Here is a 56,180-nt window from a genome sequence, read left to right as displayed (position 1 = left end):
CGATACCCGCCGAGGTTCGGGAACGGCTGGTCCCGCGGTCGCACCCATCCTGGGTCGAGCCGAGCCTGGCCACGCTCACCCACGCCGCATTCTCCGATCCCGACTGGATTTTCGAGCCGAGTTCGACGGCGAGCGGATCCTGGGATACCGCCGCGGCCACCAGGTACGCCTGATGACCCGCAACCGCAAGCAGGTCAACGACACCTACCCCGAGATCACCGACGCGCTGGCCGCACAGTCCTGCGACGACTTCGTCGTGGACGGCGAAGTCGTCGCCTTTCAGGCCGGCGTCACCAGCTTCTCACGGCTGCAGAAGCGCCTTCAGCTCACCGATCGCGACCAGATCCGCGCAAGCGGGGTGAAGGTCTTTTACTACCTCTTCGACATCGTGCACATCGACGGGTTCAATGTCACCGGACTGCAGTTGCGGGACCGCAAACGGCTGCTGCGTGACGGGCTGACCTTCGACGATCCGCTGCGGTTGACCCGGCACCGCAACGCCGACGGCGAGGCCTACTTGCGGCAAGCCTGCCGCAAGGGCTGGGAGGGTGTGATCGCTAAACGGGCGGACGCGCCGTACCCGACCGGCCGCTCAGGCGACTGGCAGAAGATCAAGTGCGAGAACACTCAGGAATTCGTCATCGGCGGCTACACCGACCCCCACGGAACCCGGACCGGCTTCGGAGCCCTGCTGCTCGGCTACCACGACGCGAGCGGACACCTTCTCTACGCCGGGAAGGTCGGCACCGGCTTTGACACCGAGACCCTCCACCGGCTCGCCCGGGAACTGGCCGGCCTCCAGCAGCCAAGGCCGCCCTTCCAGGATGGCGAGCTTCCCCACTTGGGAGTGCATTGGGTACGGCCCAAGCTCGTCAGTCAGATCAGCTTCACCGAATGGACCCGGGATGGGCAGCTACGCCATCCCCGCTTCCAAGGGCTGCGCCGCGACAAGCGGGCCGCCGATGTCGTACGGGAGCCGCCACGATCATGATCTCCGCGACCAAGCCACGCATCGGCCGCTTCACCGTCGAGCTGTCCAACACCGACAAGACACTCTTTCCAGCCGACCACATCACCAAAGGCGACCTCATCGACTACTACCGCGACATCGCCCAGGTGATGCTGCCCCATCTGAAGGACCGGCCGTTGGCGCTGGCCCGCTACCCCGACGGCATCGAGCACGACCGCCTCTTCCAAAAGAACGTCCCGGACTACTTCCCCGACTGGGTTACCCGGGCGCAGGTGCCCAAACGCGAAGGCGGCCACATCACCCAGGCCGTCTGCGACAATGCCGCAACGCTGGTCTACTTGGCGAATCAGGCCTGCATCGAGCCGCACACCTTCCTCAGCCGCACCGATCGCCTCGACAACCCCGACCAGCTGGTGTTCGACCTCGACCCCCCGACCGCCGAGGAGTTCGCGTCCGCTCGCGAGACGGCGCTCGCGCTACGCCACCTCCTGGAGGAGGAGCTCGCCCTCACGACCTTCGTCAAGACCACCGGCGGGAAAGGGCTACACGTCCACGTCCCGCTGAACCGCAACGCCGGCTTCGACGAGGTCCGCGAGGTCGCCGGGCAGATCGCCCACTCCCTGGCCTCCGCCCATCCCGGCCAGATGACCATCGAGCAGCGCAAAGACAAACGAGGAGGTCGAGTATTCCTCGACATCATGCGCAACGCCTACGCCCAGACCGCCGTGGCCCCCTACAGCGTGCGCGCCCGCCCCGGCGCCCCGGTCGCCACCCCCCTGCACTGGGACGAGGTCACCGACCCGGCCCTCACCCCTGACCGGTTCACCATGCGCACGATCCGCGACCGCCTTGACCGCGTCCCGGATCCGTGGAGCGGAATGCGCCGCCACCGCTACGGACTCACTGCCCTGCGGCACCGTGCTTGATCGCGTTCTCGATTCACTCCTGCCGGTGGGCGGCTACTGCGGCGCGCACGAACGCGTCCTTGGCCTCGAGCAAACGGCGCAGACCGGTGAGGAGTTCGGGACTGTCAGGCAAGGCATCGATCATTGTGGCGGCGAAATCGTGGCACGGCTTGCTGATCGCCGGCAAGTGTTCGGGCAAATGCTCGTATGCGAACAGTTGCGCAAGAGCGACGGTGCTCGGGTACCGGGGTATAGGGAGATCATCACGTCTGATGGGTGGCTGACGTCCTCGTCGCCAGTACAGCCTGAGCGAGATCGCGCACGGCTTCATCGAGGCCGGCGCCGAACGCGACCGGCTCAGCAAGTCGGCCTACGTCGAGCAGGCAGGCCGGTGGCGGGTAACCTCGCGTCGCTCCTGTTGAGAACGAGGCGGCCCACGCCCGTGCGCAGGAATATCTGGACGAGGGCCGAGCGTGGCGCCCCGCGACGAGAGGGGAGTGCGTTTTCCGGTTGCGTCCGGAGGTAGAGGGTGCTGGAGGAGGCGCCGACGATGGCCTTGAACACGTCTGATGGTGCGTCGAGCTTCGCCGACCTGGGGCTGCGGCCCGAGCTTCTGCGTGCGCTGTCCGATCTGGGATATGAAGAGCCCACCCCGATCCAGTGCGAGGCGATCCCGCCGTTGCTGGAGGGCCGCGACCTGCTCGGGCAGGCTGCGACCGGTACGGGGAAGACGGCGGCGTTCGCGCTGCCGGTGCTCCAGCGCATGCCCCAAGCTCACGACGGTGAGCCGGTGGCGCTCGTGCTCGTGCCCACACGGGAGCTGGCCATCCAGGTTTCGGAGGCCTTCCATCGCTACGGCCGCAACATGGGCACTCGCGTCCTCCCGATCTACGGTGGAGCACCGATCGGCCGACAGTTGCAGGCGCTCAGGCGCGGGGTCGATGTCGTGGTCGCGACACCTGGACGCGCACTCGACCACATCAGCCGGGAGACGCTTCGCCTGCATGGTGTGCAGACCGTCGTGCTGGACGAGGCGGACGAGATGCTCGACATGGGGTTCGCCGATGACATCGAGGCGATCTTCCAGGCGACTCCAGAGGATCGCCAGACAGTGCTCTTCTCGGCGACGGTCCCGCCGCGCATCACCGGGATCGCTCGCCGTCATCTGCGCGACCCGGTCCGGATCGAGATAGCGCGAGAGGCGGCGGCCCCCGGGGAGGCACCATTGGTGCGGCAGAGCGCCTATGTGGTCGCCCGGGCGCACAAGCCCGCGGCGCTCGGGCGCCTGCTGGATGTGGAAGCGCCCGCAGCCGCGATCGTCTTCTGCCGCACCCGCGAGGAGGTGGACCGGCTCACCGAGACCTTGAACGGCCGCGGCTACCGTGCCGAGGGGCTGCACGGGGGGATGGACCAGGAGCAGCGCGATCGCGTGATGGGGCGGCTGCGGAGCGGGACGGCGGAGCTGCTCGTCGCGACCGATGTGGCCGCACGTGGCCTCGACATCGAGCAACTCTCGCACGTCGTCAACTACGACGTACCCTCCGCACCCGAGTCATACGTCCACCGCATCGGCAGGGTGGGCCGGGCCGGCCGGGAGGGGGTGGCCCTCACCCTGGCCGAGCCGCGTGAGCATCGCATGCTCAAGTCTATCGAGCGGGTGACGGGGCAGCGGATCGGCGTGGAAAGGCTGCCGACCGTCGCCGACCTGCGCGCACGCCGCCTTGAGCTGACTCGCGGCGCACTGGAGGAGAGCCTCCTCCAAGACGACCTGGAGCCCTTCCGCGTCGTGGTGGAGTCGCTCACGGATGAGTTCGAGGTCATGGAGGTGGCCCTCGCCGCGGTCAAGCTCGCGCATGAGTCCGGCGGGGCCGTGGCTGAGGAGGAGGAGATTCCCGAGGTCGTTCTGCGGACCGGGGCAGACAGGGAGGGACGTCGTGAGGTGGCCGGAGGCCGGGAGCGGCGTGGCCGCATGCCCGCAAGGGGGATGACCCGTCTCTTCTTCGGTCTTGGGCGCACGGCCGGAGTGCGGCCGCAGGATCTGGTCGGTGCGATCGCGGGCGAATCCCGCATGAGTGGGCGTGACATCGGGACGATCCAGATCGCTGACCGTTTCTCTCTGGTCGAGGTGCCCGAAGACGCCGCCGATGAGGTGATCAGGGCTCTGCGGCGGAGCACCATCAAGGGAAGGAAGCCGACGGTCCGCCGAGAACGCGAACAGCCCAGCAGATGACCCCGGTGAGTGGGGCTGGAGCACCGCGCGGCCGTGACCTCCGCCGCCCTGGGCAGGTGCCAGCCGACCGCCGCGCTTGCGTGTGGCCTGGACCACGGGATCCGATCCGGCCAGGGAGCAGAATATTCTGCTGTTACGGTTTTATGGCAATCTGACCCAACGTCGAGAGCCGCTCCGGCAAAGGCGGAGACCACGATCCGACCTGTTGCTGGGGCTTGCAGCTGGCCAAGATCACCTGAGTCCGCACTCGACCGCTGCGCCTGCGCGTGGCCGCGACCACGGATCCGAGGCGGTTCCACACGATGCACCATGCCCGTCCACTTTGATCGCCGAGACGCTGTTCGTGGTCCGTCATTCTGCTCTCATGACCGAACAGAGATGAGGCAGGCAGGTATTTAACAATTCCCATGTGAGGAGTTGACTGATCTGGTAAAGGGAGGCGGATAAGGTATGGAGACGTTTTTGTCCGCTTCTGTGGTGGTCTGCACAGGATAAGTTCATCTATTTCGGTTCGTGGTTGGAGGCAGGATGTCGGACGCGCCGTTGGCGCTGCAGGTCGATGACTATCACGGCGTGACCGTCCTACGCCTGAACGGCGAGCTCGACCTGAGGACAGGGGAGGTTTTCACACGCGCCTGCGCCCAATTGCTCGTCCGCGACCAGGTCAAGATCGTGGTGGACGTGAGCGGGCTCGGCTTCTGCGACTGCAGCGGCCTGAGCGCGTTCATCGCCGAGCAGCGGGAGGCCGAGCGGCGTGGCGGCTACCTACGCCTGCTCGGGGTGCACGGATCACTGGCTCGGCTGCTCACGCTCACCGACCTCCTCGACGCCTTCCCTCCGTACACGGATCTGCGGCAGGCCTGCGGCTGACTCACCTGGGCAGAGGCCAATCTGCTGATCAGCGCGCGTCCGGCGGATGAAATTGCGCGTGCCGCAGGCGGGCAGCCCTCGTTGGAGGCTCGTTGTGGGGTGCCGTCGGCTCCGCTGCTGTTCGTGACCACCAGGCCACCCTGCGGGTCGTGCGCATCGAGCAGGGCCGGCTCGGCCTCACAGCGGGCGAGCACGTCTGCTGGATCGTGCAGGGCTATGTGGATCGCCTCAGCGGCTGGAGCAGAGCGTCATCCTGACCTGTCGTCCTTGCCGACGTCCGTGTCGGCGCCCTTGCCGGTGGTCTCGCCAAGGCCCGAGGAACCCGGCGACATGGCCGAGCCGATGCCCGAAGCCTGCTCAGCAGGGTTGTGCCCCGCATCGGGGTAGGCGGTCTCCAACGGTGAGCCTCCACTGCCCACGGTATCTTGCATCCGCTGGTCGGCGGGAGCGTCCGGCTCCTCCGCTCAGCTTTCGTCGTGTTCCGTGTCACGCATGGCCGGCCGGGATGACGATGAGCAGGACGATCTGCTGCATGAGTTGGATGCCTCCCGCGCCGCCCTCCTGCACGCCCTTGAGAGGGGCGATGGCACGCGGGCGGCGACGATCGAGGCGGAATGGCGCACGCTCCACCGGACGGGCGCGCTGGCGCAACCGAGGTGTGATCGAGAGGCCACAGACAGGCCGTCTCCGGTCGAACCCGCCGCGGCACCGAGCACGGCACGTCCAGATCATCCCGACCATATCCCCGGATCATGGTCCTACGGCTGCATACGGAAGCCCTCGGCTGCCTATCAAGGTCCACCGAGCAAAAGACCTGCGGCAGGAAAACCGCAGGTCAGACTGAAACGCCTGGTCAGAAGCGTGCCTCGGCAGGATTAGAACCTTCGGCTACCGCTTAGGAGAGCGGGTTCGCCCGGAAGGCTTTGAGCAGGTGGGCTTGCGTCCTGGCCACGGCGGGCCTGGACTGGGCGCCTGAGCGGACGGCGAGGTAGCCGGTGTTGATCGGCGGCTCCTCCGGGTCGGCGAGCGTGACCAGGGTGCCCGCGTCCAGGTCGCTGCGGCACAGGTAGGCGGGCAGGACCGAGACGCCCATGCCTGCCTTGACCGCGCTGAGCACACCGCGCAGGTCGGGGATGACGATCTGGGCGGCCATCGTGGGCCGCCTGCCGAACACGGTCCGCCAGTAACGCCGCACGATGGGCAGATCCTCCGCATACGCCACCAGCGGCACCCCGGCCAGCGCCCTGGGGCCGACCTCACTCCCGGCCGCCCGCAACGCCTCCCCCAGGGATGGGGCGGCGACCAGGACGAACTCCTCGTCGTAGAGGGGATCCGCGTGGACGCCGCGCATCCGGGGGCGGATCGTGGACACCACCAGGTCCAGGCGCCCGGCGGCCAGGTCGGCGAGGAGGTCGTCGGACAGGCCGAGGGTCGTGCGGAGGCGGAGGCCGTCCCGTACCAGAGGGGCGAGCATCGGCATGACCACCTCGCAAAGGAGCTCGGCCGGGCCGCCCAGATGGACGGCCTCGCCCGAGGGCAGCTCGGACCCCACCACCTCGTCCAGCGCGTCGAGTGCGGCCGCCACCCTGCGGGCCAGCTCGTCGGCCGCCGGCGTGGGCGCGACGCCGCGCGGCAGCCGGTCGAACAGGGGCCGGTCCAGCGCCGACTCCAGGGCCTTGACCTGCGCGGTCACCGCCGGCTGCGACAGGCTGAGCGTCTGCGCCGCGGCCGTGATGGAGCCGGTCCTGTGCACCGCGAGGAAGGTGCGGAGCAGGTCGAGCGAGAGATGCGACATATCACTATTCTGATGGCTCGACGCATGGCCGGTTATTTGTGGCTGATGGCCGCGGGAGCGATGCTGTCAGGCATGAGCAAGCGCATCCTGATCGTATTGACCAGCCACGACGACCTCGGCGGCGTGGAGAAGACCGGATACTACGTGCCCGAGGCGGCGCACCCCTGGGAGATCTTCCGCAAGGCCGGACACGCGGTGGACGTCGCCAGCGTGCGCGGCGGCGAGCCGCCGCAGGACGGGTTCGACCCCGAAGACGCCGCCCAGGTGGCCTTCCTCGCCTCGCCGGAAGCACGCGACACCGCACGCCTGGCGGACGTGGACCCCTCACGTTACGACGCCGTTCTCTACGCCGGCGGCCACGGCACCATGTGGGACTTCCCCGGCGATCCCGGCGTCATCCGCCTCGGGAGGGCGGTGTACGAGCAGGGCGGCGTGGTGGCCGCCGTCTGCCACGGTCCCGCCGCGCTGGTGAACCTCACGCTGTCCGACGGCTCCTACCTGGTGGCGGGCAAGCGGGTGGCGGCCTTCACCAACGAGGAGGAAGAGCTGCGTGGCGTGGCGCACGTGGTGCCGTTCCTGCTGGCGGACGAGCTGGTGGACCGGGGCGCCCGGCACGAGCCGGGACCGAACTGGCAGGCCCAGGTCGTCGTGGACGACCGCCTCGTCACCGGCCAGAACCCTGCCAGCGCCGCCCCGCTCGCCGAGCGGGTCCTCGAGCTCCTCGCCGAACGGCGGGCGTGAGGAGAACAAACACCGCCGGATGGCGGTTGTGAACCACGGGTACGGGCTCCGACTATCAAGGAGTAGCGCTCCGTGACCCCGTGGAAAGGTGCAGCGCATGGCATACCACCCCAACCTGGATCCGGAAATCCGTGCCGCGATCGAGCGGACGCCGCTGCCGGCGCTCGACATGCCGAGCATGACGTACGAGGAGCTCGACGGGTTCCGGGCGCAGATCAACGCGTTCCTGGCCGCCGCGCCGCCGGTCGAGGCCCACGTGGTGATCGAGGACCGGCACGTGCCGGGACCCGACGGCGCGCCCGATGTCCGGGTCCGGATCTACCGCCCGGCGGGCGACAGCCGAGATACGGCCGACCGGCCGGGGCTCTACTGGATCCACGGCGGTGGAATGATCATCGGGGTGCCGGAGATCGATGACGCGATGATGATCGGCTATGTTGAGCAGCTCGGCATCGTCGTGGTCTCGGTGGACTACCGTCTGGCGCCGGAGAACCCCCATCCCGCCCCGGTCGAGGACTGCTACGCGGGCCTGGTGTGGACCGCCAAGGCGGCGGGCGAGCTGGGCATCGACCCGGCGAGGATCGCCGTCGGCGGCGCCAGCGCGGGCGGCGGGCTCGCCGCGGCGACCGTGTTGCTGGCCCGCGACCGGGGCGGGCCCGGCGTGGCGTTCCAGCTGCTGGTGTGCCCGATGCTGGACGACCGCAACATCACCCCGTCCAGCCACGAGTTCGCCGAGGCCATCGTCTGGGACAGGTCGGCGAACCTCTTCGGCTGGACCGCGCTGCTCGGCGACCGGGTCGGCACCGACGACGTGCCCCCGTACGCGGCTCCGGCCCGCGCCACCGACCTGTCGAGGCTGCCGCCGGCGTTCATCGACGTCGGTGAGCTGGAGGTGTTCAGGGACGAGGACCTCGACTACGCGCTGCGATTGTCGCAGGCCGGGGTGTCCACCGAGTTCCACCTCTACCCGGGTGCCTTCCACGGGTTCGACGGCATGGTGCCGGACGCCGAGCTCAGCAAGCGGGCCAAGGCGGCCAGGCTGGCCGCGCTCAAGCGGGCGTACGGCCTGTAGCGGAGTTCGCGCGGAGCCGGACCAGGGCGAGGGCCAGGTGGGCGCGCAGGCGTCCGGGCGCGTCGGCGAGCGAGAAGCCCAGCGCCGCCTCGGCGCGGGCGATGCGGGCGGCCATCGAGCTGTGGTGCAGGTGCATGGCGGTGGCCGCGCCGCGGATCGAGCCGGCCAGGCACAGCGCCCGCACCGCGGCCGTCGCCTCGTCGCCGAGCCGTTCCATCGCCCGGACGTCGGCCAGCCCGGCCGGCGCCGCCTCCGGCAGGTCGGCGAACAATGCCAGCGCGCCCAGCTCCGACCAGCGCATCACCCGGTCGTGCGGGCCGGTGAAACGCAGCGCCGTACGCGCGGCGGCCCACGACTCGGCCGCCCGCGCGCCGGGCAGCGCGGGTCCGATGCCCACCCGTGCCCCGTCGGGCAGCGCGGAATCCGCCAGGTTGGTCGCCACCAGAACGGCCTCGGTGTCGCCGATCCTGGCCTCGCGCACCTGGTGCCCCATCGTGCGCAGCCCGGCCGCCAGTCCGTTGTCGGAGGGCAGCGCGATCGCCAAGGCCTGCAGCGGAGCGGACGGGCTGAAACCGAGCAGGCGCAGCTCCCGGGCCCGCTCCGCCTCGCCGGTCTCGGCCGACAACACCAGCTCGACCAGCGCCGGGTCCTGACCCGCCTGCGCCAGAGCGGCGGCTCGTTCCAGCGTGACCTCGGCGGCGGCCGCGTACCGTTCGAGCACGATCTCGTCGAGCCCGTGCGCCGCGCCCTCGCGTTCCATCCAGACCGACCCGAGCCCGGAGCTCAGCTCTCTGACCTCGGCGGGGGACGTCGCGGGCGTGTCCACGGCGCCTCCGGGCGAGGTGCGGATGCGCCGGCCGGTGGCCGCGTCGAACAGCCCGACCGGGCACTGCGCCAGCCGCGCCGTGGCGGCCAGCAGCACGGGCGCGCTCACATGGTCGCGGAGCAGCGAGTCGAAGTACGCGATGACCCGCACGGCGCTCTCCGCGTCGGCGTCCAGCGTGGACAGCCGCAGCAGTAGTCCCTGCACAGCCACCAGAGTAGTTCGGTGAACGGCGGCCTGGCGAGCGAACCAAGCGTGCGCTAGGTTGGTAGTCGTGGATCTCGACTTCTCCCCGGCCGAACGGGACTTCCGCGCCGAGGTTCGCGCCTGGCTGAGCACGCACGCGCCGGGACCGCTCCCGTCCATGGACACCCCCGAGGGCTTCGCGGCGCACCGCGCGTGGGAGGCGCGGCTGGCCGCCGCGCGGCTGTCCGTCGTCTCCTGGCCCGAAGAGTACGGCGGGCGCGGCGCCTCCCTGATCGAATGGCTTATCTTCGAGGAGGAGTACTGGGCCGCCGGCGCCCCCGCCCGCGTCACCCAGAACGGGATCTTCCTGCTGGCGCCGTGCCTGATGCGGTTCGGCACGCCGGAGCAGCGTGCGCGCTGGCTGCCGCGGATGGCCAGGGGTGACGACGTGTGGGCACAGGCCTGGTCGGAGCCGGAGGCGGGCAGCGACCTCGCCGCGCTGACGTCCCGGGCCGAGCCCGTGCCCGGCGGCTGGCGGCTGTACGGGCACAAGACGTGGAGCTCGCGGGCCGCGTACGCCAGCCACGGGTTCGGCCTCTTCCGCACGTCGGGGACGCGGCACAAGGGGCTGACGTACTTCATGTTCCCGCTGGACGACGTCGCGGTCCGGCCGATCGCGCAGCTCGACGGCCTGCCCGGCTTCGCCGAGCTGCACTTCGACGGCGTGTTCGCCGACGAGTCGATGGTGCTGGGCGAGGTCGGAGAGGGGTGGCGGATCGCGATGGCCACGACCTCCTCCGAACGCGGACTCACGCTGCGCAGCCCCGGCCGCTTCCTGGCCACCGCCGACCGGCTCGTCACGCTGGCCCGGGACGCCGGCGACCCGGCGCTCGCCGATCGGGCCGCCCGGTGCTGGGTGGAGGCGGAAGCGTACCGGCTGCACACCTTCGGGACCGCACGCACGATCATGGCGGGGGCGGAGGTCGGCGCGGCGGCCAGCATGGGCAAGGTCTTCTGGTCCGAGCTGGACCTGCGGATGCACGCGCTGGCCATGGAGCTGCTGGGGGAGCGGGCGGGGGAGACGCCGTGGCTGGACGGGTTCCTGTTCTCGCTCGCCGGGCCCATTTACGCGGGCACGAACGAGATCCAGCGCAACATCATCGCCGAGCGGGTTCTGGGGTTGCCGCGATGACCATGAACTTCGGCTTCACCGACGAGCAGCTCGCGCTCGCCGCGACCGTGCGTGACGTGCTCCGGGCACACTGCCCGCCGGCCGTGTTGCGGTCGGAGCGGCGGCCGGGGTGGGAGCAGCTGGCCGCGCTGGGGTTCTTCGGGCTGCTCCTGCCGCCGGAGAGCGACGGGCTGGGGCTCGGCCTGGCCGACCTGGTGCCCGCGCTGGAGGAGACGGGGCGCGCGTGCCTTCCCGGGCCTGTCGTGGAGACCGCCGTCGCGGCGCCGTCCCTGGTGGCGGGCGCCCCGAAGCTGGCCTCAGGGGCCGTGTGCGTGAGCGTGCTGCTGCCTGGGCAGGTGTACGCGCCGGACGCCGATCTCGCCGACCTGATCGTCGTGGCCGGGAGCGACGGCCTGCGGCTGGTCACCAGGGAGTCGGCCCGCCTCACGCCCCGGCCGGGCGTCGATCCGTGCCGGCCGCTGTTCGAGGTGGCCTTCGAGGACTCCGAACGGCTGGGCGGATCGGCCGGGCCGGCGCTACGGCGGGCCACGGTGGCGACCGCCGCGCAGCTCATCGGCGTCGCCAGGGAGCTGCTGGCGGTCTCGGTGGCCTACGCCCGGATGCGGAGGCAGTTCGGGGCCGCGATCGGGTCGTTCCAGGCGGTCAAGCACCAGCTCGCCGATGTGGCCGTGGCCGTCGAGTTCGCGGCGCCGCTGGTGTACCGGGCCGCGCTGGCAGTGGATGGGGACGTCGCCACAGTCGAGCGGGACGTGAGCGCCGCCAAGGCCGCCGCTGGGGAGGCCGCCACGTTCGCCGCCCGGGTGGCGCTGCAGGTGCACGGGGCCATCGGGTACACCGAGGAGCTGGATCTCCGGTTCTGGATCGCCCGGGCCTGGTCGCTGTCGGCCGCGTACGGCACCACGGCCGCTCATCGCGAGCGCATACGCGCCGCCGTACTGGACGGCAACGTGCGGAGGTACCCGTGAGGCGGGGCCGGCGGTGTGCTGAGGTGCCTGTGAGGCGCGGCGGCGGTGCGGGGAGGCTTCGGTGAAGTTCGGCGTGCCGCTCGGGCTGCTCCATCCGGCCGCGTGGAAGGACGTCGCGGTGGCCGCCGACGAGCTGGGGTTCGAGTCGGTGTGGCTGCCCGAGCACCTCGTCTTCGCCACGGATCTGTCGCTCGCCGCCTACCCGGGCACGTCCGCGCCGGCGATCAAGCCCGCGACGCCGCTGTTCGACGCCCCCGCGTACCTGTGCTGGCTGGCGGCGCTCACCTCGCGCGTCAGACTCGGCACGGCGGTGCAACTGCTCGCCCTGCGCCACCCGTTCGTGTCCGCGCGCGCCTTCGCGACCCTGGACGTGGTCTCGGGCGGGCGGGCCGTCTGCGGGGTCGGGGCCGGCTGGTACCGGGGGGAGTGGGAGGCGTCCGGGATTCCCTTCGGCACGCGGGGGGCGCGGCTGGACGAGGCGATCGAGGTGGTCAGGCGCCTCTGGAGCGAGCCCGTGGTCGCCCACTCCGGGAGGTTCTACTCCTTCCCCGAGGTCGCCTTCGAGCCGAAGCCGGTGCAGCGGCGGCTGCCCGTGCTCGCGGGCGGCGAGTCGCCGGCCGCGCTGCGCCGGGCGGCGCGGCTCTGCGACGGGTGGATCAGCATGCCGCACACCCTCGAGTCGATCAAGCCTCAGCTCGACCGGCTCGGCGCCGGGGTCCCCGTGACCGCGCACGCCTATGCGCTGGCCTCGCCCGAGGAGGTGCCCGCCTGGGCGGCGCTGGGCGTCGAACGCCTCATCGTCCGCCCCTGGACCCGCAGCCGCGACGCCGTGGCCGGCCTGATCACCTTTGCCGAGCGGTACGGGGTCGGCGGCGAAGGCTGATACGGCATGCCCCGGGGCTCAGGCGCGGTGTCGGCCCCTGCTGGGGCGTCCGGTGGAGGTGGCGCTGATCGCGCCCACCAGCTCGCGGTCGTGGTGCCGGGGAGAGGACGGCGGGAACCCGGTCGTGCGGTGACGGCGGCCGCGCGGGGGGAGGTCGGTGGGGAGGGCGGTGAACCGCTCCTCGGCGGAGGGATCCTGACGCCGGCGACGCCCTCGGTAGGACGCCGAGCCGATGTCCGAGGAGTTGAGGATGTCCCCGCCAGGGACGGCGCTCCCGACCGGCGTGAAGGCGTCGAACGCGCTGGTCGCCCCCGGGATGACGACCCGCCGGAAAGGTCCGGCGTCGACGATGACGGGACCGGCGTCGCGATCGGGCCGCCCAGCGCGTCCGATCGCGCCGGCGCCAAGAGCCGGCTCGATCGGGCCCGTGCCAAGAGCCGGCGCGAACGGGTCGACGTCGCGGATGCGCTGCAACGGCCCGGTCTCGTCGGTGAACTCGAACCGGCTCCTGTCGAAGTCGGGCTCGACCGGATCGGCGTCGCGGATGCGCCGCATGGGGCCGGTTTCCCAGCAGGGCTCGAAGGGGCCGGTGTCGAGGGGCGCGTCGAAGGCAGGCGTGAGTGGACGCGTGTCGGCGGCGGGGCGATCGGCGGTCCGGCGCGGCGGGGCGTCCGCGAACGGGTCGAAGGGCCGGGTGCCGAGCAGTTGCCGCACCTGCTCGGACGCCTGGCCGGCGCCGGACGGCACGGAGACGCGGCCGGCCACGGGTGCTTCGGCGCCTGAGACGGTGAGCTCGGCGATCAACTCGGCGTCGGCGGGGACGGCAGGTCGTTCGGGGGCGGCGGTGGGCTCGAGGGGGTCACGGAGTTGCGTGGTCCACAGAGGGGCGTCGGCGGGCGCGCCGGAGCTCGCACGGCGCCTGCGGCGGCGGCGTCGATGGTTCGCGGCCGGGCGGGCGGCCGCGTCGGCGGCCGAGACCGTGGCCGGGCGTACCCGGGAATGGCGGGTCTTGGCGACGGCGAGCAGGGCCAGTGCGGCGATCAGGGCCGAGCCGATCAGCGTCGGCGAGTCCACCGTGGGCAGCGCACTGGTGACGGAGGTGTCGACGTGCGTGGGGAGCGGCTCGGCGGTGGCCGACGTGGTGTCGGCGGTGGACGGCTTGGCGTGCTTGCCCTTCGCGACGCCCTTGCCCGCGGCGGACGAGGAAGAGGTCGCGGCAGGTGCCGGAGCCGCCTCCTGGGTCTTCTCGGCGGAGGTCCGGGTGGGCTCGGGGCGGGCCGCGAGCGGAGGCTTGGCGGCTTCTTCGCGCTCGCCTTGGGGGATGTGGGACGTGAGCGAGCCCCCCGGCAGCTGCAGCACGCCCACGTCGGTGCCGGGCCCGGGCGGGAGCGACGCCTGCTCCTCAGCCTTCTTCTTGGCCTCCGCGGCCTCCCGGGCCGCGTCCTCGTCCAGGCGGGCCTTGATCTGCTCCGGGTACCCGTAGCCGACGACCTTGCTGGTGTCACGTTCCTTACGTTTGGCGACGCCTCCGTCGATGTTCCCCTCGATGGTGAAGATCGTGCCGCCTTCGACCCTGGTGACGACACCGACGTGGTCGATGTTGTCGACGTCGTTCGACCCGCTCCAGTCGTAGTAGACGAACGCGCCGGGCTTGGGCTTCTTGCCCCAGGCTCCCTGCTCCTTGAACCACTTGGCGTGCGCCACCGTCCACGCGAACTGCCCGACCCACTCCTCGTAGCCGAGCTTGTGCGCGGCCCAAGAAAGGTACATCTCACACCAAGGGGCGCCGCTGTAATCGGCGTCGAACTCGACGTTCTTGCCGTACCACTCGCCGAACTTGGTGTATCCGCTGGCCCTCTCGGCATAGCCGAGCTGGCCCTCGAGCAACTCGATGAACTTCTGCATCTCTGGCGTCATGGAAGCGTGGGGAAACCTTCCGGGCATGCCGGTTTTATCCACGCAGCCTTGGGTAAAGGGGGCAACCAGGGACACGTGTGACAAAACCAGAGGCTTGTCGCTGTCGGGATGAGCTGAGGCTACCGTGCCGTAAGTGCAGGTCAAGCACACACCAAGAGATGGTCACGTCTTGGTCAGCTACGTAAGCCCAGGTCAGGATGCTGCCAGAAATGTCCAAACAGGGGTGGTTTAACCCAAAAAGATCTACCTTGAGGTGCTAACTCAGTATCCCGCGCCGGTCAGCAGGCCGCCGTCCACGGTGAACTCGCTCCCCGTGCAGTAACTGGCCCGGTCAGAGGCCAGGAACGCCACCACATGCGACACCTCCACCGGCTTGGCGAAGCGCTTGATGACCATGGACTTGACGAACGCCTCCGCGTCCACTTCCTGTGCCATGTCCGGGTCCATGGCCATCGCGGTATTGATCGCACCCGGGTGCACCGAGTTCACTCGGATCTTGAACCGGGCCAGCTCGCGGGCCGCCGACTTGGTGATGCCCCGGATCCCGAACTTCGAGGCCGCGTACGCCGACAACCCCTCGGCGCCGACGAAGCCCTCGATCGACGAGATGTTCACGATCGCGCCCCGCCCGGCCGCCTTCATGGGCTCGATCACCGACTTGATCCCCAGCCAGGTGCCCTTGAGGTTGACGTCGACGATCTGGTCGAAGTCCTCGAGTGACATGTCGGCGATCCGGCGAAATTTCAGGATCCCGGCGTTGTTGACCAGCACGTCCAGCTTGTCGTGCATCTCGACCGCCGTCGCGACCGCACGCTCCCACTCGGCCGGGCTCCGCACGTCGTGGTGGACGTACGTGGCGCCGGTCTCCTCCGCCAGCGCCTTGCCCTCCTCGTCCAGCACGTCCCCGAAGACCACCCGCGCGCCTTCCGCGAGGAACAGTCGCACGTGCGCCGCGCCCATACCCCGCGCCCCGCCCGTGATGAGCGCGACCTTGCCGTCAAGCATCCCCATAACGACCTCCAGCCGCGATGGCCCCAGCGATGGCTGCTGAGGCCGCCTCCATGGTCCGGTAGACGGGGATCCCGGCCGCCGCCGCGATCCGCCGCACCTCGTCCTCGACACCCGCGGGCGCGCACTCGCCGTTCCTGGTGACCAGGGTGACCCGAGTGCGCGGCAGCGCGTCCTGCGCCCCGGCCAGCGCCCGCGTGTAGGCGTACAAGGGCTGGGCCGCGTTCCCGTACGTGAAGAACGCCTGGACGTTCACATGGGCCACGACGTCGCGGCACGGCCGTCGCCGGACGATCGCGTCGATCACCTCCGGCACCAGCCCGGCCCGCCCGAGCGGCCCCACGGGCACCTCCAGAGGGTTGCCGGACGCCGCCACGCCGAGCCCGCGCAGCTCCTCCAGCACGTCGCCGGGCAGCGGGTCGAGCCGTACCCCGGCCGCGTCGAACGCGTCCGCCGCCAGCACGCTCGCGCCCCCGCTCGGTCCCACCACCAGCACCCCGTCACCCTCGGTGAGGCGGGAGCCGTGCGCCTGGAAGAACGCCAGCACCCCGATCAGGTCATCCTGGCTGGACACCAGCGCGGCCCCGGCCTGCGCGGCCACCGTCTCCCAGATTCGCCGGTCGCTGACCAGGCCGCCGGTGTGCGAGGCGGCCGCCTGCTGCCCCTGCCCGCTGCGCCCGCCCACCAGCAGCACCACGGGCAGGTCGGTCGCGCGCAGAGCGTCGTACAACTCCCTGCCGTCGCGCGGGTCCTCCAGGTACAGTCCGACGGCTCCCGTCTCCGGATCGGTGGCGAGCCAGCGCAGCAGCTCGGCCGGGGTGACGTCGGCCGCGTTCCCCACGGTGACGACCCGGCTGAACGCCAGCCCGCGCTGTTCCCCGACCTTGATCACCTCACCGGCGAGCCCGCCGCTCTGCGAGATCAGCGCGACCGATCCGGCGGGGCCGAGCCCGCCGCCGACGAAGGTCTGCCGGCCGCGCGGGCAGTAGACCCCCATGCAGTTGGGGCCGAGCAGGCGCGTCCCCGCCGCGCGGGCGGCCTCGACCAGCTCGTCCTCCAGCCCGGCGCGGCCCGCCTCCGCGAAGCCGCCGCTCATCACCTGCACGAACGGCACGCCTGCGGCCTGCCGCACCACGCCGGGGCACCGTTCGGCCGGTACGGCGACCAGCGCGTAATCGACATCCGCGTGCGCCAGCGACGGCACCGCCCGCACCCCGGCCACCTCATCCGCTTCGGGGTGCACGGCGACCAGCGGGATTCCGGCGGCCTTGTAGAAGTCGAGGAACATGTTCCCGAAGTTCGGCCTGGTGGTGGAGGCCCCGACCACGGCCACCGCCTTCGGCTCGAAGAGCGGCAGGAAGTCCGCGGTGTCCCGGCCGGCCGCAGGCTCCCCGGGCTCGGCGGGGACGTAGCGCGCGTCGACCGCCACCACGCCCGACGGGCCCGCGATGACCGGGTTCAGCTCGAACTCGCCCAGCTCGAGCCGCTCCCACAACCCACCGGGACCGCCGACCGTCATGAGCAGCTTGACCAGGGCGTCCACGTCCACGGGCGGCGTTCCGCGGAAGCCGTGCAGGAGCGGAGCCCCCCGCAGTGAGGCCAGCATGCGCCGCGCGTCCCGCTCCGAGACCGGGCACAGCCCCAGCGCCGTGTCCCGCAACGCCTCCGTCCATATCCCGCCGAGCCCCGCCAGCAGCACCGGGCCGAACGCGACGTCCCTGACCACGCCCACGATCAGCTCCACCCCGGCGGCCGCCTGCTCCTCGACCAGGAAGCCCGCGACGCCGGGCAGTCTGGAGCGCATCTTCATGGCCGCCGCCGGCAGGTCCGCCGCGCGCAGGCCGAGCACGACGGCCCCGGCATCCGACTTGTGCACCAGCCCAGGACCGAACGCCTTCAGCGCCAACGGCTCGGCGAGCCCCGCAGCCGCCGTGAAGTCCAGATCCCCACCGGCCGGGATGTCCGGCTCACCGCCGGCCGCGCCGTCCCGGCCACGGATGACGACGCCGCGCGGCACCGGCACCCCGGCCTCGCTCAGCAGCGCCTTGACCTCATGTTCGTAGACGCTCACGCCGGCAGGTGCCCGTACTGCTCGCGGATCTCCCGGCGCAGCAGTTTGCCCGGCCCGCCCGAGGCGTCCTGCGAGTGCGGCAGCTCCTCGGCCACCACGATGTGATCGGGCCGCTGATGGGCGGGGAGGGAGTCGGCCAGGGCGAGCGCCAGCTTGGAGGCGTCCAGCGAATGCCCGGCCCGCGGCACGACGGCCAGCAGGATCCGCTGCTCGGACGCCCCCTCGGGCACCCCGACCGCGCCGGCCTCGGCCACCCCGTCCAGGGCGGAGGCGGCCTCCTCGATCGCGACCGGCTGCGACCACACGCCGCCCTTGAGTATCGAGTCCTCCCGCCGGCCCAGCACGCGCAGCACGCCGTCGGCGGAGAGCGTGCCGAGGTCGCCGCCCACGTACCACTCGCCGCGCAGCACCTCCGCGGTCTTGTCCGGGAGGCCGTCGTACTCGGTCATCCGATGCGGACCAGCCAGGTTGATCTCGCCGACCTCGTCGACCACCCGGTTCCCCTGCGGGTCCGTGATCCGCACGGCGTTCCCGGTACGGGCCCGCCCGGAGGACCCCAGCGGCGTCGAGCCGTCGTCCACCCGCCCCATGCACGTGTACGGGGCCTCGGTCTGCCCGTAGTACGAGAACACGCCCGCCTGCGGCAGCCTGGCCTTGATCCGGTCCAGCATGGTGGCGGTCAGCGGCTCCCCGCCCAGCATGATCACCTGGATCGACGACAGGTCCACGCCCTCGTGCTCCGCCGAGCCCAGCAGGGCGGCGTAGAACGACGGGATCTGGGACACATGCGTGACCCGCTCGCGGGGGACGACCCGCAGGAAGTTCGCCGGACCCCAGTCCTGCTCCAGCACCAGCCGCATCCCCGCGTAGAGCGCGGGCCCGACGATCGCGGGGAAGCCGATGCCCCAGATGATCGCGCCCGTGCCGAACACCGAGTCGGGGCCGCGCGGCACGTCCAGCCAGATCTGCGCGGTCGCCAGCGACGACGCGTGCGTGTGCACGACCGCCTTCGGCAGCCCGGTCGTTCCCGAGGTGTAGTAGAGGGCGAGCGGGTCGTCGTGGAAGCCCGCCGTCGGCGGCTCCTCGTCGGATGCCCCCGTCAGGTCCGCCGCGTTGATCCACTTCGTCACACCCGGCAGCGACCCCTTGATCTGCTCCACCACCTGCTCGACCGTCGCGTCATAGACGAACGCCGTGCACCCCGAGGCCGCCACGACGTCACGCAACGTCTCCACCGGCCAGTACGGGTTCAGCGCCGCCGTGACCGCCCCGATCTTGGCCTGCGCCAGGTAGACCTCGGCCACCAGCAGCGTCTCGTTGAGCAGCGCCGCCACCCGCTGCCCCGGCGTGATCCCCTGGGCCAGGAGGGCGTTGGCGCGGCGGTTGACGTTCCTGTTCAGCTCGTCGTAGGTGAAGCTCTGCTCGCCGCAGTACGTCAGCGCCACCCGGTCGGGCGTGCGCATGGCGTCGGCGGTCAAGATCGCATGGCCGTAGTTGCCGTAGGGTGATCGCGCCATGGGGGGGTGCCTCCAGTTTTCAGAGGGGCGAATAGAGCACGAAGACGTTTCCTGAGGGATCGCGCAGCACGGCCCGCATCTCATGCGGCCCCGCCTCGGGCCCGCGCACCACCTCGGCGCCGCGCTCGGACAGCTCCCGCACGGCCACCGCCACGTCGTCCACCTTGTACGACGGCGCCGCCGACCCGGTGACGTGCTCGGCGGGACCGGCCAGCGCCACGGTGACCCCGCCGCCGTCCAGCGCCGCGAACCTGTCGCCGTCCCTGAACTTCACCGGCAGCCCGTAGAAGGCGATCGCCTCGTCCAGGTCGGCGACGGGGATCAGCACGTTGCCGAGCTTCACGCGGGCCTCCAATGCGGTAATTCGTCCACGAACGTCACCCGCACCGGCATCCCGATGCGGACGTCCTCCGGCGCGCACTCCACCACGTGCCCGAAGGCGCGGGCACCCTCCGGCAGGTCCACCCAGGCCATCACGTACGGCTCCCGTCCCCGGTAGGCGGGCGCGAACGAGCGATGCACCACCGTGAACGTGTGCACCACGCCCTCACCGGAGACCGGCTCGAACACGAGCTCGCCGCCGCCACACCAAGGACACGCCGCCTCGGGAAGGTGGACGCGCCGGTCGCAGGCCGTACAGCGCTGGATGACCAGCTCGCCGCGCGCGCAGGTGGCCAGGTAGGCGGAGGTGTCGGCGCTCATCGCTTGCCAAGCTAGCGCACGCTTGGTTACCGGGCAAGGGTCCGTCCCTCAGGGGTCGGCCGGGTCAGCGGAAACCTCTTCCGTGGCGGTCACCGGCGGCTGCGCCGAGGGGTCGGTGGAGAGCCGGGCCACCGGCCCGTTCGTCGGCTCCGGGTCCGACGGGGTCGGGGTGCCGATGGCGGAGGTGCTCCGCTCCTCCGTCGGCGCAGGCGTCGGCGTGGCGGACCGGGTCGGGGAGGGCGCAGGGCAGGCGGGGCCGTCCACGGCCGCCTCGCTCACCTGCGGTCCGTTCCCCGATGCCGGCTCCGTCATCACCAGAATCCCGAAATGCGCCCGACGACCGCACGCCACGTCCCCTGGGTCGTGCGTGACGCTGCTGGTGTAGACCGTGTTGCCGCGCAGCGTCCGGCTCTCCTGCCGGACCGTCCGCGCCGGCGCGTCGTCCCCGTCCCGCCGCGTGTACGTGATCCGCAGCCGCACCGGCCCCGTCCCGTTCGCCGCCACCCTGATCGAGCCGTTCGTGCCGCTCCACTGCACGATGCTGGCCGCCTGCACCGCGGGCGCCGCGAGCTCCGGCACGCCGGTCCCCGCCTGCCCGTTGGTGGGCGGCGGAGGGGGTGAAGTGGTGACGGGAGGCGGGGGCGCCTGGGTCGTCGGCGGTGCGGCCGTGGTGCGCCGTGGCGCGGGGGATGTCGTCCTGGTGGGGCCGGACGTGGTGGTGGCGTCGGCCGGGGAGGGCGCGGGCTCGCTCCGCTCCTCGGGCGGCGGCATGAGGATCGCGCCCGGCCCCGGCGGCAGCCGCCCGCCCGACAACACCAGCGCGATCGCCACGGCCACGACCGTCGCGCCCGCCACCCACAGGTGCGGCGGCAGCCTGGGCATGCTCATGATCCGCTCGCGCAGGGTGATCGTGGCGGTGCCGCTGTCGTGATCGGTCCTGGCGAGGGGGAAGCGCAGGGCCAGCAACGTGGCCAGCTCCGCCAGGTGGCGCCGACCGCGTTTCTCCCAGTCGGGGCCGTACCCGGCGACCGCGTCCTCCTCCAGCTCCGCCGTGAACTGCCGGGCGGAGGCGTACCTGACCGCCGGGTCCTTGGCCATCCCCCGCCTCAGCAGGTCGCGCAGCGTGTCCGGCACGACCTCCAGCGGCACCGGCTCCACCAGGTGCTTGTCCCGGATGGCCGGGACGTCGAGCTCCGTCTCCTCGCCTTCCTTGTACGCGCGGAAGGGCGGCCGTCCCTTGACGGCCTCGAACAGCACGCACGCGGCCGCGTACAGATCGGCGGAGGGCCCGGCTTGGTGCCGTGTCCACAGCTCGGGCGACATGTAGGCGGGGGTCCCCGCGGGCACGCCGGGCTCCTCGGCGTGCACCACGATGCCGAAGTCGGCCAGCTTGGTGGTGCCGTCCGCCTGGACCAGGACGTTGTCCGGCTTGACGTCGCGGTGCGGCACGCCCTTCTCGTGGGCCGCGGCCAGGGCCAGCAGCGTGCTCTTGAGCACGGCCAGGGCGGCTTCGGGACTGGTCCTGCCGTGTTCGGCCAGCAGGGTACGCAGCGACACGCCGTCGACCAGCTCCATGACCACGGCCGCTCGGGTCGGGGTCTCGACGTACTCGTAGAACCTGACGACGTTCGGGTCGTCGATCTCCACGAGCTGGTGGGTGTCCGACCGGAAGCGGTCCATGAACTCGGTGTCCCTGCGCAGGGTGGCGTTCAGGTACTTGATCGCCACGTAGGCGCCGGTCGATTGGTAGGTGGCGAGGAACACGCGGCCGGTGTGGCCGGCGCCGAGCTGGCGTACTTCACGGTAACCAGGGACCAAGTCCTACCCCCAAAGGCAGCCGTCTTCCGATTCGACGGTCTCACCCGGGGTTCGGGTTGTCACGAGTGAACATATTTCGCCCTGTGTTAACCCTGAATAACCCTGTGTGGTGAATGATATGCTCGCCCGTACCAAGCAAGCGCTCGGCTAATAAGGCGGGAGGCGCCGGTGGAGGGCGTGGCCGTGCTCGTGATGGAGATGCAGCGGGGCGTCGTCGGTGATCTCACGAAATTTCCGGACCTGGTGGCTGCCTGCGAGCGGCACGACGTCGTGGCCAACACCGCCCGGCTCCTCCACACCGCCAGGGCGGCCGGGCTCCCGGTGATCCACTGCACGGCCGCCTTCCGCCCGGACCGGGCCGGCTCGCACACCGCCAACTGCCCGTTCATCATCTCCCTGCTCAAGGACCCGGACCACATGCTGGAGGGCACGGCCGCGGTCGAGGTGCTGCCCGAGTTGCGGGAGCCGGGCGATCTGGAGAGCCGCCGGCATCACGGGTTCTCGCCGTTCACCGGCACCCCGCTCGACATGACGTTGCGCTCGCTCGGCGTCTCCTCCGTGGTGGCGGCCGGGGTCTCGCTCAACCTCGGCATCCCCGGGCTGGCGCTGGAGGCCGTGAACCTCGGTTACCGGGTGACGGTCGTCACGGACGCGGTGGCGGGCATCCCCGAGGAGTACGCGCGGGCCGTACTGAGAAACACGATCAGCCTGCTCGCCACCCGCGCGACGGCCGCGGACCTGATCGAGACGTGGAAATGATGGACGGGCTGCGCCTGGACGGGCGCGTGGCCGTCGTCACCGGGGGAGCGGGCGCGATCGGCGCGGCCATCGCGGCGGACCTGGCCGCGCTCGGCGCGCGGGTGGTGCTCGCCGATGTGGACCTGCCGAACGCCGAGAAGGCGGCCGCCGGCCTGCCGGGAGCGCGGGCGGCGGCTGTGGACCTGGCCTCGCCTGCGTCCGTGGAGGCGTTCGCCGGCGCCGTGGGGGACGTCGACGTGCTGGTGCACAACGCCGGAGTGGCGATCGTGGAGCCGTTCACCGCGAGCGATCCGGCGGGCTGGGACCTCATGTGGCAGGTCAACCTGCGCGGGCCGATGTTGCTGACCAAGCTGCTGCTGCCCGGCATGATGGCCAGGCGGTGGGGGCGGCTGGTGTTCATCTCCTCCGACGGCGCCAGGGCCGGCTCGGGCGGCGAGGGCGCCTACGCCGCCACCAAGGCAGGACTGTTCGGGCTGGCCAAGACGCTCGCCCGCGAGGCCGCCAAGGCCCAGGTCACCTCGAACGTGGTCTGCCCTGGCCCGACCGACACGCCCATGCTGCGGCGGGTGTCGGCGGCCGAGCCCGGGCTGGTCGACAAGATCGCACGGGGCATCCCGCTGCGCCGCCTCGGCACGCCGGCCGACGTGGCGGGGCTGGTCGCCTACCTCTGCACGGATCGCGCCGCCTACATCACCGGCCAGACGTTGTCGGTGAGCGGCGGCGTCACCATGCACGGATGAACGGCTCAGAGCGACTTGTAGACCGCCTCCACCAGGCGGATGCCACGCAGGTTGCCGGAGACCGCGTTGGCCATCCTGTTCATGACGTACGCGACGGCCAGGCCCCGCTCGGGGTCGCCCAGCCCGACGGACCCGCCGAGGCCCGAGTGGCCGAACGCCGTCTCCGACGGCATCAGGAACGTGAGCGACGGCCGCATGAAGCCGAGCCCGAACGCGGTGTCCAGGAACAAGACCCGGTCCGGCCCGTTCACGCGGGTGCGCATGGCCTCCCGCAGCGTGCCGGGGCCGAGCAGGTCGCCGGCGATGAGCGAGCGGTAGAAGCCCGCCAGGCCCCTGGCCGTGGTGACCACCCCGGCCGCGGGCCAGCCGGCCCGCAGGATGACCGGGTGGTTGGCGCCGCCTTTGAGCAGGTGCATGCCGGGGTTGCCGAGGGCCCGGTTCATGAGGCTCTGGGGATCGAGCGCCGCCTTGGCCATCTCGGCCAGCGCATCCGGACTCCGGCCGGCCGTCCTGCCGTCGGCGGGGCCCTGGCCCGGGACGGCCTCGGCGGGGCGCTGGCCCGGGACGGCCTCGGTGGCAGTGAGGGGTTGTGGGCGGTCGGCGGCCTTGAGGCGGGCCGCGCGGCCGATCACCGGGTCGGGCGCCCCCACCCACAGCTCCAGGTCCAGCGGCCCGGCGATCTCCGCGGCCACCAGGTCCCCCACCGACTTCCCGGTCACCCGCCTGATCACCTCGCCCACCAGGAACCCGTACGTCAGCGCGTGGTAGCCATGCGCCGTCCCCGGCTCCCACAGCGGCTTCTGACCGGCGAGGCGGGCCGCGATCGCCGCCTGGTCCTCGAACTCCTCCACCGGCACGGGATCCTCCAGCACCGGCAGCCCGCACTGGTGGGTGAGCAGGTGCTCGACCGTGATCGCTCCCTTGCCGTGCGCGGCGAACTCCGGCCACACGTCCGCGACCGGCGCAGTCACGTCCACCAGTCCCCGCTCCGCCAGCCGCAGCAGGACGGCAGCGGTGATCGCCTTGGTGCAGGAGTACGCGAAGGCCGGCGTGTCGTGTTCCCATGGCCGCCCCGTGTGCCGATCCGCGATCCCGTCCCACAGGTCCACGACCAGCTCGCCGTTCAGGTAGACGGCGAAGGCCGCACCCAGCTCCTCGCCGTCGGCGAAATGCCGCTCGAACACCTCCCGTACGCGGGAGAACCGAGGATCGCAGTGCATCAGACCTCCGCAAGAAAGGAAGCGCTTACTTGGTTCACGAGCCTAACAACTGGGGACGATTCGGCCCAGACGATCAGCGCGGCACCCTGAACCTCCTCACGCCGGACGTGGTCCTCGCCGCCCTGCGCGCCGCCGCCACCGGCGAGGTGCTCAGCCTGGCCATGCCCATCAGGGGCGCCACCTCCTCGCCCGCCCCCACGACGGTGCCGCACCTGCGTGGCCGCCCGCTGCCGCAACACTTCATGTCCGTGGACGGCGGCGACTACGCGGCCGGCGCCCGGCCCATCGGCGAGGGCCTGTGCGTGGCCGATGACGCGCTGGTCGTCACCCCGCACGGCACCACGACGCACATGGACGCGTTGTGCCACATGTGGTCGGGCGACCAGGTCTACAACGGCCACCCCGCGGCCCGGGTGCGCTCGTACGGTGCCACCAGGTGCGGGATCGAGCAGGTGGGCGGTGTGGTGGCCAGGGGAGTGCTGTTCGACGTGCCGCGGCGGCTCGGCCTCGACCACCTGCCGGCCGATTTCCGCATCCCGCCCGAGGTGCTGGAGGACATCGCCACGCCGCGCCCGGGGGACGTGGCGGTGATCCGTACCGGATGGCCGCTGGTGTGGGAACGCTCGAAGGAGGATTACTGGTCAGGCCAGCCCGGCCTGTCGGCCGACGCCGGCCGTTGGCTGGCGGCGCACGACGTGTCCGTGGTGGCCTGCGACAACGCCGCGATCGGCGGTCTCAACGCCCGGGGACTCGCCGACGAGAGCCTGGCCGACGACCTGCACCTCCTCCTGCTGCACCGGCACGGCATTCACTTGATCGAGATGCTCTGGCTGGAGGATCTGGGGGCGGCCGGGCGGACGGAGTTCGTGTTCGTGGCGGCGCCGCTCAGGATCGAGGGCGGCACAGGGAGCCCGATCACCCCGCTTGCCATCCTTTGAGATTCGCGCATTTTTCCCGACCTGTTTGGATATTTTGCGAAGATCCGTTAACCACCTCCTCGAAGGTCGGTTCCATGCGTCCCCTCACCCTCATCGCCGCCACCGCTGTGGCCGCGCTCGCCGCAGTCCCCGCCGCCGACGCAGCCACGGCCGGCCGCGCGAGGTCCGGCACCCTGCGGATCAACCACGTCCAGACCATCGCCACCCACAACAGCTACCACCGCGAGCTGACCGACGCCGAGAAAGACGTGCAGCGCAGGACCGACGCCAACTGGTGGAACCTGCAGTACTCGCACACCGCCCTGCCCAACCAGTTCGGCGCCCAGCGGGTGCGCGGCATCGAGCTGGACGTCTTCCCCGACCCCAAGGGCGGCCTGTACACCAACCCGCTGGTCCGCCGCGACGCCGGCCTGCCGGCGCTGAACGACCCGGCGCTCGCCCAGCCCGGCTTCAAGGTGCTGCACTGGGCCGACCACGACTACGGCACCAACTGCTCGACCTGGCTCACCTGCCTGCGCCAGGTACGCGAGTGGTCCGACAAGAACCCCGGCCACGTGCCGCTGACCATCCTCACCGAGTTCAAGAGCACCGACCCGAAGAAGGAGGCCATGGGCGGGGCCAAGAGCCCGGCCTGGGACACCGCGCTCATGGACGCCTTGGACGCCGAGATCCGCTCGGTCTTCCCCGACGACCGGCTCATCACGCCGGACGACGTCCGCAAGCCCGGCCTCACCCTGGAGCAGTCGGTGCTCAAGCACGGCTGGCCGGAACTGAACGCGTCCCGCGGCAAGATCATGTTCTTCATGGACAACCAGGCGACCGCCATCCAGCAGCCCTACCTGGCGGGCCGGCCGAGCCTGGAAGGCCGCGTGTTGTTCACGAACTCCCGCCCCGGCCGCGCCGACGCCGCCTTCGTCGGCTGGAACGAGCCGCAGGGCACGAACACCGCCCAGATCCAGGACCTCGTCCGCAAGGGCTACTACGTGCGCACCCGGTCCGACGTGCCCTTCACCGAGGCCCGGTCGGGCGACACGGGCCGGCTGAAGGCGGCCCTGGACAGCGGTGCGCAGATGATCAGCACCGACTTCCCGGTGATCGGGCTGTCGGCCAGGCACGGCAGCGACTACACGGCCGAGCTGCCGGGCGGCGCGACGGTCCGCTGCAACCCGGTGAACGCGCCCACCGGCTGCCGGGACCACACCCTGGAGCGGATCACGTCCAAGTGACCGGCAGACTGCCGACCCCGTACACCGCGGCGTCGTGCTTCAGCGGCACCTCGGTGGCGGGGACGGCCAGCCGCAGCCCGGGGAAACGCTCGAACAGCGCCCGGTAGCCGACCCGCAGCTCGATCCTGGCCAGCTGCTGACCGAGGCACTGGTGCACGCCGTGCCCGAAGGACAGGTGCCGCCGCGCCTCCGGGCGGCCGGGGTCGAGCACGTCCGGATCCGCGAACACCGCCGGGTCCCGGTTGATCATCGGAAGTGACAGTGCCACCGTCTCGCCCTTCCTGACCGGCGTGCCCGCCACCTCGACATCCTCCAGCGCGGCCCTGCTGGGCCCGCCGAGGTGCAGGACGGACAGCCAGCGAAGCAGCTCCTCGTCCATGCCCTCCTCATACGGCCGCCCCTCCGCCAGCAGCGCGAACACGCCGAGCGCCAGCATGTTCGCCGTGGTTTCGTGGCCCGCGACGAGCAGGATCATCGCGACGTTGACGAGCTCCTCGTCGGTGAGCTCGCAGGCAAGGCCGCTGATCAGGTCGTCACCGGGCTCGGCCCGCTTGCTCTGCACCAGCTCGCCCAGATAGCCGGCCAGGTCGGCGCTCGCCCCGGCCACGTCGCCGCCGGCCCCGACGATCTGGCGGCTACGGTCCTGGAAGAAGTCGTGCTCCTCGTACGGCACGCCGAGCAGCTCGCAGATGACCATCGACGGGATCGGTAGCGCGTACGCGCTCACGAGATCGGCCGGCGACCCCGCCGCTGCCATGGCGTCGAGGTGGTCGGCGGTGATCCGCTCGATGCGCGGCTCCAGCACGCGCATCCTGCGCAGAGTGAACTGGCCGGTGAGCAGGCGGCGGTAGCGCGTGTGCTCGGGCGGGTCGGTGGCGGCGAAGAATCCCGGCGGCGCCGGGCGTCCGGGCCCGCCGGGCATCGTGGAGCGCACGGCGGCGTGCTTGAGCTCCGGGCGCATGCTGAACCGCGGATCCCCCAGCACCGCGCGGGCCGCCTCCATCGTCGTGGCCAGCCAGCCCAGATGGCCATCGGCGAACTCCAAGCGGCTCATCGGCGGCAGGGCTCTCAGCGCGGACGGAGGGTCGAAGGGGCACTTCGGGTCTCGTTCGATGGGGAGTCTCATAAATTTGAGAGTAGACTCCTAAATCGGAGTTGACTAGCAAAATATGGTGATCTCTTGTGAATGGGTTGTTGAGCTCGGAAAATGCGATGTCATGAGCGAGCGACCGGGCCTGCGAGAGCGGAAGAAGGCCAAGACCAGGGCGTTGATCCAGAAGGAGGCGCTGCGGCTGTTCCGCGAGCAGGGGTACGCCGCGACGACGATCGAGCAGATCGCAGAGGCCGCGGAGGTCGCGCCCAGCACCGTTTTCCGCTACTTCTCCACCAAAGAAGACCTGGTGGTGGTCGACCAATTGCCCGCCGTCATGGAGGCGCTCAGGGCGGTGCCCGCAGGAGTCGGGCCCGTGCCGGCCGTCCGCGCGGCCGTGCGCACGGCGCTGGAGGATCAGACGGCAGAGGAGTTCGCCGACAGCCTCGAGCGGGAGAGGCTCGTGCTCACGGTGCCTGAGCTGTGGGCGGCGAGCCTGGAGAACCTCACCGGCATGATCGGGACAGTGCGCGAGATCCTGGCGGCCCGCGAGGGGCGGGACCCCGGCGACCCGGAGATCCGCGACGTCGCGGGAGCGATCGTCGGGGTGCTCATGGCGCTCTGGTTCGACTGGACGAAGAACCAGGACATGGACGTGTTGGCCGAGTTCGACCGCGCGATGGAGCACCTGGAGGCCGGTCTGCCCCTATGACCCGGCACAGCTGTCGGACATGAGCGCGTGCCGTTACCGGCGTGCCACGCGGCGGAGAGGCCCTGTCCTGTGTCTGACGCTGACCGTAGTCGGCCGAACCACGCCATGTCGAGGCTCTCAGAGGCTCCTCTCCTGCGCATGACAGGACGCATCACACTGCGCGGCGCCCGCACCCCTACATGCCGGGGTAATTCCCTCCACCATGGTCGGCGTCCAGAGCGTCGTAGTCCGGGGTGAACCCGCGCTTGGGAATCGAGTCCACGAACGCTACCTCCCGTGGCTTCTTGTACGACGCCACCTGCTTCTTGACGTGCTCGATCAGCTCGTCGGCGGTCGCGACGGCCTGTGCCTTGAGCGCCACCACGGCCTTGACCGCCTGGTGCCAGGTCGGGTCCGGTACACCGATCACCGCGGCGTCGGCGACGGCGGGGTGGGATTTGAGCGCGCGTTCCACCTCGGCCGGGTAGATGTTCTCGGCTCCGGACTTGATCATGCGAAGCTTGGGGCCGATGAACGTGATCGTGCCGTCGGGCTCGCGGCGGCCGAGGTCGCCGGTGTGATGCCAGCCGCTCCGGGATTTGGCGGCATTTAAGTCGGGGCGGGCGAAATATCCGGAAAAGAGGGACTTGCCGCGCGCGCAGATCTCGCCCACCTCGCCGGGCGGCATTTCGCTGTCGTCCGGGCCCAGGATACGTACTTGGACCAGCGGCGACGGCCGTCCCGCGAACCCCGCTCCGCCCTCCGCCAGCCCGAGGAAGGTGAGCATGCCGCCCACCTCGGTCTGCCCGTACCCGCCCATCTTGGACCGGCACCACGGCGAGTCGTCCACCGTGATCATCTCGTCCCACTCGGCCGAATGGGAGACGAACCTGAGCGACGACAGGTCGTACTTGCCGCCCGCGTTCGCCTTCACCACCGCGTCGATCATCGGCCCGAACAGGAACGCCTGCGTCACCCGCTCGGCGTCGATCAGCCGGCAGACCTCTTCGGCGTCGAAGGCGGGCATGAAGACGTTCGTGCCGCCGATCTGGAGGGTGGCCAGGCAGAACATCATCGTGCCGACGTGGAAGAGCGGCCCGTTGTTGAGGAAGGTGAAGCCCGGCTCCATCTGGCGGACGACGAGGAGCGACGTGCTGTGGGCGACCAGCGCGGCGCTGCTGAGCAGGGCCGCGTTGGGGCGCCCCGCGAAGGCGGCGGTGTAGAGGGCGAGCACCGGCTCCGTATCGGCGACCTGCGGGAACTCCCTGATGGACCCGCTCGCCACCAGTTCCTCGTAGTCGTCACCCGCCCGCACCCACACCGTCGTGCCGCCCTCCGCCGCGCCGGCGCCCGAGGGAGCCTGGCCCTCACCGCTCCCTTCGGACGACGCCGGCGCGGCGGTGCTCTGAGCGTGCAGGGAAGTCGTGGCGTCCGACGGCTCCCAGACGACCGCGGCCGGGGTCAGGTCGGTGAGGATGAACCGCAGCTCGTCCTCCGACTGCCGCCAGTTGGCCGGGCAGAAGATCGCGCCCAGCCGGGAACAGGCCAGCAGCAACTCCAGCACCGCGTGCGCGTTCTGCCCGAGCCACACAACCCGATCGCCCGCGGAGACCCCCTGGTCGGCGAGGGCGGAGGCCAGCCGGGTCACCCGGGCGTCCAGCTCCGGGTACGTGAGCCGAACGTCCCCGTCCACCACCGCGCTCACCTGGGGACGGCTGCGGGCGTGCTCGGCGAGGACGTCTGAGAGGGACAGGCTGTGGATCATCTTCAGTCTCCAAAGGCCGGCATGACTTCGGTCGCGAAGAAGCGCATGACCCGCTTCATCTCCTCCAGCGGCATCGGCCTGGTGCTGCCGAAGTCGCACAGGAGGTTCGTGAAGCCGGCGTCTTTGAGCAGCGAGATCTGTTCGACGACGCGGTCCGGATCCCCGATGACCTCCAGCTGCTCCCACCGGAAGTCGGCCGACACCGCGCCGCCCTTGAGGTAGCGGTCCTGGTAGTACTCGAAGCCCTGGGCGGCCCGGCCGGTCTTGGGATCGATGGGCGCGCTCTTCTCGTTGAAGATGCGTGACCGGTCGAACGACGCCTCGAACCGCGCCTGGTCCTCGCGAGCCTGCTCCAGGGTCGGGGCGACGTAGACGCTGCGCGCCACCACCAGGTCGCTCCCGTCCGGATGCCCCGCCTGCGCCGCCGTCTCCCGCCAGGTCTCGGCCGCCTTGACGACCTTCCGGAAGGTGGCCGCGGGGTCGGCGAGGATGGGCAGGCCGCGCTCGGCGTACATGGTGACGGTCTCGGGGGAGACGGCCGCCACGTGCAGCGGCGGGTGCGGGGTCTGCAAGGGCCGCGGGACGAGCGAAACCTCGGCGCCGGTCTTGTAGAACTTCCCCTCGTGCTGGTACGCCTCCTGCGTCCAGAGCCCGACGATGACCTCCAGCGCCTCGTTGAACCGATCCCGCGCCTCCGCCAGATCGATCCCGAACCCCTCGAACTCGAAGCTCTGATAGCCCCGCCCGATCCCCAGATCCAACCGCCCGCCGGACAACACATCCACCTGCGCCGCTTCCTCGGCGACATGGATGGGGTTGTGCAGCGGCAGCACCACGATGCCGGTGCCCAGCCTGATGCGCGAGGTCCGGGCGGCCGCGTGGGCCAGCATGGTGAACAGGTTCGGGACGACGCCGTAGTCGCGGAAGTGGTGCTCGGCCAGCCGTACCCCGTCGAACCCCAGCTCCTCGGCCAGCTCGACGAGCTCCAGGTGGTAGTCGTAGACGTCCTTGAAGCTCTGCCCGTCGAAACGGTGGAAGAGGTGGAAGGTCGAGAACTTCATGCGGCGGCCCCTTTGACGGTAAACCAAGCGCTCGCTTGGGAGCGTATCACGCCCGCCCGGGACTGCCCCAGTCCGGCGTCGCCTCAACAGCCCCAGTCACCCCACGTGACAGTTTCGCCCAAATCGTAACGATTGGAACGGTCCCATCAGATGTCCCTGCAGAAACCGTATTACCGCCTGTGAGAGATGATCACTAAGGGTCAGACACAGGCGCGCCCAGGAGGCTCCCCGTGTCTGATTCCAACTGGCTCGACGCTGTCTACGAATGGGCCGTTCGCTCCACCGCCAACGGCTCATGGCGAGATCTGATCCCCCTGGGCTTGGCCGGACTGCTCGTCTGGGGACTGTGGCTCTATCGGGTCGTGTTGTCCAGGCTGGCCAAGCCGGTGGTGAACGGCTTTCGGGCCAGTGTGTCCGTGGTCGTTCCGTCCTACCGGGAGGATCCCGAGATCCTGGTGCGCTGCCTGGCCAGCTGGCTGTCCCAGGATCCGTACGAAGTGATCATCGTCGTGGACATCGGTGACACCGAATGCCACGCCAGGCTTCGCGAGGTGACCGACAGCCGGTTGCGCGTCCTGGTGTACGAGCACGCGGGTAAGCGCTCCGCCTTGGGAGTGGGCATCCGGGCCGCCAGCGGTGAGCTGGTGGTCTTCGCCGACTCCGACACATGGTGGCAGCCCGGTCTGCTGGAGGCCGTGCAGATGCCCTTCGAAGACCCGATGGTGGGCGGGGTCGGCACCCAGCAGAACGTGTACCAGCGCACCACCAGCGTCTGGCGGCGGATCGCGGACTGGCTGGTCAACCTCCGCTACTACGACTACGTGCCGGCGATGGGCAGCAGGGGCGGAGTGGCCTGCCTGTCCGGCCGGACCTCCGCCTATCGGCGCTCTGCCATCCTGCCGGTCGTCCACCATCTGGAAAACGAGTTCTTCCTCGGCCGCCGGTGCATCGCCGGTGACGACGGCCGGCTGACCTGGCTCGTTCTCGCCTCGGGGTACAAGACCGTGCACCAGTCCACGGCCCGTGCCATCTCGATGTTCCCTGACTCCTTCCGCGCCTTCGTCAAGCAACGCGTCCGGTGGAGCCGCAACTCCTACCGCTGCTACCTGACCGCGCTGTGGAAGGGATGGCTGTGGAAGACCCCTCTGGTCACGAAGGTGACCGTGCTGCAGATCCTGCTCACCCCGGTGACCATGGGGATCACGCTCGCCTACCTGTTCTTCAGCAGGCTGGAGCTCACCCCGCAGGGCATCGGGCTGGCCGTCGGCTGGGTGCTCCTCGGCAGGGGCGTCCGCGGCTGGTCGCACCTGCGCCGCCACCCGGGCGAGATCCTCCTGCTGCCGCTGCTCACCCTGGTGGTCATCATGATCGCGCTGCCGATCAAGCTGTGGGCGTTCGTGACGATGAACAAGCAGGGCTGGCTGACCCGCTCCGCCGACCAGATGGGCGGTGCGGGCCAGACCGCCGCCACCCTCAAGGGCGTGGGCTGACATGACGAAGGGCATCCGGCTGCTCCTGGCCGCCGTGGCACTGGCGTTAGGGGCGGGGACCGCTCTGGCGGCCGTGACCGCCCCGTCGGCGGCATCGGCGTCTCTGGTGGACCCCACGACCGCGCCGGAATCCGGGGGCGACCCGAGCCCGACGGAGAGCAACCCCTTTCTGGACGATCCGACCCCGACGGAGAGCGAGTCTCCGAAGGAGGAACCGACCTCGACGGCCACTCCCACGCGCAAGCCCACGGCGACGCCGAAGGCCAGTGCGAAACCCAGCGCGACTCCGAAGCCCAGCGTGAGCCCGAAGAGGAGCGCGACCCCGAAGGCCCAGCCCACCCCGACCGGCGGGCCGGATCCGGAGACGAGCGAGGTACCGGACGCCGACCCGGCTCCGCTGGAGGACGCGGTCATGGCGGACGACGAGACCCTGAAGGCCGGCGCGATGTCGGCGGTCGACGCCGAGGCGCAGGCGCTGCTGGTCGACGTCGAGGATCAGCGGATCGTGCAGGTCCGGGCCGCCCTCACGGCCCTGATGCAGGCCGGTGGCGTGGCGGCCGCGCAGCGCAAGCGACCCCAGGTCTTCGTCTCGGCACACGGCAGGACGCTGGTGCTGCCCGCGCGCAGCACCAGCACGCCGTACACGGTCAAGGACCTGGCGGCCGTCGAGAACGGCCGGTACCTGCGGAAGCTGAAGGACGGCTCCTACCTGCTCGGTGTCCACGTCTACGTGGCCGACGGGGCCACCCTGCAGTTACGGGGTCCGCTGACGCTGCGGATGGGCAGCCTCCCCGGCTCGTTCAGCTCGATCATCGCCTTCGGCGGCGACATCAAGATCAAGGGCACGGCCAAGCAGCCGGTGCAGATCACCAGCTGGGACGTGCGGACCCGGAAACCCGACCTGACCACGACCGACGGCCGCGCCTACATCCGGGCAGTCGGCGGCAACTTCGAGATGGACTACGCCCGCGTCTCCCACCTGGGATTCTGGAGCGGACGCACGGGAGGCATCGCGCTCACCGGCACCGAGCGGCCGGCCAGTGTCTATCGCCACCGGACCAAGGAACAGCGCCACCGCGACAAGCGGGAACGCCTCGCCGACGTCGGGACGGACCGGGGCGGGAACAACTTCGGCGACGTGGAGACCAGCCCGATCGGGCCCGGCACCGCCACTCACGTGCTCGCCGACGAACTGGTGTCTGGATCGATCCAGAACAGTGTCATCACCGGCGCCGCCTACGGGCTGTTCGTCTCCGGATCCAACCAGACGCGGATCATCGGCAACCGGATCGTCGGCAGCCTGGTGCACGGCGTGTTCATGCACCGGTTCGCGAAGAACGCGGTGATCGACGGGACCAAGGTGATCGGCAGCGGCGGCGACGGATTCGTCCTGTCGAGGGCGACCGAGAAAGTACGGATCACCAGGTGCGTCGCGGAGCGGAACGGGCGCAACGGCTTCACGCTCAACGGCCGGGCGCTCGCCCAGGGCCCGTCCGCGAGCGGCGAGTCGCTGGCCGTCTACGGCGACAGCTCGGTCAACGACAGCGTGGCCCGCGACAACGGCAGGTACGGCATCGAGGTGCTCGGCGGCACCCGGCTGGCCGTGCACACCAGCGAGGTCGTCGGCGGTGACATGGGCATCGTGGTGCGTGGAGGCGCCAGCGGGGTGCAGATCTCCGGCAACAGGCTGGCGAACCAGCGCCGCCAGGCGATCGCGCTGCGCGACGGGGCCACTGGCGCGCATGTGGCGGGCAACACGATCACCGGGACCCTCACCGGAATTTACCTGCGTGGCTCCAACGGCAGGATCGTCGGCAATCAGATCACGACACTGCCGAAGCCCAACGCCCATGGCATCACGGTGATCGGCGCCGCCGGCGACACCGAGATCACCCGTAACACCGTCGTCGGCGCGGGGACCAGCGCGATCAGCGTCGCGCGGGCCGACGGCAAGGTGAACAAGCACAACAACGACGAGGAGCGGTGGCGGGACACCTCCTCGTTCTGGGTCAAGGCCAGGCGCTTCGTCAAGCCCATGAACCTGATCTGGGCGGGGGTCATCCTCCTGGTGATCGTGTCGGCGCTCCGGTCCCGCGCCGCCGTCGAACGGCAGCGAAGCCGTAACGGGATCCACAATCCCTACGACCTCCAGCGGGCGATGGAGCAGCGGGCCGTCATGGAGCTGCGCCCGGCCGCCGCGCACGAGCCGGGGCGCGCGGCGCGTGACCAGAACGGTTGGCACCGTCAGCCGTCCCTGCCCGCGCACGTGGTTCCCACATCCACGGCAGGAGGCCGGGCATGAGCGGCTCACGGCGCCGGAAGAGCCGTACATCCCTGGTCGTGCTGGTGCTGTGTCTGGTCGCCGGCGGCACCTGGGCGTACCTGTCCTTCACCGATCGCCCCGCCCCGCTCCCGGGTGTCAACCAGGTGTCCCAGTCGGACGCCCAGCAGCAGTCGACGCTGGTCGACCAGGAGGAGCTGCGGATCATGCAGACCCGCGCGACGCTGTCGTCCGCACTGGCGAGGGGCGGACCGGCCGCCGCGCAGGCGCGCGGGCCGCACATCTCCAGCTCGGCCAACGGCCGGACACTGGTTCTGCCGCAGCGTCGCGAGCCGTACCGGATCGCCGACCTGGAACGGCTGGGCCAGGAGCAGTTCCAGAAGCAGTCGGACGAGTCCTATGTGCTCGGCATCAACCTGTTTCTCGGTCCGGGCGCGAAACTGGTGCTGCAGAACGCGACCGGCCCGCTGGTGATCCGGATGCGCAGCGAGCCCGGCGCGTTCGTCTCGATCGTGGGCTTCGGCGCGAGCATCAGGATCAACGGCTCGGCACAGAACCCGGTGCGGATCACCAGTTGGGACGCGCAGGCCAGGACGGCGGACACGAGGGTCTCCGACGGGCGGGCCTACCTGCGCGCCGTCGGCGGGGAGCTGAAGATGAGCCACGCGCTGGTGGAGCACCTCGGCTTCTGGAGCGGCCCGACCGGTGGGGTGGCGCTGACCGGCAGCGACCGTCCGACGCGGACCGCGGATCAGGTCGTCCCCGCCGAGCAGGCGTCGGCGGCGCCCACCAGACAGCGGATGCTGCTGCCGAACGGCCTGCTCGTGCCCAGCCGGGGCGGCGACGACGAGATCGAGATCACGGACGGTATGGGCGCCAGAAAGGTCGCCTATCGGCTCCCCGAGGCGAACCTGGTCACCGGCGTGATCACCGACACCAAGATCACTGGCAACGCGTACGGGATCTTCATCACGGCCTCCGACGAGACCAGGATCGCCGGCGTGTCAGTCTCCGAAAGCCTGGTCCACGGCGTGCTGCTGCACCGCTTCGCGCGCAACGCCTCCGTCGAGAACACCACCGTGACCGGCAGCAGGGGCGACGGGTTCGTGCTGTCCCGGGGCACCCAGAACGTCACGATCACCGGATCGCAGGCCGAGCGCAACATGGGCAACGGTTTCACCATCAGCGGCCTGCCGCTGGCCCGGGGGCCCTCGGCGTCCGGCGAGTCGCTGCGCAGCTTCGGCGGCAGCTTGTTGATCAGCAGCACGGCACGGGACAACGGCCGCTATGGGGTGGAGATTCAGGGTGGCGTCAAACCCGTCGTGCAGACCACCGAGGTCGTCGGCGGGGAGATGGGCATCGTGGTGAGCAAGGACGCGACCGACGTCCAGATCTCCGGCAACCGCCTCAGGGGCCAGCGCAGCCAGGGCATCGCGCTCCGCGACGGGGTGCTGTCGGCCCGGGTCAGCGGCAACATCGTGCGGGATACCCAGACCGCCATCTATGTCCGGGATGCCAAGGCCACCATTTCGGCCAACACGGTGCAGTCGGCGTCACTGCATGCGGTCTCCGTGCTCGGCGCGGCCGACGGCACCGCGATCACGGGCAACACCCTCGGCGGCGCCGGCCGGAGCGCGCTCGACACCGCACGGGCCAAGGGAAAACTGGCCGTCACGCAGAACAACACGGTCGGCTGGCAGAACACAGCCGGCTTCTGGACGATGGTCAAGCGGATCGCCAAGCCGATGAACCTGATCTGGTTCGGAGTCATCCTCCTGATCATGATCGCGGCGCTCCGGGCGCTCCGGGGCGACGGTCCGCGGGTCGGCCAACGTCTCGTCAACCCGTACGAGAAGCAGATGGTGCTGGAGGAGCGGCCGACCTGGATCCTGCGCACCGCCGGCTCCGAGACCCCGGCTGGGAGGAGTTAGCGATGCGCCTGGACATCGACCGGAAGACACTGATGGGGATGGTGGCCGGAGCGGCGATCACAGTGGTGATCGTGGTGCTGCTCCGCGGCCTGTTCGGCGGCGACGACGGCCCGGGCACCGCGATCGAGGACATCCGGCCGAAGAGCACGGGCACGTCCGACTCGCGCGGTGCGTCCCAGTCGGCGGACGAGGGAGAGCAGTCCCAGGTGGAGGACGACGGAGAGGCGGAGGCTCAGGCGTTCACCCCGTCGCAGGAGCCGCCCGCAATCGCGATCCCCACGGGGGCGGGCAAGATCGACTGTCCCGAGGCCACGGTGACGGTCCGCGATGCCGCGGAGCTGGCCGCGGCGCTGGAGGGTGTCGAGCCGGGTGCGGTGATCAAGCTGGAGCCGGGTGTCTACGCGGGCAGGTTCGTGGCCGCGACCGCAGGCACGGAGGCTGAGCCGATCTTCGTGTGCGGCCCGCCCGAGGCGATCATCGACGGCGGCGGCGTCAAGAAGGGCTATGCCTTCCACCTGAATCAGGTCAGCCACTGGCGGCTCGTCGGCTTCACCGTGCGCAACAGCCAGAAGGGCGTCATGGCCGACCGGACCAGCAACACGATCATCCAGGGCCTGACCGTCCACCACATTGGAGACGAGGCCGTCCATCTGCGCAACCTCAGCAGCGACAACACCGTGCAGTTCTGCATGATCTACGCGACCGGGCTGCGCCGGGAGAAGTTCGGCGAGGGCGTCTATCTCGGAACCGCTGAGAGCAACTGGGACAGCTTCTCCGGAGGGCAGATGGACCGCAGCGACCGCAACATCGTGCGCGGCAACGTCATCCGGGCCACCGCCGAGGCGATCGACATCAAGGAGGGCACCTCCGACGGCCGGATCATCGGCAACATCTTCGACGGCTCCACCCTGGCGGGCTCCAAACACAACGACTCATGGGTCGACGTCAAAGGCAACGGCTACCTCATCGAGGGCAACACCGGCAGTAACACCAACGCCGACGGCTTCCAGACCCACAAGATCGTGGACGGCTGGGGCACCGGCAACGTGTTCCGGGCCAACGTCATGCACCTCGGCAACTCAGGCGGCGTCGGCGTCAACGACACCGTCGGGGGAAACACGATCTCCTGCGACAACAAGGTCACCGGCGGCCCGCTCACCAAGAAGGCCGGCTGTTCCTGAACAGGGAACCCCTGCCACACGCGAAAGGAAGACACCGATATGAGCCAGGCCGAACTCCCCCGGCTGACCGTGATCGGGACCGGCTATCTCGGGGCGACGCACGCCATCTGCATGGCCTCGCTGGGCTATGACGTGGTCGGCCTCGACGTGGACGACCGCAAGATCCAGAAACTGCGGTCGGGAGAGGTGCCGTTCTTCGAGCCGGGCCTGCCCGAGCTGCTGGCCAAGACCCTGGAGTCGGGCCGGCTCCGCTTCACCACCTCCTACGCGGAGGCGGCCGAGCACGGAGACATCCACTTCATCTGCGTGGGCACCCCGCAGCAGCCCGGTCTGGACGCCTGCGACCTCAGCTACGTCGAGGCAGCCGTGCGCGGCCTGGCTCCGCACCTGACCCGCCACTGTCTGGTGGCCGGCAAGTCCACCGTGCCCGTCGGCACCGCCTCCCACCTGCTCGGCCTCCTGCGCGAACTGGCCCCCGCCGGGGAGGAGGTGGAGCTGGCCTGGAATCCGGAGTTCCTGCGGGAAGGCTTCGCGGTCGATGACACGCTCCGTCCCGACCGGCTGGTCTTCGGCGTCGCCTCCGACTGGGCACGCGAGCGGCTGACCGCGGCGTTCCAGCCGATTCTCGACCTCGGCACCCCGACTGTGGTCACCGACCTGGCCACCGCCGAGCTGGTCAAGATGGCCGCCAACTCCTTTCTGGCCACCAAGATCTCGTACATCAACGCGATGGCGGAGGTCTGCGAGGCCACCGGAGCCGACGTCCGCGACCTGGCCCAGGCCCTCGCTTACGACGACCGGATCGGTGGCCGGTTCCTCCAGCCGGGTCTGGGCTTCGGCGGCGGCTGCCTGCCCAAGGACATCCGCGCCTTCGCACACCGGGCGGAGGAGATCGGCGTCGGACAGGCTGTGTCGTTCCTCCGCGAGGTCGACGCGATCAACCGGCGCCGCCGTTCCCGGACCATCGACCTGGTAAGGGAACTGCTCGGCGGCCGTCTCGACGGCGCGCGCATCGCCTGCCTGGGCGCGGCCTTCAAGCCCAACTCCGACGACATCAGGGACGCGCCGGCTCTGGACGTGGCGAGGACCATGCACGGGCTGGGCGCCACCGTCCGGGTGTACGACCCGGCCGCGCTGGACAACGCCCGCCGCATGTATCCGGAACTCAGGTACGGCACGAGCGCGATGGACGTGGCCAGGGACGCGGACGTCGTGGTTCTGCTCACCGAGTGGGCCGAGTTCCGCCAGATCGACCCCACGGTGCTGGCACAGGTGGTCCGGCGCACCCGGATCGTGGACGGCCGTCACGCGCTCGACGCGGACGTCTGGCGTTCGGCGGGCTGGGAGTATCGCGCGCTGGGCCGTCCCTGATGCGACCATGACCGGTCATCGCAGCGCGGGGCGGGGCAGATCCAAGCCCAGCTCCGCCGAGGCGAACGAGACGAGCAGATCGAGCGCCATCGGGACGGACAGGGAGGCGTTTTGGCTGACGATGTGCAGGCCAAGCCCGTCCTCCATGGCCAGGAACGAGGCCGCCAGCTCGCCCGGAGACCTGCGGGGGTGAAAATCGCCGGAGGCGATCCCGGCCACCACGATCGACTCGAAGAGCAGCTTCTCCCGATCCCACAGGGACGTCATCAGGGCGGCGTGGCGGTCGTGGCGGGAGCCGAGGTCATGCAGCTCGTAAAGGACCTTGCACACCTCGTCGTCGGGCCCGGGCGAAGGACACTAGATCGTGTCTAGTCCCATGAGATGCCTGACCGCTGCGCGCTCGGATTAAATGAGCGGTCAGCTAGATGAGGTGCCCCGATCTGGAGATTACGGATTGCCCTGATCGCCAACCTTGCAGATCGACCCCCTCGATGCGGGCAGCAATACAGCTTGGTGGGGACCTAGTCAGTGCCCTCGCATATCTGGATGATCTTCGATGTGTGCCCTGACACGGCGCCATCGGCGAGCCGGTCGGCTGATCAGCCGACCGGCTCGCCGATGGCCTTGATCATTCGAGTGTGAGCTATTCGACTCCGCCCCGAACCGGGATCTGATGGCTTGCCTCGGCCGGGAGGAAAGCCCAGTCCCCGGCCCACCTGACCGTGTACGTGTAGTCCCCGCCCTCCGACGGGGTGTCGGCGAAGGTGAATGATCCGTCGCCGGCGAAGGTTACTGACGGCAGTGTGGTCGTGAAAGTTCCATTGCGGTTGGTGACGGTCCGGAGCACCTTAAGCGTGGAGCCCGCTGCAGGAAGCTGACCACCGGCATCCAGCGTTCCGCTCAACTGGAGTTGCTTGCCTACGTTCCCTCTCGTCGGTCCGGACAAGGTCAGCGTCACGTTCCGCTTGATGATCCGAACCGTCTGTGTGGCCGTGCTCCCCCAGAACTTCGCGTTGCCCTCCCAATGCACGTCGTACCTGACGTTTCCGGGAGTTGGAGGTATGGCCTTGACGGCGAGCCCGCTTCCGCTACCCGGTGGGGTGTCGGTGATGGTGAACGTGCCGTCCGTCTTGGTTGTCACACTGGGGAGAATCTGGCTGGTCCCATCGGACAGGTAGCGGATCGCCACCAAGGGCTGAGCACCTGGAGCGGACCCGTCCGACAGCGTGAGCTGTCCGGTCATGGTGAGCGGTTCGAGCGCCAAGACATCAAGCGGAGCCTTCAGGGTGAGCGAGGACAGACGCTTGACCACCCTGACCGTCACCGAGGTCGTACTCCAGCGGAACTTCGTATTGCCCTCCCAGGTCACGTCATACCTGATCGTGCCGTCGATTGGTGGGGTGTCGGTGACGGTGAACGTACCGTCTGCCTCGGTCGTCACACCCGCGAGCGTTGCGGTGGTGCCATCGGGCAGTCGGCGGGTCACGGCGATGAGTTGCGCGCCCGTGTCGGAGGCGCCCATGGTCAGCCTGCCGGTCAGGGTGAGCGGTTCGAGTACTTGCGCTGTGGATGGACCCGACAAGGCGAGCGTGGAGGGGGAAAGGGTCGTTGCTTCCATCCGCCACAGGTGGAGCTGATGGGTGTCCCGCTGCTCGATCACGCCGAAGACGTCGTCGCCGGAGAAGGCAAGGCTGCCCGGGAGCACTTCACCGATCGCGGTGTCGTTCGTGTACGTCCTTTCCGCCGTCGCCGCGTCATACAGAGCGATGCGCTTGGCGTCGGAAGTGGGGTAGGTCCAACCGCCGACGACATGGGCACCGTCTGGGCTCACCGCCACGGCGGTCGCGCCGGCCTGCCACGTCGACTCTCCGCCGTACGTCCGAACCCGCGTCAGACTGGTGGTGTCCCAGCCCTCGAACCGGTGGGGAGAACCGAAGGCTGAAACAACCATCGCGCCATCGGGCGTAATCGAGAGGTCCTGCAAGTTATTGAGGGCGTACGTGGAGCCGTCGACGGCGCCACGCAAGGTGGCGGTGGTGCTGGGCGCGTCATAGACGAGCAAGTCTGCCGAGCTGACACCCCTCTCGCCGACGACCAGCGTATTCCCTGCCGCAATGACCAGGGGAGCACGGTACAGAGTGATCGGGATCCGGGCTGGCTCCGGAGCTGTCGCCGATACGTCGAGCCCGACGACGCCGCCCTTCCAGTCGTCGTTACAGCCATGACCAACCCACAGCCGATTACCGGCCAGCGTCAGGCTCTGCGGACATGGATAGGCGGTCAGGTCGATCCGCCGGGTGACTTCCAGAGTCTGGGTATCGATCTCGGCGATCTGGTTGGCGCTGCTGAGCGCCACATACAGCGAGGTGCCGTCACCCTTGATCGCGAGCCCTGATGGTCTGGGCAGTCCGGTCAACGTGTCCTTGACAGTGCCCTGAGTATCTGTGACGACGATCCGATCGTTCGCGGAGACGAAGACTTTGCCGCCGCCTACCGCGATGTCCGCGCCACCCCAGGCAACGCCGAGGTCGGTCATGGTGTCCACGGCCAAGGCAGCGGGGGCTTGGGCTGTAACGAGGCCGGTCGCGACGATCAACGCGCTACCGAGAGTGAGTAGGCGGTGGGTTAATCGGGAGGCTGGCGGTCTGATCGATGTCGTAGCGACGTCTAGGTGTGATAGCGACGGCAAGGACTCTCTCCACTCGGTCACTAGTACGAAAACTATTAGATCAAGCCATACGGTGAGATCGCATGTCAACTCGAGTGAGTGATCGTAGTTGACACGTTGGCGGCAGGTAGCGAGAACACGAAGGCACCATCGTGACGATCTACGCCGTCACCAGCCTCGCACCCGGACGGATCATCCACGCCCAGCTCGCCGCCCTGATCCGCGGGCACTGGAGCATCGAAGCCCTACACCACATCCGCGACGTCACCTACCGCGAGGACGCTTGTCGGTGCGGTGGTCGGTGCGGCAGGCGTTTGACCTGGATCGCCTGGGTGGCGTGCGGGAAGGGCCGTCCCGGTCGGACGGTGCAGATCTTCATGCGGCGGATCTCGGGGCGGCCGTTTCCGGTCTCGTCGGTGCGGTCGTTGAGGATGGCCTCGCGCCAGGGCAGGGCCTTGAGCCGGTTCAGCAGCGTGGGCGGGCCCGCAGGACTCACCGGAGAGCCGATTGTGAGCATAGGGGCGCGACGAGGCGCGGCCGGCAGGCCATTAGTGGACGACGGATGGTGAGGTAATGGAGACACCGTGCGGTGTGCACCTGTGCACACCGCGACTGCGGTGCTGTCCAACGCGCCGACCGGGTATGGCTAAGCGTGTGGACTTGGCCTGTATAGGGCTATCTCCGTTCTCGGGAGTCGCGCCTCGATGATCAGCGCCACCCCTCGATGAGGACCCAACGTGGCAGTTTGGCTCTCAACTCCGCTGCGTACGGCTCTGAGAGGGTTCGAAGCCGCTCCACCAGAGCAGCAGAGGGCAGGTCATGGGATGTCAACAGGCGGATCGTCTGCTCCTGAGCCTGCAGTTCGCCACGTACGAGGGGCATGTCTACGGCGTCCAGTTCCTCGACGTCGGGGTCCACGCTGAGGTTGACTTCGGGCAGGAGATCGAAAATGACGGTGATGAGGGACTCGGCTCCCTCCTGAGTTGTCGCTGGTTGAGTCGCGACGATTGCGTGCTCCACGGCCGCCAAGGCGTAATTGACCCAGAAACTGGAGTCGGATGGATCATCAGCTTCGTACTCTTCGACGTTTCGGAGGCGGTTGAGCAACCTGGTAGCCTCATGGTCGTCGAGTCGCCCATCCCCCGTTTCGAGGCGGGTCAACGTGTCGATTACTACCTGCTTCGTCTCTTGCTCGCCGAGCATTTCAATGAGCGGAGATATCCGGTAGACGCAGAAGCAGGCGAACAATCCGAGGCGCCAATCAGAGAGGTTGAGTGCTTGTTCACTTGCCTGATCGATCTGGTCCATAATTAGCGGTAATGAGGCTTGGGCACCTCTTATCCCTTCGGTTGTGCGCCATGCTGGCTATCCGACGTGGTCTTGTTGCCACCAAATCGCCGCCATTTGACTACGCTAGTCTACTGTACTCCTCTGCGGAGCGTCAGCCGTGCGGGCAAGCCCGCACGGCTGACGCTTTCAAGCGAGACTAGCGCGCTATTGCACACGCCAGAATAGGCGGTACTCTGTCTTCGGTCCAGTGCGTGTTGTCATGCGCCAGGGAAATTTCGGCCCGCCGAGCAGGACGCCCCAGATGTTCATGAGCGGCTCGCATTTCCCCTTGCACACGTTCCTGTTGACGCCTCCTTCGATGACCTTCCAATCGTCACCCAGGCTCTTGAGCTTGGAAGCCAACGCCTCTTCGGCATGCTGACCTCTCGCGGCGGGAGCGAAGTCGTCTGAACTGACCCGGCCTTTCCACTGGTGGGGCATTTTCGCCTTGCCGGCACTGGCGTACAACTTCCTGTACTGTCCAGTCGCCGTGTTGAAAATCCTTATGATGGCCGTCGTCCCACCATTGAATTTTGTCAGGGCCTGCAGGCCGGCGGCCTCGTTCATGAGGGCCGTAGCGCCGGCTTCCGATCCGAAGGGCGCGGCGAGTTTGGCGACGCCGCGCGCCACATCGTCGCTCGTAGAACCACGTCATGTAGCCGTTCTTCGCCGCATCGAATAGAGAGGGCCCCTCCGATGTGCTTGCCTTGAACGACGTTCCCTCGTTCGGACATCCGTACCCGACGCAGACCTTAGGCTTGCAACCTTGGTAGCACGGGTTGGTCTTCGACAACGTGACGTTTTGGCTCTTGGGGGCGATTCAGGGCAGGGTTATGCGGCTCATCGAAGTTAAGCGGGGTTGAGGCATCCGCGGCTTCTCCTGGTGGTGGCGCAGCGGGTGCGTAGCCGCTGGCTTTCGGGGTTGCGGAAGCCGTAGGCGTCGCGGGCCACGGTTTTGATGACCCGGTTGGTGCCTTCGGAACCCGCGTTGGTGATTCCGGTCCGCAAGAACGCAGGGATCTCGGGCCACCAGGTCTCCACGGTGGTGGCCAGCCGTTCGAGTTCGGGCAGGCCGGAGGCGGCGCACCGATCGTAGAAGCGAAACAGTCGGTCGGCGATGACGGACCGGTCGGGGTGGGTGCGGGCCAATGTGAGCAGATCAAGGAGGTCTTCCTTGGCGTTCCACGCGGCCAGGATCGGGCGCCCGATCTTCTTGGGCAGGGCAAGCAGGTCATCCACCATCGGATCGAGTTGGCAGCCATGCATCCGCGCCGCCGAGCGGGTCAGCCGGTTACGCAGTTCCCACTCGCGGTTGCCCTTGCGCCCGCGACGGCCGCGGACCTGCATCGTGACCCGGCGGCGAGGACCTCCTGTTCCCAGACATTGCTGTTGGCGTCGTGGGAGTAGGTCTCGGTCTCGACCGGGCCACCGCCTGTCGGGGTCTTCACCGTTTTGGCGATGCGGTCGCGGGGGTCGTAGGTGTAGGCGTAATCGTTCTCCAGGTAAGCGCCGGGGTTGTCGGCGTTCTGGATCTTGGTGTGGTCGCTTGAGCGGTGCAGGTTGCCCTGGTAGCCGATGGTGTGCTCGGCCACGACGGTCGCGTTGGACTTCTTTTCGAGGGAGTGGCGTAGGACGCCGGACAGGAAGTAGTCGTAGGTGACGGTGTTGCCGTTGGCCTTCGTTTCGGTCAGGCGTTCGGCGCGGGGGGTGTGGGTGTAGCGGGTGGTCTTCGGCGCGGTGTCGGTGGCGGACTTCTTGTTGACCACCTCGTCGACCGGGTCACGGACGTCGTAGCGGTAGGTGGCCAGGGTCTTGTCGTGGGTACGCTGGGTGACGGCGCTGTTTTCGTTGTAGGCGTAGGTGGTGGTGTTCTTCAGCGCGCCGTTGAGGAACTCCTTGATCGTGTCGATCTGGTTCAGGTTGGTATAGGAGACGTCCCACACGTCGATCTTCGCGGTGGGGGACCTGTCCTCGATCTTCGTGAGGTTGGCGTTGGGGTCGTAGGTGTAGGTGAAGTCCTTCTTCTCGGTGTCCGTCTCGCCGGTGGTGTCGCGGACCAGCTTGACCGCATCGGCCGCCACCGTGCCGTTGGCGTTGTCGGTGAGGGTGACGCTGTGCGCGGTGCCGGTGGTGAAGGTGTAGCTGCCCAGCTCGACCCAGGTGCCGGCGTTCTGGGTCTGGTCGACGGTGACGCCTGCCTCGCCGCCCTGGTGCTTGACCGTGTACTTGGCGTTGGTGGCGGGCGCTCGCGGAGCTGCCGGGAAATGGCCGGCTTCCGCTGTCTGCGTGTTACGCGCCGGAGCGGGTCTGGATCGTGGCCCAGACTTTGTGGCCCACCTCCTCGTCGCCTTCGTACCCGACGCTGTCGGCGATCGCACTGACCAAGGCCAGGCCGCGCCCTTCCTCTGCGCCGATCCGGTGAGGCAGGCCGAGGCGGGGGACGCCGCCCCAGCCGCAGTCGTAGACCGCGAGAGTGACCGCACTGGTGGTGCGGGTGATCTCCGCGATGAAGGTGCCGCGAGGCAACCCGCTGCTGGTGTGCTTGAGGGCATTGGCGGCGAGTTCAGAGATGATCAGCTCGGCGTCGTCTTGGCAGGGATCGTCGGCCAGGAGATATCGGGTGAAGTGGCGGGCCTGGGGAATCTGATCTGGGGCACCGGCGAAGGTGCGCCGCCAGGTCATCCCGCCGGGTTCCAGCTCGATCATGGCATCCACGAGTTCGCGCTGAACCGCGCGGGATGGCTCCTGCTCGCGTCGGCGGGGAACGAGCAGGAGGGCAGGTGTTTCGGCGTAATTGTTCATGTGGGGCACCGGGTCCTTCGCGGGGAGTCTTGAGTTGTGCGTGCGGTCATTGCAGAAGAAGGAAACGGCAGAGCGGCCCGGGTGCGATAGATCTCTGGACCGGCGTTTGCCCTGGCTGAGACCACCGCGGGCTCCGGTGGTCGTTTTCTGGTCGTTTTCGCTGGCAGCGGGCCGGAGTTTGGCATACACGTCGACAATGAGAGTCCTTTAGGGCACTGGGCACGTGTGGAGGGGCCGTGGGAGAGGGCGGAGGGCGGCCGGAGCTGGTCAGGGCCCGTAAGCGGCTGGGCATGACGCAGGAGGAGGCCGCGGAGGCGCTCCTGGTCACACCGACCACGCTGAGCCGGTGGGAACGCGGTACGCAGGACGTTCGCCCGGTATATCGGGCGCGGATCGCCCAGGTGTTCGGGGTGAGCGGGAAGGAGGTCGAGCAGTGGCTGGTGTGCGCGGAACCGGCCGGAACGGAGGTGTTTCCGCTGCCGGACTTCAACGACATGTCCGTGCTGCCTACGGTGAAGATGGCCGAGATGCTCTGGAGGGGCGAGTTGGATCTCGAACGACGCCATTTGCTGGCGGCCCTGCCCTTCGTTCCGGCTGCTCTGGACGGCTGGTTGTCCGCATGGAGTTACGGTCCTGCCGTTGGGTCGGCGGCTTCCCAGGGGGCAGGACGTGCGGTAGGGATGTCCGACGTCAGGCGAATCAACGAGACCTGGCGGACGTTCAGCCAGGTCGACCACCTCTATGGCAGCCGGGTGGCCCGGCCGGCTGTGGTCGACTACCTGAACACTACGGTCGCGCCGATGCTGCGTGGCTCCTATGACGACAAGGTAGGCGCCGAATTGCTGGCGGCAGCCGCCGGGATGATCTCCTTTGTGGGCTGGACATCGTTCGATGTGGGCAACCATGGGCAGGCCCAGCATTACTACGGGCAGGCGCTCAAGCTGTGCAAGATTGCGAATGATCCCCTGGCGGGAGCACGCGTGCTGACGGCTATGACTCGCCAAGCGATCCATCTTGAGCAGCCCGAATACGCGGCCTTGCTCGGCCGCGCGGCCGTTGAGAGTGCGCGGCGCGCAGGGGCGTCACCTCGCGTCATGGCGTTCATGCTGGTCAGGGAGGCATGGAGTACGGCCCTGCGGACGCACCCCGCCGAGACCGGCGACACGCACAGTGCCAAGCAGATCGAAAAGCTGCTCGGCGAGGCGGAGCATGCTTATGGCCAGGGCCGGGCTGATCGCGATCCGCCCTGGATCGCGAAGTACGAGGAGCCCGAGCTGCGTGCGGAGCTCGGCGCCACCTGGCACCTGCTCGGTCGGCACGATCGAGCAGCCGACGACGCAGAGCATGTGACTCGAGAGTTCGCCGTGGCGCGTCCTCGAACTGCCCAACTCAACCGCCTCGCCGCCGCCCACGCCTACCTGGGCAAAGGGGAGTTGGAGCAGGCGATTCAAAGTGTGCGGACGGTTATCCCCGTGGCCTGTGAGCTGGCTTCGTCACGTCTCGTCGAGAGCATCCAGCAGTTCGACAAGCGATTGAAGCCGTACGAGAGGACCGTACACGTGCGAGAGTTCCGCGCGTACCTCGATCAGCAGTTGGGCGCCTGAGATCATCATCCGCCCGTCGGAACGTGCTGAGAGGTTTCTTAAATGACGCCGCAGCTCGGCGTTACCCTCCTGAAGCGCAGCGTTCTGCTCGCGCGGCTTGGCGAGCTGGTCGTTCTCCGTCCAGCGCGTCCAGCCGCCTTTCAATGCTCTGAGCAAGGCCACGACTTCGCCGTGCGACGCCTCGCACGATGTAACATCAAGATCATCCCACGACCGGGATGTTGCATGTGCCGTCACGCAAAGCCGTACGTGAGATGAGACGTGATGCGATGAAGGAGCAGGGCCTCCGCTCCCCGTGACGATTCCCGGTCCGCAGACGGGCACTCGGGGTCTCACCACCCGTCCCACGGACAGAGGAGGCCACTGATGGAGACAGGGTACGACGGACAACAGATCGTCGGAATGGACCGGCACCGCCACCGCAGCGTCCTGGTATCGATGACCGTGGATGGCCGCTGGCTGTGGATCGACCGGATCGATAAAAGTCCCGAAGCACTACGGACGGCGATCGGCCGGGCCGGAATGAACCTGAAAGTCGTCCTGGAGGCAACGTACGGCGGGTACTAGGCCACGACACCCTCCAGCAGGCCGGTACCGAGGTGCACCTGGCTCACCCGCTCCGGGTCAGGGCGTTCTCCTACCGGTGCGTCAAGACCGACGAGCCGGGATGCGGCGGATCTGGCGGATCTGCTGCGGATAGGCCGCCTGCGGGAGGCATGGATCACGCCCGAGCCGGTTCGCCAGCTCCGTGAACTCCCCCGCTACAGGATCAAGCTGGTGCGACTGCGGACCAGTTGCAAGGATCAGGTCCACGCGTTGCTGGCCAAGCGCGGTATCGCCACCCGGTGCACCGACCTCTTCGGCTCCGGCGGCCAGTCCTGGCTCAACGGCCTGACCGTGCCCCAGCCGTATGCTGGCAAGCTGGACTCGCTACTGCGCGATGGCGAAGCTGGTGGCGGTGGCTGGCTGGGTGACGGCGGCGATCGTGCAACTCGCCAGGCGGGTGGCGTCCGTGCGGGCGTGGCACGACTGCGCGGACGATTGCCGTCACCTCACGCAGAAGCCCCGCCAGGACAGCCGGCGGGGCTTCATTTTTGCTGCCCCAAACAGCGCAGCAACTACGTTCTAGTCACCCAGAAACCACAGATAGAGGTGTGATCTACTTTCCACCTCCAAACAGAGTCGTTCGATCTCTGTCACCGAATCTTCCCCGAGAATCTCGCGGACGGACTGGTTGGCGATTTCCTTACGCAGCCTTTCGGCCTGTCGCGAATTGAACATTGTGTCCGCATAGGGCAGCAAGCTACCCAAGAACGGAAACTTGTCTTCATCTATGTGCTGGAGCGTCGCTATCCAATCCATACTGCAGGATCCGTGCAGCACGATTTCGCCACTCTCCGTGCGCACCTGAACATCGATCATAGTTACCTCGTCAGTTCGGGTGGACGCCCTCGACCTCGCCGTTCCATACCCATACGGCGATGGTGAACAGATCGACATCGGCGATGATAAGCAGGCAGGCACAGACTTCTCTCACGATCAGAAGGCGTAGACAAAACTCATGATCGCGAAGATCGTGCCTGCCTGCGTACCACTCGTACAGATCCCGCCAAGGGAATCGGACAATCACGCAGAAACACCAACTACGCCAGAGCCCTGACCCTCGACGTCCCGGCAAACCATGCTATCTGTCCTGTCGAACCCAACTTGCACGAAGTCGCGAAGGTTCAGGCTCGTCTTTAAGTCGCACCTGGATGGATAGGCACTCCAAGGCCACCTAGTTCATTCGGTGGGACCGTCCTCGCCTCACCATCTGCAACAAGGATAGGCATGTCCCCACCCAACGCGTCCAGGAAACTTCTGGTCTCAACATACCTTCTTGAGGTATAGAAGAAGAGCCAGCCTCCATCCCGTAGTTCTGTGCGGACGATCTGCACTGCCGACCCTCCCGGCTCGACTTTGGCGTCAGCGTGCCTACGAGCGATCTCGTAAGCCTCATCCAGCTCCATCAGTGTGCTTCCAAAGGGGCCATGCCTAAATCATGGCGTATAGATTCGACTACTCTGCGATCCGATCCCTATTTTAAACAGGTTTCACATCAATCGCCACATTGACGCATTAATATCACTGCTTCCCTTTACTCGGCGGCCTCACTACATTCTACGAGGACTTCCAGCCCAAGATAACGTCGGCCCTCGGTCCACTCATCGTGCTACTCGGCCAGCACCGCCCCCATCAACCGGACGATCGCGTCCCGGCCAAGGAAGATCCCACGTCCGTCTGGCGGCGGATCTCCTTGTTCAGCTGCCACTGCGGATTGTTCGACCAGATCTGCCGCCACACCTTCTTGCATAGACGGCGAAGGCCAGGATGTCGTCATGGGCCTCGTCCAGATGCGCCGCAGCCTTGGGATACTTGTCCTCCAGCGCCTGCACCACATGCCGGCGCTGGGCGTGGACGGACTCGGCGCCGGGCTGCTCGAACACCGCACCGCCCGGCATGACAGCCCGACACCGCCAGCCTCACTCCCACGGGCGACCAGGCCATGCAGGAACGCCCGCCAGCCGCCCCCTCGTCCGACGACACGACGTCGGGTACCGAGGATGTCCCGGTGCCCGTCAGTCTTCACCCCTGGTCGCGACCAGGGTGGGCACATTTGCCGTCTACCGCCCTCACTCACCTTCTGCGTCAGTGCGTCGATCCAGACGAATGTGTACAGGCCAGCGTTCCAGCGGCCGGCCTCGGAAGTCGGCACCATCTGGTCCAGTTCCCGCGCCATCACCGACACCTGCGACTTCGACAGCCCGGGTCACCCTGAGCTGCTCGGCTAGCTTTCTCCACCCGCCTGAGACGCCCAGCGGGGAGGAAGTAGCCACGACCCGCTCGGTCCGCCGCTGCCGCTCCAGCACCCACTCAGGGTATTACGAACAGGTCCGCAGCTTTGGGATCGCCGCCTCCACCGTGCCCGTACGGGTGTCCCACTCCCGTCGGTGGTAGCCGTTACGCGAGTGGACCGCATTTCCGACACCCCGCCGTGGCTGGCGCCACAGCGCTGCACGATCGGCGCCCATCATCTGCGCCATCCGCATGACCATCTCGTCGCAGCACATCGGGCGAGGTCTGAGCCAGGGTCTGGTCGAACCACTTATCTCAGTAAGCAGAATGTCCTTGTGGGGGTAGCGGCCACTTCTCGTTTCCCTTCGTTTGCCTTTGACAGCTATGAAGAATCGAGGGCTTAACGGTCGTATCGGCCGATTGAGCTTCTGGCGGAACACGATTTAGGGGCCGGGATTCTTATTCGATACTGGGCCAGGAAAATTCATAGCGGCAATCGCCTCTATTGTATGATACGGGGATATCTGGCAAGTTCAGACAAAACTCCTCATTCAGCCATGAATACATAGCGGCACATATTCCTTCTTTCTGGAAATCCGTGTAATTGTAGGAAATTTGCGTTACTACAATAACGACACTCATGCCTTTTGTGGCATATTCAAGCCTGGGGGTCGAAATCATTATGGCCTTTCTTATTTCGGCAATCTCTTCTTGCCCCAGCTCGTCCGAAGCGGATTCATACGAAAGCCAGGTATGCCCAATTACATGTGACGCGGATCCGGCATGGAATTTTAGGGGAACACTGTACCCCGTGAGTGTAACCCGAACGGCCCATGAAGCTTTTAGAACCATATACGTAACTGTTCGCATGTCTGCTCGCCTCTATCTTGGGCTAGACTATCTACTTTATTATATCCCGATCAAAAAGAAGTGTCCGCACACCTTAAGCATGCGGACACTCCGATGATCTTTGTCGCTTGTGCTATATGGCGTACTTGGCTAGATCGAGGGCGTGCTTTCCGTGAGCGCGAAGCCCCCTAATGCCACTTCAGCAGGCCATAAATGCGCGAGGAGAAGAAGTGTTCCGTTTGGCCCATCCCGGTCCCCCGGGATATGTAATCGTAATCGTGGGGCAGGCCCTCGCCGTATAGGCTGCTGTATTTTGCCACGAACTCCTCTTCGTTGTCCGGGCTTAGGCGCGCCTTTTTGAGCTTTATGAATAGAGACCTTCTGAAGGAAAAGCTTACGATTCGCAAACCCTTGTACCTTCTCGACAGTAGAGCGAGATATCTTTCCGCATCCTCCTTGCTGCCCCACGCATAGACGCCGGGCCCAAAGTGCGCCTTATTCGGCTCGGTGGGCCATGGCTCTCCGCCGCTGCTACGCAGTCGTGACTCGTCCTTCTCTCCCTGCACTGTGTAGAATGTGATTGATTCTCCGTCATCGTCGTCGTGCGTTTTGCCTTTTCGACTCCGTGGCTTTACTCCCCCGCCCCCATCATCGCATCCCCAGTCGCCACAGACCTCGTCGGCTCGCTCCCCCGCTGCTTCTATCTCGGCGTCCAGTGGGTCCTGGAAAAAGCGCGCACTAGTATCATCTATGGCTTGTTGCTTTTCGATACCTCTTCTGCGGGACGCGGCAGCAGTTGTTTGCTCACGGCTCCATCGGTCGTATTTGGCTTGTCGATTTTTCTCGAGAGCAATGAATGTGTCTGACTTCCGCTGACCGCTGGCGTGATGCGTCTGGAAAAACGCTCTGTCTGACTCGGCATTGCCGGTATCGACGCGATGGCCGTCGAGTTCGATATTTGTGATGGGGTTGCCGCCGGTAAACGCGTAGCGGTTAGCACTCCACGGGTCGAGGCCGAGACCCAGATCTGCCAGGGCGCCGTTGTAGGTGTCGAGGTTGAGGAAGCGATTGAGGCTGGGGTTGTAGTTGCGGAACCCCATGTCGTACATGCCGGTGGAGTTGTCCCAGCGCTTGGCGTTGAAGCGGTAGGGGTTGTACTCCTCCTTGGCGGTGGGGTCGACGGGGTCGGGTTTGTCGACGCCGGTGAAGAGTTTGTCGTCGTTCTTGCCGTAGGCGGTGTATCCGTAGGTGGCGCGGGTGTCGCCCGTCTCGCTGGTGATCTGTTCGACGTCGGTGTGCGGGTTGTAGCCGTAGTAGGAGGATTCCTCGGTGTTGTCGGCCTTGACCTTGGTCTGGGACAGCCTCTCGCCCCACGGCGAATATTGGAAGGACTTGGTGAGTTTGCCGGCCACCTCTTCGTCCAGGACCTCGCCGGACAGGCCGAGGTAGGAGTAGGTGGTGGTCTTGGCTGAAGCGGTGCCTTCCTTCTCGGTCTTCGACGACGTCCTGTCGAGCGGGTCGTAGGTGTAGGTGGTGACGGTGTTGGTGATGCCGTCGCCGCCGAGCTTTTCGTGCTTGGTGACGTGGTCGAAGCCGTCGTAGGTGTACTTCTCCAGCGTCTTGCCGCCGCCCTGGATGGTGCGCAGCCGGCCGTAGGGGTCGTAGGTGTAGGTGCTGGTCTGGCCGCCGCTGATGGAGGTCATCAGGCGGTTGCGGTCGTAGGTGAAGGTGGTCTTCTTGCCGAGGACTTCCTCTTCCCAGACGTTGCTGTTGGCGTCGTGGGAGTAGGTCTCGGTCTCCGCCGTCCCGCCGCCGGTCGGGGTTTTGACGGTCTTGGCGATGCGGTCGCGGGGGTCGTAGGTGTAGGCGTAGGTGTGGTCGAGGTAGGCGCCGGGGTTGTCGGCGTTCTGGATCTTTGCGTGGTCGCTTGAGCGGTGCAGGTTGCCTTGGTAGCCGATGGTGTGCTCAGAGACGACGGTGGCGTTGGGCTTCTTCTCGAGGGAGTGGCGCAGGACACCGGACAGGAAGTAGTCGTAGGTGACGGCGTTGCCGTTGGCCTTCGTTTCGGTCAGGCGTTCGGCGCGGGGGGTGTGGGTGTAGCGGGTGGTCTTCGGCGCAGTGTCGGTGGCCGACTTCTTGTTGACGACCTCGTTGACCAGGTCGCGGACGTCGTAGCCGTAGGTGGCGATGGTCTTGTCGTGGGTGCGGGTGGTGACGGCGCTGTTTTCGTTGTAGGCGTAGCTGGTGGTGTTCTTCAGCGCGCCGTTGAGGAACTCCTTGATCGTGTCGATCTGGTTGAGGTTGGTGTAGGCGACGTCCCACACGTCGATCTTCGCGGTGGGGGACCTGTCCTCGATCTTCGTGAGGTTGGCGTTGGGGTCGTAGGTGTAGGCGAAGTCCTTCTTCTCGGCGTCCGTCTCGCCGGTGGTATCGCGGACCAGCTTGACCGCATCCGCCGCCACCGTGCCGTTAGCCGCGTCGGTGAGGGTGACGCTGTGCGCGGTGCCGGCGGTCAAGGTGTAGCTGCCCAGCTCGACCCAGGTGCCGGCATTCTGGGTCTGGTCGACGGTGACGCCGGCCTCGCCGCCCTGGTGCTTGACGCTGTATCTGGCGTTGGTGGCCGTGGCGCCGGTCGGGTACTGCACCTGAACCTTGTAGGTGCCGTCCGTGGGGGGTGGTCAGGTTCCAGGTGAACGACGACTGGCCGGTGCCGGCGGGGGCGGTGGCGTAGTCGTAGCCGACGAAGCCCTCGGCCGCTGCCACCTGCGGGCCGACGATGTTCGAGGCCGAGCTGCTCCCCGAACCCAAGGTCCAGGTGCCGGTCGTACTCACCTGGCCGGTGTCGGAGTTGTCGTTGAGGACGACGTCGAGGCCGAGGGGGACGCCGTTGTCGGAGTGGGTCTTGAGTTTGCCGTCGGGGTAGTACGTCCAGTCCAGTGCCCGCTGGGAGGAGCCGCCCGCGCTGGTGACGGTGCGGTTGGTTTGCAGGCCGAGCTCGTTGTAGTCGTAGGTGGTCTTGATGTCCCATGGGTCGGTGGTGGTCTTGGACCAGCCGTTGTCCCAGTAGGTCATCGTCGAGATGTTGCGGATGGTCTGGCCGTGCGAGGGCGGGTGGGAGATCGTCTTGAGCCGGGAGACAGGGTCGTAGGTGTAGAGGACCTTGTCGGGGGTGTTGTAGACCGGGTCGGACCGGTCGTAGGGGTAGATCTCCTCGATCGGGCGGTTGAGCTTGTCGTATTTCGTTTCGGCGACGAAGTCGACTAGGTCGCCGCCGCGTTCCACCCCGCGGGGCGTGATGGTCTTGGTCTTGTTGCCGACCTCGTCGTAGGCGAATTGGGTGGTGACGTACTTGATGACGCCGCCGGTCTCCGAATGCGGCACCTTGGTTTCGGTGACGTCGCCGCGTGCGTTGTAGGCGGTGATCGTCTTGTTGTTGTCCTGGTCGGTCTGGCCGACGACGAGCCCGTCCAGGTCATACTCGGTGGACGTCTCGAAGCCCGCGGCGTCCTTGACGGTCTTGACGCGGTGGTTGAGGTCGTAGGTGTAGAACGCGGTGTAGTCGGCGGTGTCGGTGGTGGCGTTCTTGCGCGGGTCGATGGCCTTGATGGTGTTGCCGACGTTGTCGTACTCGTAGGAGATCTTGTTCTGGCGGTTGCCGTTGGCGACGTCGGTGTTGAGGACGTCGGTCAGCTGGTAGATCGGGTCGTAGGTGTAGGTGGTGGTGTAGTGGGCCGCGCTGGCGCCGGTCAGGTTGCCCTTGGGTTCGGTCTGGGTTTTGAGGTTGCCTGCCAGGTCCCAGGTGAAGGTGGCCTTGCGTTCGGGCCCGGTCTCGGTGTCCTTGGGCAGGATCGATGCGAGCAGTTGGTCGGCTTTGTCGTAGGTGGCGGTGGCGACGGCGCCGTTGGGGGCGGTGGTCGTGGTGATGTTGTCGTTGCGGTCGTAGACCGGGGCGGGCGTGGTGATGAACACCGGTGGGGAGGCGTTCTGGTCCTTGGGGACCTTGGATTCCAGCGGGCGTTTGAAGATGTCGTAGGTCTGGCTGGTGGTTTTGCCCAGCGCGTCGGTCACCGACAGCACGTTGCCGCGTACGTCGTAGCCGGTGGTGGTGACGTTGGTGTAGGCGTCGGTGATCTTCTCCGGGTAGCCGGTCGGGTGGTAGTCGGTGAACGTGGTGGGGTTGTCGTTGGCGTCGATGACCTTGGTCAGCTGGCCGACGGGGTCGTACTCGTAGAAGGTGGTGTAGTCGGTCGCGTCCGGTGTGGGAACGCCGAGCGGGTCGGTGACGGTCTTGAGGTTGCCGAGGGTGTCGTAGCTGAAGGCCCAGGTGTTGCCTTTCGGGCTGGTCTTGGTCTTCAGGTCGGCGACGTAGCCGCCCAGGCCGCGGTAATAGTCCAGCACCGTGGGGTTGGTGCCGTTCTTGTTGGCCTCGGCATCCTTGATCGTCAGCGGGTAGCCGGTCTTCTGGTCATACGTCCAGCTGGTGACCGCCTGGTTGGGCTGCCCGCTGGCCTCGATCAGGTCGGTGACGTTGTGGTCGGGGTCCCATTGCAGGCGGGAGGTCTCCTGCTTGGCGTTGGTGATCTGCTCGGGGCGGCCGTAGGCGTCCAGCACGTACTTCGTGGCGTTCTGGAGCGGGTCGGTGACGGTGGCGTGGATCACGCCGCCTTGCGGGCCGTCGGGGTCG

At 68.2% G+C, this 56,180-nt stretch carries 51 protein-coding genes and 3 pseudogenes (1 of these 54 running past the window's edge); 24 read left to right on the top strand and 30 right to left on the bottom strand.

Annotation, left to right across the window (positions count from 1 at the left end; translation table 11 throughout):
• The 3 genes in view from ACTWQA_RS44170 to ligD (ACTWQA_RS44160) are tightly spaced (each overlapping or abutting the next) and all read left to right on the top strand, a layout consistent with a single transcriptional unit that may run on beyond the window.
• On the top strand, positions 1–173 hold the 3' portion of the coding sequence (locus tag ACTWQA_RS44170; protein WP_443164859.1) for a hypothetical protein. 19 nt of this gene lie to the left of the window's left edge; 173 of the gene's 192 nt are visible here — the last part of the coding sequence; its start codon lies beyond the left edge, outside the window; its stop codon occupies positions 171–173.
• Positions 173–991 carry a non-homologous end-joining DNA ligase gene (gene ligD, locus ACTWQA_RS44165; RefSeq protein ID WP_443164858.1) on the top strand — a complete coding sequence of 273 codons (819 nt, stop codon included), beginning with the start codon at positions 173–175 and terminating at the stop codon, positions 989–991. Before ACTWQA_RS44170 ends, ligD (ACTWQA_RS44165) begins: the two co-directional genes overlap by 1 nt.
• Complete coding sequence (gene ligD, locus ACTWQA_RS44160) at positions 988–1,896, top strand: non-homologous end-joining DNA ligase (protein ID WP_443164857.1); 909 nt, start codon at positions 988–990, stop codon at positions 1,894–1,896. The genes ligD (ACTWQA_RS44165) and ligD (ACTWQA_RS44160) overlap by 4 nt, the downstream gene beginning before the upstream one ends.
• A gap of 13 nt (positions 1,897–1,909) precedes the next feature.
• Here ligD (ACTWQA_RS44160) and ACTWQA_RS44155 read toward each other — a convergent pair whose 3' ends face one another.
• Positions 1,910–2,074: a hypothetical protein gene (locus ACTWQA_RS44155; RefSeq protein ID WP_443164856.1), complete on the bottom strand. Its 165-nt coding sequence runs from the start codon at positions 2,072–2,074 to the stop codon at positions 1,910–1,912.
• 351 nt (positions 2,075–2,425) lie between these two features.
• Between ACTWQA_RS44155 and ACTWQA_RS44150 the strand changes: the two genes are divergently transcribed.
• The 3 genes from ACTWQA_RS44150 (at position 2,426) to ACTWQA_RS44140 (ending at position 5,232) form a co-directional block, all read left to right on the top strand.
• Positions 2,426–4,105: a DEAD/DEAH box helicase gene (locus ACTWQA_RS44150; protein WP_443164855.1), complete on the top strand. Its 1,680-nt coding sequence runs from the start codon at positions 2,426–2,428 to the stop codon at positions 4,103–4,105.
• A 528-nt stretch (positions 4,106–4,633) separates the two neighbouring features.
• On the top strand, positions 4,634–4,975 hold the full coding sequence (locus tag ACTWQA_RS44145) for an STAS domain-containing protein (RefSeq protein WP_443164854.1): 342 nt from the start codon (positions 4,634–4,636) through the stop codon (positions 4,973–4,975).
• Positions 4,976–5,067: 92 nt separating this feature from the next.
• Positions 5,068–5,232 carry a hypothetical protein gene (locus ACTWQA_RS44140; RefSeq protein WP_443164853.1) on the top strand — a complete coding sequence of 55 codons (165 nt, stop codon included), beginning with the start codon at positions 5,068–5,070 and terminating at the stop codon, positions 5,230–5,232.
• On the opposite strand, the gene ACTWQA_RS44135 is transcribed toward ACTWQA_RS44140, so the two are convergent.
• The 3 genes from ACTWQA_RS44135 to ACTWQA_RS44125 form a co-directional block, all read right to left on the bottom strand.
• Positions 5,224–5,373 (bottom strand): hypothetical protein, encoded by a 150-nt coding sequence (locus tag ACTWQA_RS44135; protein WP_443164852.1) that lies wholly within the window; start codon positions 5,371–5,373, stop codon positions 5,224–5,226. The genes ACTWQA_RS44140 and ACTWQA_RS44135 overlap by 9 nt on opposite strands.
• An 88-nt stretch (positions 5,374–5,461) precedes the next feature.
• Positions 5,462–5,605 (bottom strand): hypothetical protein, encoded by a 144-nt coding sequence (locus ACTWQA_RS44130; RefSeq protein ID WP_443164851.1) that lies wholly within the window; start codon positions 5,603–5,605, stop codon positions 5,462–5,464.
• A 265-nt stretch (positions 5,606–5,870) separates the two neighbouring features.
• Positions 5,871–6,770 carry a LysR family transcriptional regulator gene (locus ACTWQA_RS44125; protein WP_443164850.1) on the bottom strand — a complete coding sequence of 300 codons (900 nt, stop codon included), beginning with the start codon at positions 6,768–6,770 and terminating at the stop codon, positions 5,871–5,873.
• A gap of 72 nt (positions 6,771–6,842) precedes the next feature.
• Here ACTWQA_RS44125 and ACTWQA_RS44120 point away from each other — a divergent pair, with 72 nt between their 5' ends.
• Both ACTWQA_RS44120 and ACTWQA_RS44115 read left to right on the top strand, forming a co-directional pair.
• The gene (locus tag ACTWQA_RS44120; protein ID WP_443164849.1) at positions 6,843–7,511 is read left to right on the top strand and encodes a type 1 glutamine amidotransferase domain-containing protein; all 669 of its coding nucleotides are present in this window, start codon (positions 6,843–6,845) and stop codon (positions 7,509–7,511) included.
• 97 nt (positions 7,512–7,608) lie between these two features.
• Positions 7,609–8,583, top strand: coding sequence for an alpha/beta hydrolase (locus ACTWQA_RS44115; protein WP_443164848.1), 975 nt, complete (start codon positions 7,609–7,611; stop codon positions 8,581–8,583).
• Here ACTWQA_RS44115 and ACTWQA_RS44110 read toward each other — a convergent pair.
• On the bottom strand, positions 8,561–9,613 hold the full coding sequence (locus ACTWQA_RS44110; protein ID WP_443164847.1) for a helix-turn-helix domain-containing protein: 1,053 nt from the start codon (positions 9,611–9,613) through the stop codon (positions 8,561–8,563). The two genes, ACTWQA_RS44115 and ACTWQA_RS44110, sit on opposite strands and share 23 nt — an antisense overlap.
• Before the next feature lie 67 nt (positions 9,614–9,680).
• On the opposite strand from ACTWQA_RS44110, the gene ACTWQA_RS44105 reads away from it, so the two are divergent.
• The 3 genes from ACTWQA_RS44105 to ACTWQA_RS44095 all read left to right on the top strand — a co-directional run bounded on the left by ACTWQA_RS44105 (position 9,681) and on the right by ACTWQA_RS44095 (position 12,632).
• Complete coding sequence (locus ACTWQA_RS44105; protein WP_443164846.1) at positions 9,681–10,784, top strand: acyl-CoA dehydrogenase family protein; 1,104 nt, start codon at positions 9,681–9,683, stop codon at positions 10,782–10,784.
• On the top strand, positions 10,781–11,749 hold the full coding sequence (locus ACTWQA_RS44100; protein WP_443164845.1) for an acyl-CoA dehydrogenase family protein: 969 nt from the start codon (positions 10,781–10,783) through the stop codon (positions 11,747–11,749). The genes ACTWQA_RS44105 and ACTWQA_RS44100 overlap by 4 nt, the downstream gene beginning before the upstream one ends.
• Before the next feature lie 61 nt (positions 11,750–11,810).
• Complete coding sequence (locus tag ACTWQA_RS44095) at positions 11,811–12,632, top strand: TIGR03619 family F420-dependent LLM class oxidoreductase (protein ID WP_443164844.1); 822 nt, start codon at positions 11,811–11,813, stop codon at positions 12,630–12,632.
• Positions 12,633–12,650: 18 nt separating this feature from the next.
• Here the strand turns inward: ACTWQA_RS44095 and ACTWQA_RS44090 are convergent, their stop codons facing one another.
• The 7 genes from ACTWQA_RS44090 to ACTWQA_RS44060 all read right to left on the bottom strand — a co-directional run bounded on the left by ACTWQA_RS44090 (position 12,651) and on the right by ACTWQA_RS44060 (position 21,665).
• Positions 12,651–14,537, bottom strand: a complete 1,887-nt coding sequence (locus ACTWQA_RS44090; protein ID WP_443164843.1) for a CHAP domain-containing protein — start codon at positions 14,535–14,537, stop codon at positions 12,651–12,653.
• 273 nt (positions 14,538–14,810) lie between these two features.
• Positions 14,811–15,560 carry a glucose 1-dehydrogenase gene (locus tag ACTWQA_RS44085; RefSeq protein ID WP_443164842.1) on the bottom strand — a complete coding sequence of 250 codons (750 nt, stop codon included), beginning with the start codon at positions 15,558–15,560 and terminating at the stop codon, positions 14,811–14,813.
• Entirely contained in the window at positions 15,547–17,628 is a 2,082-nt protein-coding gene (locus ACTWQA_RS44080; RefSeq protein WP_443164841.1) for an acetate--CoA ligase family protein, read from the bottom strand. Before ACTWQA_RS44080 ends, ACTWQA_RS44085 begins: the two co-directional genes overlap by 14 nt.
• Positions 17,625–19,145, bottom strand: a complete 1,521-nt coding sequence (locus ACTWQA_RS44075; RefSeq protein ID WP_443164840.1) for a class I adenylate-forming enzyme family protein — start codon at positions 19,143–19,145, stop codon at positions 17,625–17,627. The genes ACTWQA_RS44080 and ACTWQA_RS44075 overlap by 4 nt, the downstream gene beginning before the upstream one ends.
• Positions 19,146–19,164: 19 nt before the next feature.
• Positions 19,165–19,488, bottom strand: a complete 324-nt coding sequence (locus tag ACTWQA_RS44070; RefSeq protein WP_443164839.1) for a VOC family protein — start codon at positions 19,486–19,488, stop codon at positions 19,165–19,167.
• Positions 19,485–19,847, bottom strand: a complete 363-nt coding sequence (locus ACTWQA_RS44065) for a Zn-ribbon domain-containing OB-fold protein (RefSeq protein ID WP_443164838.1) — start codon at positions 19,845–19,847, stop codon at positions 19,485–19,487. Before ACTWQA_RS44065 ends, ACTWQA_RS44070 begins: the two co-directional genes overlap by 4 nt.
• Positions 19,848–19,895: 48 nt before the next feature.
• Entirely contained in the window at positions 19,896–21,665 is a 1,770-nt protein-coding gene (locus ACTWQA_RS44060) for a protein kinase domain-containing protein (protein WP_443164837.1), read from the bottom strand.
• 168 nt (positions 21,666–21,833) lie between these two features.
• Here ACTWQA_RS44060 and ACTWQA_RS44055 point away from each other — a divergent pair, with 168 nt between their 5' ends.
• Positions 21,834–22,424 (top strand): isochorismatase family cysteine hydrolase, encoded by a 591-nt coding sequence (locus ACTWQA_RS44055; RefSeq protein ID WP_443164836.1) that lies wholly within the window; start codon positions 21,834–21,836, stop codon positions 22,422–22,424.
• Positions 22,424–23,164 carry an SDR family NAD(P)-dependent oxidoreductase gene (locus ACTWQA_RS44050; protein WP_443164879.1) on the top strand — a complete coding sequence of 247 codons (741 nt, stop codon included), beginning with the start codon at positions 22,424–22,426 and terminating at the stop codon, positions 23,162–23,164. The genes ACTWQA_RS44055 and ACTWQA_RS44050 overlap by 1 nt, the downstream gene beginning before the upstream one ends.
• Positions 23,165–23,169: 5 nt before the next feature.
• Here the strand turns inward: ACTWQA_RS44050 and ACTWQA_RS44045 are convergent, their stop codons facing one another.
• Complete coding sequence (locus ACTWQA_RS44045) at positions 23,170–24,384, bottom strand: serine hydrolase domain-containing protein (protein WP_443164835.1); 1,215 nt, start codon at positions 24,382–24,384, stop codon at positions 23,170–23,172.
• 29 nt (positions 24,385–24,413) lie between these two features.
• Between ACTWQA_RS44045 and ACTWQA_RS44040 the strand changes: the two genes are divergently transcribed.
• Together ACTWQA_RS44040 and ACTWQA_RS44035 are read left to right on the top strand one after the other, a co-directional pair.
• A complete protein-coding gene (locus ACTWQA_RS44040; protein ID WP_443164834.1) occupies positions 24,414–25,322 on the top strand; it encodes a cyclase family protein in 909 nt (302 codons plus the stop codon).
• A 74-nt stretch (positions 25,323–25,396) separates the two neighbouring features.
• Positions 25,397–26,548 (top strand): phosphatidylinositol-specific phospholipase C1-like protein, encoded by a 1,152-nt coding sequence (locus tag ACTWQA_RS44035; protein ID WP_443164833.1) that lies wholly within the window; start codon positions 25,397–25,399, stop codon positions 26,546–26,548.
• Here the strand turns inward: ACTWQA_RS44035 and ACTWQA_RS44030 are convergent.
• The gene (locus tag ACTWQA_RS44030) at positions 26,535–27,674 is read right to left on the bottom strand and encodes a cytochrome P450 (RefSeq protein ID WP_443164832.1); all 1,140 of its coding nucleotides are present in this window, start codon (positions 27,672–27,674) and stop codon (positions 26,535–26,537) included. The two genes, ACTWQA_RS44035 and ACTWQA_RS44030, sit on opposite strands and share 14 nt — an antisense overlap.
• A 91-nt stretch (positions 27,675–27,765) precedes the next feature.
• On the opposite strand from ACTWQA_RS44030, the gene ACTWQA_RS44025 reads away from it, so the two are divergent.
• On the top strand, positions 27,766–28,350 hold the full coding sequence (locus ACTWQA_RS44025) for a TetR/AcrR family transcriptional regulator (protein ID WP_327584628.1): 585 nt from the start codon (positions 27,766–27,768) through the stop codon (positions 28,348–28,350).
• Between the two features lie 175 nt (positions 28,351–28,525).
• Here ACTWQA_RS44025 and ACTWQA_RS44020 read toward each other — a convergent pair whose 3' ends face one another.
• Positions 28,526–30,094: an AMP-binding protein gene (locus ACTWQA_RS44020; protein WP_443164831.1), complete on the bottom strand. Its 1,569-nt coding sequence runs from the start codon at positions 30,092–30,094 to the stop codon at positions 28,526–28,528.
• Positions 30,095–30,096: 2 nt separating this feature from the next.
• Positions 30,097–31,155, bottom strand: coding sequence for an LLM class flavin-dependent oxidoreductase (locus ACTWQA_RS44015; RefSeq protein WP_327584625.1), 1,059 nt, complete (start codon positions 31,153–31,155; stop codon positions 30,097–30,099).
• Positions 31,156–31,385: 230 nt separating this feature from the next.
• Between ACTWQA_RS44015 and ACTWQA_RS44010 the strand changes: the two genes are divergently transcribed.
• From ACTWQA_RS44010 to ACTWQA_RS43990, 5 genes are read left to right on the top strand one after another with little or no spacing between them, the layout of a single operon-like run.
• Entirely contained in the window at positions 31,386–32,645 is a 1,260-nt protein-coding gene (locus ACTWQA_RS44010) for a glycosyltransferase family 2 protein (RefSeq protein WP_443164830.1), read from the top strand.
• 1 nt (position 32,646) lies between these two features.
• Positions 32,647–34,947: a right-handed parallel beta-helix repeat-containing protein gene (locus ACTWQA_RS44005; protein ID WP_443164829.1), complete on the top strand. Its 2,301-nt coding sequence runs from the start codon at positions 32,647–32,649 to the stop codon at positions 34,945–34,947.
• Positions 34,944–36,857 (top strand): right-handed parallel beta-helix repeat-containing protein, encoded by a 1,914-nt coding sequence (locus tag ACTWQA_RS44000; protein WP_443164828.1) that lies wholly within the window; start codon positions 34,944–34,946, stop codon positions 36,855–36,857. Before ACTWQA_RS44005 ends, ACTWQA_RS44000 begins: the two co-directional genes overlap by 4 nt.
• Positions 36,858–36,859: 2 nt before the next feature.
• Positions 36,860–38,038, top strand: a complete 1,179-nt coding sequence (locus tag ACTWQA_RS43995; protein WP_443164827.1) for a right-handed parallel beta-helix repeat-containing protein — start codon at positions 36,860–36,862, stop codon at positions 38,036–38,038.
• Between the two features lie 39 nt (positions 38,039–38,077).
• Positions 38,078–39,409 carry a UDP-glucose dehydrogenase family protein gene (locus tag ACTWQA_RS43990; RefSeq protein WP_443164826.1) on the top strand — a complete coding sequence of 444 codons (1,332 nt, stop codon included), beginning with the start codon at positions 38,078–38,080 and terminating at the stop codon, positions 39,407–39,409.
• Positions 39,410–39,424: 15 nt separating this feature from the next.
• Here ACTWQA_RS43990 and ACTWQA_RS43985 read toward each other — a convergent pair whose 3' ends face one another.
• From ACTWQA_RS43985 to ACTWQA_RS43950, 8 genes are all read right to left on the bottom strand, one after another.
• Positions 39,425–39,739 carry a hypothetical protein gene (locus tag ACTWQA_RS43985; RefSeq protein ID WP_443164825.1) on the bottom strand — a complete coding sequence of 105 codons (315 nt, stop codon included), beginning with the start codon at positions 39,737–39,739 and terminating at the stop codon, positions 39,425–39,427.
• Positions 39,740–40,052: 313 nt separating this feature from the next.
• Positions 40,053–42,005 (bottom strand): hypothetical protein, encoded by a 1,953-nt coding sequence (locus ACTWQA_RS43980; RefSeq protein WP_443164824.1) that lies wholly within the window; start codon positions 42,003–42,005, stop codon positions 40,053–40,055.
• 340 nt (positions 42,006–42,345) lie between these two features.
• Positions 42,346–42,573 (bottom strand): hypothetical protein, encoded by a 228-nt coding sequence (locus tag ACTWQA_RS43975; RefSeq protein ID WP_443164823.1) that lies wholly within the window; start codon positions 42,571–42,573, stop codon positions 42,346–42,348.
• A 212-nt stretch (positions 42,574–42,785) separates the two neighbouring features.
• Positions 42,786–43,385 carry a hypothetical protein gene (locus ACTWQA_RS43970; protein WP_443164822.1) on the bottom strand — a complete coding sequence of 200 codons (600 nt, stop codon included), beginning with the start codon at positions 43,383–43,385 and terminating at the stop codon, positions 42,786–42,788.
• A gap of 186 nt (positions 43,386–43,571) precedes the next feature.
• A complete protein-coding gene (locus tag ACTWQA_RS43965) occupies positions 43,572–44,036 on the bottom strand; it encodes a hypothetical protein (RefSeq protein ID WP_443164821.1) in 465 nt (154 codons plus the stop codon).
• Positions 44,037–44,255: 219 nt separating this feature from the next.
• The gene (locus ACTWQA_RS43960) at positions 44,256–44,648 is read right to left on the bottom strand and encodes a transposase (protein ID WP_443164820.1); all 393 of its coding nucleotides are present in this window, start codon (positions 44,646–44,648) and stop codon (positions 44,256–44,258) included.
• A gap of 41 nt (positions 44,649–44,689) precedes the next feature.
• A complete protein-coding gene (locus tag ACTWQA_RS43955; protein ID WP_443164819.1) occupies positions 44,690–45,784 on the bottom strand; it encodes a golvesin C-terminal-like domain-containing protein in 1,095 nt (364 codons plus the stop codon).
• Complete coding sequence (locus tag ACTWQA_RS43950) at positions 45,696–46,397, bottom strand: ATP-binding protein (RefSeq protein ID WP_443164818.1); 702 nt, start codon at positions 46,395–46,397, stop codon at positions 45,696–45,698. Before ACTWQA_RS43950 ends, ACTWQA_RS43955 begins: the two co-directional genes overlap by 89 nt.
• A 47-nt stretch (positions 46,398–46,444) precedes the next feature.
• On the opposite strand from ACTWQA_RS43950, the gene ACTWQA_RS43945 reads away from it, so the two are divergent.
• The 3 genes and pseudogenes from ACTWQA_RS43945 to ACTWQA_RS43935 form a co-directional block, all read left to right on the top strand.
• Entirely contained in the window at positions 46,445–47,812 is a 1,368-nt protein-coding gene (locus ACTWQA_RS43945; protein ID WP_443164817.1) for a helix-turn-helix transcriptional regulator, read from the top strand.
• Positions 47,813–48,178: 366 nt separating this feature from the next.
• A complete protein-coding gene (locus ACTWQA_RS43940; protein WP_443164816.1) occupies positions 48,179–48,379 on the top strand; it encodes a hypothetical protein in 201 nt (66 codons plus the stop codon).
• A gap of 108 nt (positions 48,380–48,487) precedes the next feature.
• Positions 48,488–48,970, top strand: a pseudogene (locus ACTWQA_RS43935) (hypothetical protein); the annotation flags it as partial.
• On the opposite strand, the gene ACTWQA_RS43930 reads toward ACTWQA_RS43935, so the two are convergent.
• The 6 genes and pseudogenes from ACTWQA_RS43930 to ACTWQA_RS43905 form a co-directional block, all read right to left on the bottom strand.
• On the bottom strand, positions 48,938–49,234 hold the full coding sequence (locus tag ACTWQA_RS43930; RefSeq protein ID WP_443164815.1) for a hypothetical protein: 297 nt from the start codon (positions 49,232–49,234) through the stop codon (positions 48,938–48,940). The pseudogene ACTWQA_RS43935 and the gene ACTWQA_RS43930 overlap by 33 nt on opposite strands.
• Positions 49,235–49,551: 317 nt before the next feature.
• Positions 49,552–49,821, bottom strand: coding sequence for a YrhB domain-containing protein (locus ACTWQA_RS43925; RefSeq protein WP_443164814.1), 270 nt, complete (start codon positions 49,819–49,821; stop codon positions 49,552–49,554).
• Positions 49,822–49,949: 128 nt separating this feature from the next.
• Positions 49,950–50,301 (bottom strand): annotated as a pseudogene (locus tag ACTWQA_RS43920) (transposase); the annotation flags it as partial.
• A 95-nt stretch (positions 50,302–50,396) separates the two neighbouring features.
• Positions 50,397–50,570 (bottom strand): annotated as a pseudogene (locus ACTWQA_RS43915) (hypothetical protein); the annotation flags it as partial.
• Positions 50,571–50,733: 163 nt separating this feature from the next.
• The gene (locus tag ACTWQA_RS43910; RefSeq protein ID WP_443164878.1) at positions 50,734–50,883 is read right to left on the bottom strand and encodes a transposase; all 150 of its coding nucleotides are present in this window, start codon (positions 50,881–50,883) and stop codon (positions 50,734–50,736) included.
• 801 nt (positions 50,884–51,684) lie between these two features.
• Positions 51,685–54,141: an RHS repeat domain-containing protein gene (locus tag ACTWQA_RS43905; protein ID WP_443164813.1), complete on the bottom strand. Its 2,457-nt coding sequence runs from the start codon at positions 54,139–54,141 to the stop codon at positions 51,685–51,687.
• Positions 54,142–56,180 lie beyond the last annotated feature (2,039 nt).

Origin of the sequence: Nonomuraea sp. 10N515B (assembly GCF_052245915.1) — a bacterium.
GTDB lineage: Bacteria > Actinomycetota > Actinomycetes > Streptosporangiales > Streptosporangiaceae > Nonomuraea.
This window is presented reverse-complemented; position numbering and strand designations above follow the sequence as displayed.

What these genes read in the sequence shown, in the direction of transcription:
- ACTWQA_RS44020 (WP_443164831.1), bottom strand. Translation starts at nt 30,094, where the DNA reads ATGATCCACAGCCTGTCCCTCTCAGACGTCCTCGCCGAGCACGCCCGC.
- ACTWQA_RS43960 (WP_443164820.1), bottom strand. Translation starts at nt 44,648, where the DNA reads ATGGTGGATGACCTGCTTGCCCTGCCCAAGAAGATCGGGCGCCCGATC.
- ACTWQA_RS44065 (WP_443164838.1), bottom strand. Translation starts at nt 19,847, where the DNA reads ATGAGCGCCGACACCTCCGCCTACCTGGCCACCTGCGCGCGCGGCGAG.
- ACTWQA_RS43990 (WP_443164826.1), top strand. Translation starts at nt 38,078, where the DNA reads ATGAGCCAGGCCGAACTCCCCCGGCTGACCGTGATCGGGACCGGCTAT.
- ACTWQA_RS43925 (WP_443164814.1), bottom strand. Translation starts at nt 49,821, where the DNA reads ATGGAGCTGGATGAGGCTTACGAGATCGCTCGTAGGCACGCTGACGCC.
- ligD (WP_443164858.1), top strand. Translation starts at nt 173, where the DNA reads ATGACCCGCAACCGCAAGCAGGTCAACGACACCTACCCCGAGATCACC.
- ACTWQA_RS44090 (WP_443164843.1), bottom strand. Translation starts at nt 14,537, where the DNA reads ATGCAGAAGTTCATCGAGTTGCTCGAGGGCCAGCTCGGCTATGCCGAG.
- ACTWQA_RS44025 (WP_327584628.1), top strand. Translation starts at nt 27,766, where the DNA reads ATGAGCGAGCGACCGGGCCTGCGAGAGCGGAAGAAGGCCAAGACCAGG.
- ACTWQA_RS44115 (WP_443164848.1), top strand. Translation starts at nt 7,609, where the DNA reads ATGGCATACCACCCCAACCTGGATCCGGAAATCCGTGCCGCGATCGAG.
- ACTWQA_RS44120 (WP_443164849.1), top strand. Translation starts at nt 6,843, where the DNA reads ATGAGCAAGCGCATCCTGATCGTATTGACCAGCCACGACGACCTCGGC.
- ACTWQA_RS43970 (WP_443164822.1), bottom strand. Translation starts at nt 43,385, where the DNA reads ATGGACCAGATCGATCAGGCAAGTGAACAAGCACTCAACCTCTCTGAT.
- ACTWQA_RS44045 (WP_443164835.1), bottom strand. Translation starts at nt 24,384, where the DNA reads ATGCACTGCGATCCTCGGTTCTCCCGCGTACGGGAGGTGTTCGAGCGG.
- ligD (WP_443164857.1), top strand. Translation starts at nt 988, where the DNA reads ATGATCTCCGCGACCAAGCCACGCATCGGCCGCTTCACCGTCGAGCTG.
- ACTWQA_RS44085 (WP_443164842.1), bottom strand. Translation starts at nt 15,560, where the DNA reads ATGGGGATGCTTGACGGCAAGGTCGCGCTCATCACGGGCGGGGCGCGG.
- ACTWQA_RS43930 (WP_443164815.1), bottom strand. Translation starts at nt 49,234, where the DNA reads ATGATCGATGTTCAGGTGCGCACGGAGAGTGGCGAAATCGTGCTGCAC.
- ACTWQA_RS44100 (WP_443164845.1), top strand. Translation starts at nt 10,781, where the DNA reads ATGACCATGAACTTCGGCTTCACCGACGAGCAGCTCGCGCTCGCCGCG.
- ACTWQA_RS44075 (WP_443164840.1), bottom strand. Translation starts at nt 19,145, where the DNA reads ATGGCGCGATCACCCTACGGCAACTACGGCCATGCGATCTTGACCGCC.
- ACTWQA_RS44050 (WP_443164879.1), top strand. Translation starts at nt 22,424, where the DNA reads ATGGACGGGCTGCGCCTGGACGGGCGCGTGGCCGTCGTCACCGGGGGA.
- ACTWQA_RS43995 (WP_443164827.1), top strand. Translation starts at nt 36,860, where the DNA reads ATGCGCCTGGACATCGACCGGAAGACACTGATGGGGATGGTGGCCGGA.
- ACTWQA_RS44125 (WP_443164850.1), bottom strand. Translation starts at nt 6,770, where the DNA reads ATGTCGCATCTCTCGCTCGACCTGCTCCGCACCTTCCTCGCGGTGCAC.
- ACTWQA_RS43940 (WP_443164816.1), top strand. Translation starts at nt 48,179, where the DNA reads ATGGAGACAGGGTACGACGGACAACAGATCGTCGGAATGGACCGGCAC.
- ACTWQA_RS43910 (WP_443164878.1), bottom strand. Translation starts at nt 50,883, where the DNA reads ATGGGCGCCGATCGTGCAGCGCTGTGGCGCCAGCCACGGCGGGGTGTC.
- ACTWQA_RS44015 (WP_327584625.1), bottom strand. Translation starts at nt 31,155, where the DNA reads ATGAAGTTCTCGACCTTCCACCTCTTCCACCGTTTCGACGGGCAGAGC.
- ACTWQA_RS44035 (WP_443164833.1), top strand. Translation starts at nt 25,397, where the DNA reads ATGCGTCCCCTCACCCTCATCGCCGCCACCGCTGTGGCCGCGCTCGCC.
- ACTWQA_RS44150 (WP_443164855.1), top strand. Translation starts at nt 2,426, where the DNA reads ATGGCCTTGAACACGTCTGATGGTGCGTCGAGCTTCGCCGACCTGGGG.
- ACTWQA_RS44005 (WP_443164829.1), top strand. Translation starts at nt 32,647, where the DNA reads ATGACGAAGGGCATCCGGCTGCTCCTGGCCGCCGTGGCACTGGCGTTA.
- ACTWQA_RS44145 (WP_443164854.1), top strand. Translation starts at nt 4,634, where the DNA reads ATGTCGGACGCGCCGTTGGCGCTGCAGGTCGATGACTATCACGGCGTG.
- ACTWQA_RS44030 (WP_443164832.1), bottom strand. Translation starts at nt 27,674, where the DNA reads ATGAGACTCCCCATCGAACGAGACCCGAAGTGCCCCTTCGACCCTCCG.
- ACTWQA_RS44000 (WP_443164828.1), top strand. Translation starts at nt 34,944, where the DNA reads ATGAGCGGCTCACGGCGCCGGAAGAGCCGTACATCCCTGGTCGTGCTG.